Source organism: Janthinobacterium sp. 17J80-10 (assembly GCF_004114795.1).
Lineage (GTDB): Bacteria > Pseudomonadota > Gammaproteobacteria > Burkholderiales > Burkholderiaceae_D > Paucimonas.
Map to the genome: position 1 here is coordinate 2,106,110 of NZ_CP035311.1, position 57,671 is coordinate 2,163,780.

Here is a 57,671-nt window from a genome sequence, read left to right on the forward strand (position 1 = left end):
GCGGCTGCGAGAAGTACGACCAGCAAGCGGGCGGGTTTAAATGTCATTCTTTTTTCCTAACAGGGAAGTTAAAAAACGGTCAATTATACACTTGGCGTCTGTTTTTGAAGTTCTGACGGCGCCAAAGCGATGATGTTGAGCGCGTGTATGTCGGCATGCATCAAATCACGTAGGCAATCATACACCAGCCTATGGCGGTTGATGCGGTTTTGCCCCTCAAACTGGCTGGAAACAAGGCGCAGGCGATAATGGCCGGCACCCGAAGCAGCCCCGGCATGGCCAGCATGCTTTGCGGAATCATCCTCAAGCTGACATTCGATGGGCGCGAACGTTGCCTTGACAAGGGAAAGGATGCGCTCTTCGCGGGGGCTCATGGTGTTTCCTTGATGTATTTGGACAGGAACATGCTTTGTCCCACAACAAAAATGATCATCAGGGCGGTGAAGCCGAACAGCTTGAAATTCACCCAGGCCGACTCCGACAATCCAAAGGCGAATGCCACAGCCAGGTTGACGAAACCCATCACTGCAAAGAAAGCCGCCCATGACAGGTTGACCTTGAACCAGACTGGTTCAGGCAATGTGATTTGCGCGCCCAGCATGGTCTTGATCAGGTTTTTCTGGAACAGGAATTGCGAGACCAGGAGCCCTGCGCCGAAGCACCAGTACAGGATGGTCGGTTTCCACTTGATGAATGTGGGATTGTTGAAATAAATCGTGGCGCCGCCAAAGACGGTAATGATCACCAGCGAAAGCCACAACATGGCATCGATTTTCTTGCGCCTTAACAGCATGTAGCCGATTTGTCCGAAGGTGGCGAGGATGGCTACTGCTGTTGCCAGCAGGATAGGAGCGTGGCTTTCCTGGACGGCTCCGCTGGCCATGAAGCCCGACAGGTAATGACTTAAAAGTGCGTGGGCATCGGCAGGGTTGCCCTGGCCCCACTTGAAGATCGCAAAAAACAGTATGACTGGGAAGAGGTCAAAAAGGAATTTCTTCATGGCTAGTTGGGAATGGTTTCTGAATGCGCTTAAGGTTGGGGATCGAAGCGCAGGGACGCGGAGTTGATACAGTAGCGCAGGCCTGTCGGTGGCGGCCCGTCGGGAAATACGTGACCCAGATGGGCGTCGCAGACCTTGCACAGGATTTCGGTGCGCACCATGCCGTGCGAACGGTCGACCCGTTCCTCGACCTTGTCCGGATCGAGCGGCCGGAAATAGCTGGGCCAGCCACAGCCGGAATCGAACTTGGCATCCGATTCGAACAGCGGCGTGCCACAGCAGACGCAGGTATAGATGCCTTGCTGATGGTGGTCCCAGTAGCGGCCGGTGAAGGCGCGCTCCGTGGCGGCATGGCGCGTGACTTCGTACTCGAGGGGATCGAGCATCGCGCGCCATTCGGCGTCGGTCTTTTGCACTTTATCTGTCATGACGAGCAACTCACTTCCAGTTGGCTGGCCCAGTCGGGTGGCAATGCGGCGTAGCGTTCATGCTCGGGTTGCTCGTCGAAAGGGTGTTCCAGGATTTTCTGCAGGCGGGCAATTTCCGAAAAATCCTTGTCCTGTGCCTTCTCGATGGCAACCTGTGCAAGGTAATTGCGCAAGACGTATTTCGGGTTAACCGCATGCATGGCGGCGCGGCGTGCCGCTTCGTTACTGCTTTCCTGTCCTAATCTTAGCCGATATTGGGCTACCCATGCATCAAAGGCGGCGCGGTCGATGAAGAGGTCGCGCAAGGGGCTATCTGCAGCGGGATTCGATTGCTGCAAGTCCCCTAGCCGGCGGAAAAACAAAGTGAAGTCGGCGTGGTTGTCTTGCAAGAGCTTGAACATGCCATCGATCAGCGCGCTATCGCCTTCTTCGCGCCTTTGCAATCCGAGCTTTGCATGCAAAAGTTCGTCGATTTTTTCCTGGTACGCGTCGGCATAGCCGGCGAGCGCCGCATGCACATCGTCGACCTCGCCGATCAGCGGTAACAGCGCCTGCCCCAGGGCGTAGCAATTCCAGTGGCCGATTTTCGGCTGCATGGCGTAGGCATAGCGGCCCTGGCTGTCGCTATGGTTGCAGATATGGCCGGCGTCGAACGCTTCCATGAAACCGAAGGGACCATAGTCGATGGTAATGCCAAGGATCGACATGTTGTCGGTGTTGAGCACGCCATGCATGAAGCCAACCGCCTGCCACTGCGCCACCAGGCGCGCGGTCCTGCGGGTGATTTCGGTCAGCAGCGCCTGGTAGGGCTTGGCTTCGTCCTGCAATTCCGGGTAGAAGCGCGCGATGACGTAATCTGCCAGGGTCTTCAGCTCGCTGGTCTTGTCCTGGTAATACCAGTGCTCGAAGGAGCCGAAACGGATGAAGGTCGGTGCCAGGCGGGTTGCTACCGCCGAGGATTCCGGCGTTTCGCGCATGACGAGCTGGTCCGAGCCGACCACGCACAGGGCGCGCGAAGTCGGGATGCCAAGCGCAGCCATCGCTTCCGAGCACAGGTATTCGCGGATCGAGGAGCGCAATACGGCGCGACCGTCACCCATGCGGGAATAAGGGGTAAGGCCTGCGCCCTTGAGCTGGATTTCCAGTGCGCCTCCCGGCGCCTCTGCGGCGACTTCGCCAAGCAGGATGGCCCGGCCATCACCAAGCTGGCCGGCCCAGACGCCGAACTGGTGGCCGGAATAGACTGCTGCCAGCGGTTGCGTCGCTGGCAGGATGCGGTTGCCGGCAAACGTTTCAGCAAACCCCGGCGTCGTCAATTCTGCCGGATTCAGACCGATCAGGGCGGCAGCGGCTTCGCTGGCGCAGACGAGATAGGGTGCCGGCATCGGTGTCGGTTGCAGCCGGGTGAAAAATGCGGGTGGCAGGCTGCCGAACGAATGGCTAAAGGGCAACTGTTCCAGCAACAGTGTGGCCGCAGGCAAGCCGGGGGCGATCATGGACATTCCTTCTGAAATCTTTCGTGCATACGTATTGTGGGTATTGTGACAGAATCGCGGCGCCCGCATTGGGACCGGTCTCGGGCGCAGCGTAAGTTACGGTTGCGATCCACGGTTCTTTGCACCGATTTAGTGCTTTACAGAAACTTTTTCACTGGTTATGCTTCGTAACAAATAAGCAAAATAATAGGGGCACTATTTTCATGTTAACCATTCGTGCAATCGCCGCAGTCGCAGGCATTGGCATTGCGCTTGCCGCGCCCGCCGCCAGGGCTGAACAAGTCAGGATTGCCTTCATCGAGTCGCTGTCAGGCCCCTTTGCGCCGGTCGGTCAAAACCTGCTGAGAAGCTGGCAAAGCATGGCCGAACTGGCCAATACCGGCAAGTGGGCCGGACAGCACACGTTTGAAGTTACGGGTTACGACAGCAAGGGAAGTCCTCAGGAAACCCTGATACTGTTGCAAAGCGCGATCGACAAAGGCTACCGCTATATCAGCCAGGGCAGCAGTTCCGCTGTGGGGCTGGCACTGATTGATGCGATTGAAAAGCATAACCAGCGCAATCCGGGCAAGGAAGTCGTGTACCTGAATTACGGCGCGAGCGATCCTGACATGACCAATGCGCGCTGCAGTTTCTGGCATTTCCGCTTTGACGCCAACTCGGACATGAAGCTTGAAGCCCTGACTTCTTACATGGCGGCACGCAAGGAAATCAGCAAGGTCTATATCATCGGCCAAAACTATAGTTTCGGGCATCAGGTGGCGCGCGCGGCGAGGGAATACCTCAAGCAAAAGCGCCCGGATGTGCAAATTGTCGGCGACGATCTGCATCCGATCGGCCAGGTCAAGGATTTTGCGCCGTATATCGCCAAGATCAAGGCGTCTGGCGCGGATACTGTCATCACCGGCAACTGGGGCGCCGACCTGGCGCTGCTGATCAAGGCGGGCAAGGAAGCCGACCTCAAGGCGAACTTCTATACCTTGTACGCCGGCACTACCGGCGTGCCGACCGCAATTGGTGCAGCCGGGGAGGGACGCATGCGCACCGTGGCGTACTGGCATGCGAATAACGAGACCTATTCCGGCGCCGAGATCGTTGCGGCATTCAGGAAGAAGCACAACGACGATTTCTATGGCATCGCGACCTATACGGCCACTGCCATGCTGGCCAAAGCCATACGCGAAGGCGGCTCGACCGATCCGCTCAAGGTGGCGCAACGCATGTCCGGGATGAAGATGGAAAGCCTGAACGGCGAAGTGGAGATGCGCCGGGCCGACCATCAGCTGCAGCAGCCGCTGTATGTCGCGAGCTGGCACAAGGTCGATGGCAAGGAAGTGCGCTTTGGCCGCGAAGACACCGGCTATGGCTGGAAAACCGAGAAAAAGATCGCCAGCGATGTCGCCAGCCAGCCAACGAGTTGCCAGATGAAGCGGCCGGAGTGAGGCCGGGGCAGGGCCCATCCGCTAGAATAGCGACTTCATTTTAACGAAGTCGCGCCGCCCCACGTGGAATTCACCCTGATTACCCTGTTGAACGGCTTGAGCTACGGCTTGCTGCTGTTCCTGTTGTCGGCAGGCCTGACGCTGATTTTCAGCATGATGGGTGTACTCAATTTTGCCCATGCCAGTTTTTATATGCTGGGCGCCTACCTGGCCTATGCCATCAGCAGCCACACCGGTTATTGGACCGCGCTTTTCATGGCGCCTGCGCTGACGGGAATACTGGGCGCCGCGATTGAACGCTTCGGCCTGCGTGCGGTGCGCAGGCATGGCCACCTGGCCGAGCTGCTGTTTACGTTTGGACTGTCATACTTGCTGGTCGAGTTCGTGCAACTGGCCTGGGGGCGCGCTGCCGTGCCTTACCAGGTGCCGGCGGTGCTGGACCGGCCGCTGTTTTCGCTCTACGGCACCACCTTTCCGGCCTATCGCGGTTTCATGATGCTGGTGGCGGCGCTGATGCTGCTCTCGATTTACCTTTTGTTGAAAAAAACCCGCATCGGCCTGGTGATACAGGCTGCGTTGACCCACCCGCACATGGTTGAATCGCTCGGCCATGACGTGCCGCGCGTGACGATGCTGGTGTTTGGCGGCGGCTGCGCGCTGGCGGGACTGGCTGGTGTCATCGGCGGCAATGCATTCGTGACCGAGCCGGCGATGGCGGCAGCCGTCGGCAGCATCATTTTCGTGGTGGTCGTGGTCGGCGGCCTGGGTTCGCTCGCTGGCGCCTTCATCGCATCGCTCCTGATCGGCCTGTTGCAAACCTTTGCGGTGGCGCTGGATTTTTCCCTTGCCGGACTGCTGCAGGCGCTTGGCGTCGAGGCGCCGCAAGCACTGACGCGCCTGCGCCTGTTCAAATTGACTGTGGCGGAGGTCGCACCCATCCTGCCGTACCTGCTGCTGGTGATCGTGATGCTGTTGCGGCCGCGCGGCTTGCTCGGCGTACGGGAAAGTTGAGGCGGTGCGCGTGACACGCATTTCCTCCCGGAGCGCCGGCAATGTGCTGGTGTGGGGCGGCTATGCGTTTGCATTGCTGGTCGCACCCCTGCTGTTTTCCCAGGGCGCGGGCTTGTCGATACTGTCGCAGATGGGCACGGCCATGGTGTTTGCCCTGTCTTACAACATGCTGCTGGGGCAGGGCGGCATGCTCAGTTTCGGCCATGCGGTTTATTCGGGCCTGGGTGCGTACACGGCAATCCATGCGCTCAACCTGGCGGCAGACGGCAGCTTGCCCTTGCCGGTGGCCCTGGTGCCGCTGGCCGGCGGCGTGGGTGGCGTAGCCTTCGGGCTGGTGTTCGCCTATATCTCGACGCGCAAGTCCGGCACGGGCTTTGCCATGATCACCCTGGGCATGGTGGAACTGGTGTTCGCCAGCGCCCTGATGTTCCCGGGTTTTTTCGGCGGCGAGGGCGGCATATCCGGCAACCGGGTCATCGGTGCGCCTTTCTTCGGCATCAGCTTTGGTCCCCAGATCGAAGTGTATTACCTGATCGCTGCCTGGCTGTTCTGTTGTAGCGCCGCGATGTACGGATTTACCCGCACGCCGCTCGGGCGGATCCTGAATGCCGTGCGCGACAATCCGCAGCGTGCCGAATTCATCGGTTACGATCCGCGCCACGTGCGTTTTCTGACGCTGGTGTTGTCGGCCTTCTTTGCCGGCGTCTCGGGCGGTCTTGCAGCGCTGAATTTTGAAATCGTCGGCGCCGAGAATATCGGCGTGGCCCGTTCGGCCGGTGTCCTGCTGTTCTGTTTTATCGGTGGCATCGGGCACTTTTTCGGACCGCTGCTGGGTGCTGTCGCCGGTGTGTTCCTGACGGTCGTGCTGTCGACCTATACCGGGGCATGGCAGTTCTATCTCGGCGCAGTATTCATCCTGATGGTCATGTGCGCACCGGGCGGGCTGGCTGGAATAGCAAGCCGGTTGCTGGAGCTGCTGCAAGCGGTGTGTCGGGAGGGCTTTGCCGCCAGCGCCGGCTTGCTGGGGCTTTGGGCCGCACTGGCCGCTGCGGCGCTGGCTATTTTGGCCGGAACGGTGATGCTGATCGAGATGCTGTACCGGCGCAGCCTGGCAGCTGCGGATGGCAGCACAGTGAACCTGTTCGGAGTGCTGCTGGACGCGGCCAGGCCTGCGTGGTGGATTTTCGGGACGATTCTTCTGGCAGCGGGAGCAGTTGCGTTCATGCGGCTGCTGCCGGGTTTTCGCCGGCACTGCGATGCGCTTGGCCTTGGCAGCGGCGGCGGCGCATGAAGGAGCGTACTTGAAGCCGCCAGCACTCGAATTGCGGGACGTGCGCAAGCATTTCGGCAAGACTGCCGTTATCAACGGCGTGAGCCTGCGGATCGACGAGGGCGAGCGCCTGGCGCTCATCGGCCCCAATGGCGCTGGCAAGTCCACGCTGTTCAACCTGATCTCCGGCCTGGTCCGGCCGGATGCCGGGGAAGTCCTTTTGCGCGGGCAAGCAATCGCAGGCAAAAAACCCTTCGAGATCAACCGCCTCGGCCTGTCGCGCAGCTTCCAGGTATCGAATATCTTTCACCATCTATCCGTCCATGAAAACCTGCGCTGCGCACTGTTGTGGCCGCTCGGCTATCGCCATTCCTTCTGGCAGCGCCTGAATGGCTTGCGCGACGCACGGGAGCGCGCTGACGCCGTCATGGAATTGATCGGCTTGCAAGCGCACCGGGACAGGTCTGCCGGGATGCTCACGTATGCCGGGCAGCGCGCGCTGGAAATCGGCATTACGATAGCCGGCGGTGCGGAAGTCATCCTGCTGGACGAACCCACCGCCGGCATGAGCCGCTCCGAATCCGATGCAACGATGGCTTTGATCCGCACGGTGACCGCCGGCAAGACGCTGCTCATGGTGGAGCATGACATGGGCGTGGCATTTGGCCTGGCCGATCGCATTGCCGTGCTGGTGGGCGGTGAACTCCTAGCATGCGATGCGCCGGCGGCGGTGCGCGCCAATGCGGCGGTGCAGGAAGCGTATCTTGGCAAACATGCCGTGCAGGATCGGGCATGACGGCATTGCTCGAATTTGCAGGCGTGGATGCCTTTTACGGCAAGAGCCAGGTATTGCGCGGGATCGATTTGCACGTCAAGCCGGGGGAAATCGTCGGCCTGCTGGGGCGCAATGGCGCTGGCCGCTCGACACTCGTCAAGGCGGCAATGGGATTGGTCGAGGTTCGGGGGGCCATCCGGTTCGCCGGCAAGGAACTCGTTGGCCTGAAACCGTTCGAGGTGGCGCGCAGGGGCATTGGCTATGTGCCGGAGAGCCGCGATGTGTTTCCCACCTTGACTGTCGAACAAAACCTTCTCCTCGGACAAAAGCCCGGCTACAACGTCAATCCGCAAGCTGGTAGCGGGAGCCTGTCTCCCTGGCGCACCGACGACATGTACCGGCTCTTTCCCCGCCTTGGCGAACGCGCCGATACCCAGGCCGGCGTGCTTTCCGGCGGCGAGCAGCAAATACTGGCATTGTGCCGCACGCTGATGGGAAATCCGTGCGTCGTGCTGGTGGACGAACCGACCGAGGGCCTGGCGCCGCAAGTGGTGGAACAGGTTGCGCAGTTTCTGCTGTTCCTGCAGCAGCGCGGTGTGGCGGTGCTGCTGGTCGAGCAAAAGCTGGCAATGGCGCTGGAGATATCGCAGCGCCTCTACATTCTTGGGCGGGGACAGGTGGTATTCGAAGGTACGCCGGCTGAACTGGGCGCTAATGCGCCGGTGCGCCGCGAGTGGCTGGAAATCTGAGTGCAAGAAACTTGCCGCAATTGGCCCTCGTATGCGGTGGCCGGCCAACTCCGTATTGGCATTTACCAGTAATTTTCAGCGACGTATTGGCCGGGCATGTCGCGACGGCAGGGCCGCAGGCCGCGTTGCTTGAGCAGTTCGCGCATTTCATCCGTCATAGCTGGATTGCCGCATAGCATGACACGCGAGTTTTCAGCCTGCAGACTCAGGCCGGCGTGCCGCTCCAGTTCGCCATTGGTCAGCAGGGTGGTAATGCGTCCGCGCAAATGGCTGGCATGAGCAGGTTCCACGTCATCGCGCGTACTGGTCCGCAAAATGCGCAGGCGCGCCGGCGCATTGGCATATTGCCGTTCAGCTTCCAGCAATTCATCTTGATAGGAAAACTCCTTTGCGGTGCGCGTGGAGTGCACCACCAAGAGTTGGCGAAAGCGCTGCCAGACCATCGGTTCGCGCAGGATGGCAATGAACGGACCCAGGCCGGTCCCCGTAGACAGCATCCATAAATCCTCCCCATCGGCAAAACGATCCGGCGTCATCGCGCCATGGGTTTGCCGGTCCAGCAGGATAGTGTCGCCGGGAACAAGACGTTGCAGGGTGGAAGTAAAGGCGCCGCCCGGCACGTCGATGACGTAATACTCAAGATGTGTTGCGCTCGTGGCGGAGACGATCGAGTAGGCGCGCCACACAACGTTGCCTACCGCGTTGTGCAAGCCCAGCCGGGCATACTGGCCAGCAATGAAGCGATAGTCCGGCGGACGCGTGGTCGTGAACGAATACAGGCCCGGGGCCCAGTGGCGGATGCCGGTAAGGGTTTCTAGCGTGGCGCGTTCGTTTGGCTGGAGGGCGGATTGCATGGATTTCATGCCTTCAACGGGATCGATGAACCTGAATTTTGCCACAGGAATATCATACAATCTGGAGGGCTTAATGCCGGTGGTGCCAGCAGTTGCAGGGTACTTTTCTAGATGAAGGCCTTCCGGCTGCTGATGGCACGTGGATTGCCCCGCTCGTCTACCGTGTGAAGTGTCACGGGCCGCCGCCAGACGCGCGCAATGTATTCCAGCACCTGATCAGCACGCGTGACATCGAGGCCCCGGCCATCGCTGCCATGGTCATGGGTCAATTCCAGGCTGCCGTCCTGGCCGATGCCGGTGGCGGCAATGCGCGGTGCGCCATAGTTGAATTTCGGGGCAAGGATTGCTTCGCGGATGGCATGAATGTCACGGCTGGCGACATGGATATCGCCCTCGGCATGGGTTACATAGACGAACAGGTCGAGTTTTTGCGCGAGCTCGGCATCGAGGTAATTGCGCACGAAGCCAAAATCGTCTTCTTCACGGCAAATTCGCCTGGCAACGTCAATGCCATGCTGTTCGACGATGTTTTCCCACATGGAAAAGCCGAGATGGTAGGGATTCACCGATAGCGAAAGTTGCCGTTCTCCGGCATACGGGCGCACGACATCGGAATGGGCCTTGATGGCGGAGAGGTAAAGGTCTTGCGGCAGGAAATCGGCTTCCCGCAGCAGCCGCGCGTGCCAGTAAGACGCCCAGCCTTCGTTCATGATCTGACAGGCATAAACGGGATAGAAATAAAAGGACTCTTCACGCACTGCGAGAAAGATGTCGCGTTCCCATCCTGCCATTTCCGGCGCATGCTGGGCAATGAACCATAATAAATCGTATTCGGCTATCCGCGGCTGGACTGGCGGAGATGACATCGGCGCCAGTGCCAGTTCGCCGGACTCGCCCGGCAATTCCCGATAACGTTGATGAAACAGTTCAGCTTGCATTGCTGAAAGCGGTGCTTTCGCCGTGGCGGCCGGCGCTGGCGCCGACTTCGATGCTTCCCGATGCAATTCCTGGTTGAAGTCGACATGCGGCTCAAGGGCCAGCGCGGCATCCAGCACTGCTTCGACCTTTTCCTGCCCATGCCGCTCCAGCGCCATTTCAATGGCATGGGCCCGCGAGGCAGCCTGTTCAAGGATGTGACCGCCGGCCATCTCCATGAATTTGCGAAACAGGTGATTGTTCTTGGCAAAATCGGCATGGCCCAGCACGTGTGCGACCACCAGGGTGTTTTCAGCCAGGGAATTGCCATTGACCAGGTAAGCGTGGCAGGGGTCGCCGGGAAACATGACTTCAAATATGCGGGAATGCCCCATGCCTTGCTGGATCAACTGATGAATGAAGCGTATGCCAAACGACCAGTGCGGCATGCGCACCGGCAAGCCGTAGACGGCAATCTCCGTCATGAAGTTGTCCGGCACGAGTTCGAAGTCGACCGGATAAAAATCCAGGCCAAGTCGCTCTGCCAGATGCTCGATGCGCCGCGTATAGTCATCCAGCTGTTCAGGCGTGGTCTTTATCTTTGCGGTCATGGCGGTTCCAGGCTTGCGCTGCCTTCCGTTTGCGATATGAAAAATTTTCTAATCGCTTTCCAGACATCGTCTGGCCGGCCCAGCACGCTCGTGGCGATCGGCAGGCCGCTTTGCTCGAGCGCCGCGCAGATGGCCTTCATTTCAGTATTGGTCGTGCGCAGCGAACCCGGCGTGGTTTCGACATAGCCGACGTAATTCACTTGCTTCAGAAGGCTGGTGAGCGTTTCGGTGGCAGGAATGCGATCCTCGGTGAAATTTTCGCCATCCGAGGCATAGAAGAGATAAATATTGTATTGATGCGGGTCGTAATCTTCATCGAGCATTTCCTGCGCAAGCCTGAAAGCACTGGAAGCCCCCGTTCCGCCGACGCCGGAAACCTGGAAGAACTCACTTTCAGAAAATTCCCAGGCATGCGTGGTGTGCGCGATGAAGCGGGTTTCAACCTTGGCATATTTGCGGCGTATGCCCTGAAGCGCAAAGAAGAAAAAGGTCTTCGCCAGCTTGCGCTCCGCATCGGTCATGCTGGCGGAGACATCGAGAGCAAACAGGACGACCGCGTTGGTGGTCGGCCTTTTCCGCTGCACCAGCTGGCGAAAGCGCAGATCCTCGTTTGAGAAGGGCGCGCCGCCCGGCTGGATGGCACGGCGCTTGATCGCTTCCTTGATCGTGCGGCGGCGGTCCAGGCGGGCACGCGCACCGTGACGGTCCCAGCCTTCGCGCACATATTCGCGTTCTTCGATGGCCGCCATGCGTTGCGGCGCCATGTCCGGCAAGCGCATTTCTTCCCATAGCCAGTCCATGATATCGTCAACCTTCAGCTCCATCAGTAGCTGGACTTCGCCTTCGCCCCGGCCGCCTTGGCCCGCCTCTTCGTGCGGCGGCATGCGCGGCGCATGGCGCAGGACATCGCCCGGCTGGGCAGCACCCTGGCCGGCGGCGGTGGGCACTTCCTCTGTACCTTGGGCCAGGCGGAAGCGGGCATGCTCGAGCATGCGTACCGGCACTTGCACGGTCTTGTCCTGCTGGGGGCCGGTAATCAGGTCCGGGCCGGCGATCAGGTTGGCAAGATTGTCCCGGACACCTTGGCGCACTTTTTCATTGTGGCGCAACATGTCGCGGGCGCCCCGCGAGAACAGCTCGTACCAGGGTGTTTCCATGCAAATCCTGAGGTGACGACCCATCTTGTATCCTGACTAGCCGATTGGCCTGGCGCGTCGCATTCGCGGCAAACCGGTCGCGGTCATTCCTGTGCCAGCAGGGTGGTTACGTAGTTCAAGGCTTCGCGCGCGCTATGGGCATCGTAACCGTATTCCCCGACCAGGCGCTGCTCTACCACGGAGATCTTTTGTCGGACATCATCATCCGGCCGCATGCTCGAACTTACCAGGCGCAAGACATCACGGCGCTGCTCGAAGAGATATTGCTGGACTGCCTCGTGCAACAGGGCATGACTGTCGAGCGTGAATTTTTCACCGCGTTTGAATGCCCCCATGGCCTTGCGTACGACTTCCTGGCGGAAGGATTGTTTGCCGGAGTCGGTGATATGAATCGTTTCCTCGACGGTGCGCAAGAATCGTTCATCCGGCTTGCGTTCCTCGCTGGTGATGGGGTCGCGCACCGGCCGGTTGTCCATGCTGGCTTCCACCTCATCGAGATATTTATCCAGCAAATCCTGGGCTTCCTGTTCAAAGGAGACGAACAGGGCCTTGTAGACATCTTCCTTGACCCAGCGGTTATAGAAATGCTTGCGTGACAGCACGAGGTAATCCACCCACTTGCGCTTCTTCTTCGGGTCGATGCGGGCATCGTTTTCGATGGCGTCCTTCAAGGCCAGCAGGACATCCATCGTGGTCAGGCTATTGCTGTCGGAGCGGATGATGGCATTGGAAAGTGCGTTGATGACGAAGCGCGGCGAGACGCCGCCCAGGCCTTCCTCTGCGCCTTTGTGTTTCATGCGCTCGGCTTCGCCGCGGTTGACGCCTTCGACGTCCTCGCCAGCATGGATACGCAATTTCCGGCCAAGGTCGGACTCCTTGTCGTCGGCATCCTGTAGCCGGGTCAGGGTCGCGAATACGGCAGCCGCGTGCAGCACATGCGGATCCAGGTGCACTTCACGAAAGGCGGGCGCGGCCGAGGAAATCAGCTTGCGGTAGATGCGCGCCTCATCCTTGTAATTCAGGGTGTAGGGCACCTGGATAATGACCATGCGGTCGAGCAGGGCCTCGTTTTCACTTTCCTGCAAAAACCGGCGGAACTCAGCCAGGTTGGTATGGGCAATGATTGTCTCATCAAGATAAATCAACGGGAAGCGGGACACCTTGACGTTTTTTTCCTGGGTGAGCGTCAGCAGGAGGTACAGGAATTCGCGCTTGACCTTGAGTATCTCGATCATTTCAAGCATGCCGCGGCTGGCCGCATACACTGCGCCGGACCATGACCACGCCCTGGGGTCGCCCTCGTCGCCATATTCGGCCACCTTGGAAAGGTCGACCGATCCGACCAGGTCGGCAAGGTCCGCAGTCGTCGGATCGTGGGGCGCATAGGTGCCGATGCCGCTTCTGTCCGCCTCGGAAATGAAAATGCGCTCGGCCGGCATTTGCATGAAGTCGCCGCCGTACTGTTCTTCCAGGCGGCTGCGGCAAAAGGGGCAGGCCTCGCCTGTGACTTCCACACCATACGTGTCGCGAAAGGTCGCGCGCAGGCTGTGCGGTATCAGGTGCAGCGGCGATTCGTGGACCGGACATCCGGCAATCCCGTACATCGCCCCGGCGTCCGTATAGCTGTACTCTTCCAGGCCGCGCTTCAGCAGTATGACCAGGGTGGACTTGCCGCCCGAGGGCGGGCCCAGCAGCAGGAGCAGGCGCCGACCGACTTCGGAACCGGCTGCAGCCGCCTTGAAATAGTCCATGACCCGGGCAATCGATTCGTCGACCCCGAACAATTCATCCTGGAACAGGCGGCATTGGGGGTTGCCGTCCGCATCCTCGGTGCGAGTCCAGCGAATCATGTCCCAGATATACTGGTGCGAGGTGCGCGCGACGCCATAGGGATCGGCGGGCAGAATTTTTTCCAGGAAGTCTCCGAGCTTGCCGGACCAGTGCTGGGTGCGATGCTCTTGAGCAAAAGCAACAAGGTTGGTCATGAAGCTGTCCTGTTGCGCTGCGTTTAGAACGTTGTTCTGGTTCATGGCACCTGTCTCCCGCGGCCTGTTGTTTAATACATTATTCAGGGTATTGAAAGAGTGGACATTGAAATAGTTTGAATGTTCTACATGATTGCCCGATAACGCACCCCTCTGTTCGTTGGGTAGTAAAGGTAGCCGGCTGGCAATTGGACGGAATTTGCGTTGCCTGGCTAAAGTTGGGTTAATTGCTGCCGATAACGACGTACAGGGTCAGGGAGAGGGAAATATGGAAATCGGATCAATCGCCAGTCTTGCCACCAGCATGGCGCAGACGAGAACAGCCCAGGACGTCAGCATTGCCGTATTTAAAAAAGCCCTTGATACACAAAGTGCAGGGGCCTTGGCCTTGCTGGATGCCATTCCCGTAGCGACCGCCCCAAGATTGCCCGACCATCTGGGGCGCAATATCAATACCACTGCCTGAACATACGGCTAGCCGCCTTCGCGCTGGCTGACAGCATCGGCAGGATAAAACTGTCCCAGGCCCATTTCCGGGGCAACCCTGTACTTGTATGCAGGACAACCCTGCTTGCCCCACTTGCCGCCGCAAACCTCCCATTTGCATCGTTCCCGCCGCAAAAAACCTTGCTGCTGCGTGCAGCGTGCATATTGGGTGGCCAGACTGGGCACTGCCGGGCGGATTTGCGTGTTCGGCTCTGAGTATGCTTGTACGACTGGTTCAGGTTGTTTCTGAGCGGTACGTACTATCGGGGCGGGTGCGGTTCGACGCGTTGACCGCGCCATTTTCGGCTTTTCCGCCCGCCTGGCAATCTTGGTATGGAGAACTTTGTTACTGGGCGAGGCGAGTTTTCGCCGGGTGGTAGTTGTGGATAAACGTAGAGGACTTTCCGTGCGCTGGCTTTCCTGTTTTGATATGGACAGGGACGGCGCCGGTGGCGCCTGTATCGTCCTCGCCGGCTGAGCCACGACGACATCTGCCGCTATCGTTGTGGCAGGCGTATTGCTCGTTACCTCGGCCGCCGCATGCATTTCGGGAGCGACAGTCAATTTGAATGCAGTTGTGTTGGCGACGATGAGTCCGGCGGCTATGGCGACCGTCACGCTCAGCACGCCGCCCAATACAGCTGTCGAGATATGTTCGCCGGCAGCCCGCAGTCCGCTTTCGTCTGCGGTGTCTTGAAGAAAATTATCTTGCGGAGGAGTGCCGCGGCTGCCAGGAACTGGTGGCACGACGGCGGCATCGGGAGCAGGAGGCAGGCACTCGGTTCCAGGCCCTGGATATCCATGCAACAAGCTGGCCGGTCCTGCATGCAGAGGCACACTTGCGGTTTCAAGGGGCCGACCTCCGGTGAAAAACCTGATCTTGCCAGCGAACTCGATAAAGCGACCGGCATAATTCCTGGAATCGCCAGGAAGGCTGGCGCGGCAGGAATTAATTGCGCGTGAATGCAATAACTTTGCCTTTACGGCATCGAATTGGTTCCGTTCCAAGGACTTTGCACCATACCGATATTGCATGCGTTTCCCATCCAGAAGTGATCTGCGGGCGAATTCAGCGGTTTGGCTTAATGATGGCGTGTGACGCCGGCTATGCCTTGATCAATTCGGCACGATGGATGCGTACGGAGGATGCGCCTTTCCAGTTTTCCGGAATTGCCACTGCGGCAGCAGCGTTCTCGCGGATGGGGCAGGAAAGACCTGGGCCGGCAACCCAGGTTCTAACACGTAGGTTTCAGGCGATTTCCACGCGGTTGCGCCCGTTTTCCTTGGCTTTATACAAGGCCTTGTCGGCACGCTTGAAAAACGAGTCGTACGAGTCTTGCGGCTCATGGGAAGTGCAACCGACGCTAACGGTCACTGAGAGCTTGCCGGCATCCGTATCAAATACGGATTCGGCAATTGCCGACCGCACCCGTTCGGCGAACAGGCGAATGCCTTCGGGATCGCACTTGGACAGGATAACGACAAATTCTTCGCCACCGTAACGGCAGGCAAGATCCATCTTGCGCACCAGTTTGCCGATTTCCCGGGCTACCCCAGCCAACACAACATTGCCGGCATTATGTCCGTAGGTATCGTTGAATTTCTTGAAATGATCAATATCGATTATTGCAATCGACAAGCCTGTTTTATCGGTCTGCCTCTCGAACTCGTTAATTCTCCTGTTCAGCTCCAGTTCAAAGGTGCGGAAATTGAACAGGCCCGTGAGCTTGTCAGTGGAGGCTTGTTCCGCCAATTCCTTGACCTTGTCTTGCAATACCAGGTTCAGCCGCTCGATTTCCCTATGCTGCTCCAGGCTCAGCAGGTAATTTCGCCCATTGACGATGGCGGTACCCAGAAATGCCGACAGGTTATTCAACAGGATTAAATCCGATTCGGAAATATCGAGAGTATTGGTAAATGTGAAAAAAGTGAGTACGCCAATCGGGTGGTTCTGGTGGCGGATGGGAACCATCAGCAAGGTACGCACGCCGCCCAGGATCTTCATCGTGGCCTGGTCATTGGCAGACATGGGCAGATGTTTGATTTTCTGGACATCCGGGAATAGCAAATGGGTATTTCGCATGAAGGTGTGCGAGATGCCACCGTCCGTCGTGTTTTGCTGATACGGATGGGAAAGCAGAAACTGTTCCCATTTCACGCGACGTGCTTCATAACGCGGATTGACGATCGATATTTTTTTACTGACTAAAACTTCATTTTCGAGAACGAAGAAGCCGACGAGATCGAATGGCAGCTTATGGAAAAGCTCTTGGGCAAACATGTCGTAAATGCGGTCCGGCGAAGTCATGTTGTTCATTTCAACGATGAATTGCAGGAAACGCGATTGTTCGGCTGCGGCTGCTTCCATGCGGTCTTGATAGTCCTTGAGGTAGGCATATTCAAGGGCATTGCACAAGGGCGCGTGGAACAACGCTGCCAGTTCGTCGAATATTTCAAGAATCTCAGGGGAAATTTGTCCTTGCTGTTTCAGCAGAACGATCGTGCCGGGCAATTTTCCTGATGTGCGACTATCGGTGGCGATCAGCGGAATCGCTGCCATGCCTTCGAGCTTCCAAAGCTCAAGCAGCCGCTTGACCTCGCCCGTTGCGTTGCCAACGTCGGCCTGAATAATGCGCTTTTCAAGGTAAGCCTTGACGCTGAGATTTGTCGCTTCCGGCGTTATCTCGATCTTGTAACCTGCATAGGTATTTTCGAGAAATTGATATTCGCTGGTGAAGTGTACTTTGCGGCTAAAAAGGGCTGTTTCGCTCGCATCGACCAGATTGATCAGGTATCCATCCAGCAGACCAAGTTTCTCGATTTGTTCACCGAGCAAGTCCAGTAAGGTTGGCAGGTCGATGGTGCTGTTGATTTGTTCCAGCAGTACGCATTTGTCGGCAATGGAGTAATACGCCAATTCTAGTCCCCGGATTTTTTCTGTAATTTGATTGCATATTATTGCCTGTTTTGTTCTGGAAGATATGCTTTGGGGAAATAAAATTTTGTGTCATGTGGCGTGAATGCTCCTTGCGTGCTTTCTTGAAGATGGCATCTCCGAAGAAGGCAAATAGTCTGCGTAGATCAAGGAAATACATTGATTAATAAGCATTATTTCCGGTCCAGCCCTTGAATGTTGTCCAAACTATAATTTTTATATCCATTATAAAAGACCAGTTCTTGATGTAGTAAATATCGAACTGCACACGATTGCGCATCTTCTCGATCGTATCGGTTTCTCCCCGGTGTCCATGAATTTGTGCCCATCCGGTAATGCCGGGTTTGACACGATGGCGCAACATGTACATTTCAAGCAAATCCTTGTATTTGTCATTATGCTGAAGGGCATGGGGGCGCGGTCCTACGACCGACATGTCGCCCATTAAAACATTCACAAACTGGGGTAATTCATCGAGGCTGGTTTTGCGCAGAAATTGGCCGAGCCGGGTGATGCGGGGATCATTGCGGCTGGCCTGCGTGACAGTGCCGCATTCCTGGTGCACTTTCATGCTGCGAAATTTGTAGACAGCGATTTTTTTTCCATTCAACCCCAGGCGCGGTTGCTTGAAAAAAACGGGGCCGGGTGAAGAAATCTTGATGCCGATGGATATAATGAGAAAGAGGGGGAGCAGCAAAATGAGAGCGACCAGCGCAAACACCCTGTCAAAAATCTCCTTGAACAACCCGCCTACACCGCTTGATACCGGGCAGTTCAGGTCAATTGCAGTAACCCCGAGAAAATCGATCATCCGGTTGCTGAGCATTTGAATGCCGATTGTGTCGGGCACCCAGCGGATATCAACGAGTGCATTGCGCAGTAAATACTGGAGTTGCGCCATTTTTGGCGATGCAGCCAAGGGAAGGGTAATCCAGATTTCGTGTATATGATTTTCTTGCACATATTCCGGAATTTCTTCGAGATTGGCGATGCGGGCAATCGCTGCGCCTTGCAAAAGGTGCGCATCCTGGTCATCGGCATGAATGGCGCTGACATCGTAACCATACCAATCCTGCTGCTGCGCGCGGCGATGCATTTCCTGCCCGGTATGGCCGTAGCCGACAATGACCACCCGCTTGTTGTTCAGGCCCTTGCGGCGAAGAAGTCGCAAAGTCGAATACAGCAGCAGGCGATAGCACACCAGCAGCACGACACCGGCAAAGTACCAGTAGAACATCCAGACGCGTGAAACGTTTCCCGCATGGTGGATCAAAAAGCTGAAAAACAGGCCAATCAACAAGACCACTGCCCATGAAGCACTGAGTTGCCCCAGCATGGTCAGCATCGGGCGGCCGCGCCATGAGCCATACATGCCGAATCGTGGAAACAGGAAAAATGCCAGGGCGCAGCAGAAATACATCAGCACGGTATGAATCGGCGCCACTGAATCAAGAAGCTGTGCAAAATGCAGGATGCCCGCAAGATGCGCAGCTCCGATAATGGCCAGCACATCTACCATGCGCATGGAAAGTTCCAGCCGTGGCGAATTGTCGATGAGGATGTCACGCATAGGTCTCTGCCATTTGGCTGGTGCTGATGGAGTCACTGCTTCTTTTGCATCTTAATAAACCGCCCCCAGGTTTTTTTGAGCGCACTCAAGCAAGGCTGGAAGGAAAGGATCGATCTGCCAGAAGCTTGATATAAGGCGAGCAACTGTGGTGTGTTAGCCTCACCGCTGGCAAAGGATTGATGCTTTTGGATCGATTTCAAGTGTGCATGGGAGACAATGAACACGATTGCCGCTTGGCTTAAAAGCAATAATTCTGGTTATAATCATTGCGCTGATATAACGGGTGCGGTGGTGGTATGCCCGATACCCGAATTTTTACCGTGGCAGATAAAACCACGATATCGCTTTCTTTTTTCGATAGGGATGGAACTCCATGATGTTCAAGCATTCATGCGCGCGCTTGCCTGCATTGCGCCGCCAGTACCTGTTGCCTCTCCTGGTCATTCCCGGAATGGTGTTCAGTACAGCGGCACAGGCCCAGTCTGCTGTCAACGAGGAGGGCGAGGTAGTGCGCGCCTATGTCGGCTTGTCGTTGACGCACGACGACAACATTCTCGGGACGAGCAACGCCGCGATTGCCGCAGGCACGCCCAAGCTGTCTGATACTGCACGCCGTGTGGAAGCGGGACTGATCTTCGACAAGACCATCAGCCAGCAACGCCTGACAGCCAGTTTGAACCTGGACCGGACCAGCTTCAATCGGTTCGGCAATCTCGATTACAACGGACGCGATGTCCGCGCCAACTGGAACTGGCATGTCGGCAGCCAGTTCGAAGGCAATCTCGGCCTCACGCACGTCAAGGCGCTGACTTCTGTCCAGGACAGTCTTCAGGCAACAGGATTGCCTTCGCAATTGCCGAATGTCCGAACGCAGGATCGCCAGTACTTCGATGCCAGCTGGCGCCTGCACCCCAGCTGGCGCTTGCGCGGCGGGGTAAGTCACTATGAACTTGACTATGATCAAGCCGCCCAGCAAGTCGGTAACCGCAGTGTTAAGGATGGGGAAGTCGGAATCGACTACCTGGCACGCAGCGGCAGCAGTGCTGGCTTGCAGTATCGTCACGCCGAAGGCGACTTCGCGCAGAGCCCGCTCAATGATTACAGCCAGGATGAACTCAAGGCCCGGGTCGACTGGAAAGTTACCGGCAAGACGGACTTGCTGTTCCTCGCCGGGTGGGTGCGTCGCGAAAATGACCTGGCGCCGGCCAATGATTTTTCCGGGTTTAACGGACGTGTGAACGCGACCTGGCGCGCAACCGGGAAAACCACGGTCTCTGCCAGCCTCTGGCGTGAAATCGGCGCCCTGGATGACCAGATCGCATCCTATTCGCTCAACCGCGGCATCAGCCTCGGCGCCGGCTGGGAAATCACGCGCCAGATTCGACTCGATGGATATTTGCAGCATGAGCGTCGCGACTATACCCCGGCCAATCTGGCACGCAATGACCGGGTCAATTACAGCTCGCTGCAGCTTTCCTACTACCCCATCCGCAAATTGCGGATCCAGACAGGGGTCTACCGTACGGTGTTAAATTCCGATGTCGCGGCCATACCCTACCGCAACCTGGGTGTAAGCCTGGGCACCCGCTACGAGTTCTAACCCGGTCGCTCAGGCGCAAATGTTAACGATTCCGGGAAGCTGACACCCGCTTCCCGGAATCGTTATTTCTCGCTCGCTGGCGCTGACTACAGCAATCTGGCCGTCTGTTCAGGCGGCAAGAATTCTTATTTTTGCTACAAATTCACTGAACAGCCTCACACCTGTTCCCCTTGCGTTCCATCCCCTGCGCTAGAACAAAGCTCTTGCAGAGCCCAATGCTAAATTGAGTCCATGCAAAAGTTTTGGAGGTTTTAGGGCAATCCAATTGCCTAGCCTCCATATCTTCAGGCTTTCTCACGTGGTAAGGGAGTGGACTCGTGCGCTTCGGGCATTTTTTAAAAACGCGAACCTGTTTTGATTATGTCGGGCATCAGTTTTTGATGCTTGCCATGGTGGGGCTCCCATTTTTCCTGGTGTCTTGCGGAAAGCAGGATGTGCCGGGCGTGCCTGTTGCCCAAGTTAATGGCAAGGCAATCACCGATTACCACCTGGACAGGGAACTGGCGCAGTCGGAAGCGGGCCACGCCAATGCGGATCGCTCCGGCGCGCTACAGACCTTGATCAATCGCCAGTTGTTGCAAGACGAGGCCCAGCGTCAGAGTCTGGATCGTGATCCGCACGTTTTGTCGGCCATTGAAAATGCGAAGGCAAAGATCCTGGCCCAGGCCTACCTCGATAGCCAGCTTGCCTATGTTGCGGCACCAACCAGGGAAGAGCTGCAAGCCTATTTCGACCGGCATCCCGAAAAATTTTCCAAAAGAAAACTATTTCATTTAAAGGAAATCGTGCTTCCGTCCGCCGAGCTGACGGGAGAGCTGAAGTCAGCGATGGATCTGGCGCATTCGATTGAGGATATCGCTGCATGGCTGGATGGAAGGCGCATTGTCTATAAGCTGGGTCGGCATACCCGCAGTTCTGCAGACATGCCGGCAGCGTTGCTCGCCAAGATCCAGGAGCTGCAGCCGGGCCAGATGATGGCGGTGCGAGAGGGAGGCGATGCTTACCTGATAGCCGTTGCATCGATTCAGGAAAGTCCGCTCAGCCTGGAAGCCGCCACGCCACAGATCGATCGGGTTTTGCTGGATGAAAAAGGACGCGAGCGGGGTGATGCCCAACTGGCGCGCCTGCGCGCCGGAGCGAAAGTGGCTTATCAGCCAGGCAAAAATTCAGAGTCACTTGCTATTACGCACGTTGACGCCATGCAAGCTGCTGCCGGTGCGCGAGTCGCGCCGCCGGAGACTCGGCAAGGGGCCGCTCAGTGAGGCGAGGGCAGTGCCTTGCGCGCTGGATAAACCGTTGGATATGAACCAGTTAGGGGATCTCAAAATGAAAAGCTATTTCAAATGGATGTTGGCGCTAATTACGTTTCTGGTCGTCGGCGCGGCTGCCGCAGCCGATATTGAGCTGGGCCCGGGAGACACCTTACGCGTCAATGTTTACGGTCATCCTGACCTTTCCCTTGAAACCAGGGTGTCTGAATCGGGCAGCATTTCTTATCCCTTGATCGGGGAGGTCAAGGTGAGCGGGCTATCACCGGCAGAAGCGCAGAAAAAAATCGCCGGCATGCTTGAACGTGGCGGCTACCTGCGCAACCCCCAGGTGAACATCTCCGTTGCCCAGAATCAAAGCCAGCAGGTATCGGTCTTGGGGCAGGTGACGCGCCCCGGGCGCTACCCGGTCGATGGCAAACGCAGTCTGACCGATATCCTGGCATTGGCCGGCGGCACGACACAAGATGCGGGCGACGTGGTCACGCTGGTGCGCACCCGTAACGGCAAGACCGTCAAGGAAAGCCTGGATCTCCATTCGATGGTGAGGACCGGCGACATGCATAAAAATTTGCAGCTGAAGACCGATGACGTGATTTACGTCGAGCGGGCGCCGCGTTTCTATATTTATGGCGAAGTCCAGCACCCCGGCACCTATAAGCTGGAACGCAACATGACCGTGATCCAGGCGCTTTCCGTTGGCGGTGGCTTGAGCCCGCGTGGCACGGATCGCGGCGTACGACTGAAGCGACGTGATGCCGACGGCACCTTGCGCGAGATTACCGCAAAACATGAGGATATCGTTCAAACCGATGACGTCGTTTATGTGCGGGAAAGCCTGTTCTAGGACTTCCCGCTTTATTCCCTGAAAGTTAAGTACGTCCGGAAAATATTGAAGAGTGTATCGATGAACTTCTACCAGTTTTTACAGATTCTCCGCGGTCGCCGAAAAATCATTTTCATGACGCTATTGGTAACAGTGCTGACAGCTTTTACCGTCAGCCTGGTGCAAACCAAGGTTTACAAGAGCACTACCTCGCTGGTGCTCAATTACCGTGGTGTCGATCCCGTCAACGGGATGGCCTTGCCTGCGCAACTGCTGCCTGGCTACATGGCAACCCAAGTCGAAATTATCGCCAGCAAGAACGTCGCGCTCAAAGTGGTTGACGAACTCAAGCTTGATCAAGGGGCAGAGGTCAAGGAGCAATTTCAGGAAGCCACCGATGGCAAAGGCTCGTTGCGGGACTGGCTTGCGGGTTTGCTGTTAAAAAACCTGGAAGTTGTGCCGTCTCGTGAAAGCAGCGTGATCGATATTACATTCAAGGGTGCCGATCCTAAATTTGCCGCATCCGTTGCCAATGCGTTTGCCAGCGCGTACCAGAAAACCGGCGTGCAACTGAAAGTGGAACCCTTGAAGAAAGTCTCCGGTTTTTTCAATGACCAGGCCAAGTTGTTGCGACAAAACCTCGAGGAAGCGCAAAACCGGCTATCCAAGTATCAACAGGAAAAAGGCATCGTCAATGCCGATACGCGCATGGATGTCGAAACTAATCGTCTGAACGAATTGTCGAGCCAGCTCGTATTGGCGCAGTCACAGTTGCTGGAAGCAACATCGCGACGCACCGGTGCAATGGGCGCTCATGCCGGTGAATCGCCTGATGTGGTGAGCAATTCGCTCATTCAAACCTTGAAGGCGGATCTGGCGCGTGCTGAAGCGCGGTTTTCCCAGACGCGCCAGAATTTGGGCCACAACCATCCGCAATATCTCGCCACGCAAGCGGAGGTGGGGCGACTGCGCTCAGAGTTGAATGCCCAGACTTCGGCAATTTCTCAAAGCGTTGCCAACAATGCACGCATACTTCAGCAGCGCGAAGCTGAACTGCGCAATGCCTTCAATCAGCAGAAAACCAAGGTGCTCGAACTGAACCGTGCGCGGGACGAAATAACAATGCTCGTGCGCGAGGTGGAAAACGCCCAGCGCTCCTACGATACGACAGCGCAGCGCTTCACCCAGACCAACATCGAAGGCCAGGCCAATCAGACTGATGTCGCAGTATTGAATGTGGCCGTGCCGCCAACCATGCCTGCAGGTCCGAAGGTGTTGCTCAATACCTTGCTGGCCGCTCTGCTCGGTACCGCTCTGGGCATCGGCATTGGCGTTCTGGCCGAAATGGCTGACCGACGCGTGCGCACGGTGAACGACCTCGTCGATGTGCTGGATGCGCCGGTGCTGGGAGTGATTGATTGGGGACGACGCGGAGGCGAACGCTTCAAGGCACCGCGGTTGGCGATGCAGCGTCCCATGCTGGCGAATTAGGAAAGGTTATTTATATGAATCAGCGCGTCCCTCCAATGGCAACATTGCCTGTCTCGATCAATCAGGATTCGACGATGGGCCGGATCCTGCTGGACCAGGGCAAAATCACAGCCACCGATACCGAACGCATCTTGCGCCTGCAACGCGAGCAGGGAATGCGCTTTGGCGAAGCTGCCCAGTCGCTTGGCTTGATTACGGAAGCCGATGTAAAACAGGTGCTGGCAAACCAGTTCGGTTTCCCTTACCTGCATCCGGGGCAGGGCGAATATCCGCAAGAACTGATTGCGGCTTACGAACCATTCAGCGACGAGGCTGAAATGCTGCGCGGCGTCAGAGCCCAACTGGTCCAGCGATGGTTCGGTAATGGTCACAATGCACTGGTTATCGTGAGCATCGGTCCGGAAGAAGGGGCGAGCCTGTTCGCAGCCAACCTGGGGGTTGTCTTTGCCCAATTGGGGGAGCCGACATTGATTTTGGACGCCAACATGCGTTCGCCCCAGCAGCATGAGATTTTCCGCCTTCGTGGCAGGCAGGGGCTGTCGGAAATACTGGCCGGACGTTGCGGCATGCACGCGGTCTGTCGCGTGGATTATTTCGAAGATCTTTCCATTTTGCCGGCAGGAACGGTGCCGCCCAATCCCCAGGAGCTTTTGTTCCGGCCCAGCTTCCGCGAGTTGCAGGAGAATTTGCGACGCCATTTCAAGACCATTCTTATCGATGTGCCTGCGCTCTCGACTGGCTCCGATGCACTGACGATTGCAGCAAATGTAGGTGGTGTCCTGCTTGTGGCGCGGCGGGATGGCACCTATCTGGCCGACCTCAGCACGGTGCGCGAAAAGATGCGCCGCGCAGGCGTGGAGGTGGTCGGGTCAGTATTACTCGAATTCTAGGGGTTCGCCAATGACCCAGACAACTGCGCTGCACATGGCAGTGCTGTAGCGTCTCGTCCGTTATCCTGGAGAAAAATGACAACCCCAAGTCCTGACATCGCTGGCGTCGGCGCAATGGCTGCCACTCCCTATTCGCACGACAATGTGCGCCGTGGCGTTCTGCATTACCTTCTCGGACGCGGAATGTCGGCGGCAGCGGGCTTTCTGACAGTGATTTTGCTGGTGCGCCACATGGAGGTAGCAGCTTATGCGGCGTATACGGCGATATTGGGATTCTGCGTGCTGGCAGGCATGCTTTCCGGACTAGGCATGGAAAGGGCGCTGACACGCTTCATACCTGAAGGGGTCATGCAGCATCCCGGGCTACCGTTGAGGCGCTTTATCTGGTGGACGAGTGCTGTCCGGATGGCCATCCTTCTGCTGCTTGTTTGTATTTTGTATGCTTTCTGGCCTGCGCTCGCGGAGCGTTTCGCAGGGCTGGCAATGGTACCGAAGTTTCCTCTGGCGCTCGCAGCTGTACTGGCAAGCAATGCCATGTTCCAGCTTTTTTCAGCAGTCATGCAGGCCATGGTTCAGCAAAAAAATCTGACCAGGATTCTTGTCGTGCAGTGGGCAGGACGCCTGGTCCTCGTACTGGCGATCCTCAGTGGCGGGACAGGCATCACGCTGGAACAGGCGTTATGGCTGATGGCTGTGCCTGATGGCATAGGCACAGTCATCCTGGCCTGGACTATACACAAGTGCCTGAGGACACCACCAGCCAGCACGAAACATGAGCAGCTGCAGGAGCGTGACGAGAATGATCCATGGCCGCCATGGCAGCAGGTCGGGAAGCTGTCCCTCAATAACTATGGCTATAACCTGCTCGCAGCCTTGCCGCAAGGGTCGTCGATGATCATTCTGGCAGCAGCCTTGCTGGCGGCGCCTTTTGTGGCCGTATATGGGTTTTACATTAATCTGATCGAGCGTTTTCGCCAATATCTGCCGCTGCAATTCATGCTCAATCTGGCTGAGCCTGTGTTGATAGCCAGTTATATCCGCGACCGCGATTTTGCCCGCCTCTGCCACCATGGCCGGCTATTGTACAAATTGAATTTGCTGCTGTTGTTGCCTGCGCTGGCATGGCTAGGTGCCGTCGCTGTGCCGATGACACATATTTTAACGGGTGGGAAGTACACCGAGCATGCCTGGATACTGCCGCTGTTGATTGCCCAAATAGCGGTCGGCAGTCACGCCACCATTTTGCAAATCATTATCAATGCCATCGGCAAGAGCGGCATTCTGACGGTTTCAGGCTGTTCGGCTTTGGTCGCAATGATGCTGGCCATTGGACTGGTGCTCTTCAGCGGCGAATATTCCTGGCTGGTCGTGGCACCACTGGTCTATGAAATGGTAAATAACCTGGCGGCAGTTACCCTGCTTGGAAAGAATGGCTGGCCCTATGACCTGCAATGGCGATTCCACGCGAAGCTGCTGTTGGCAACTGCCGGTGCGTGGGCAGGGGCGTTATTCGCCTGCGCGCAAATTGCATCGCCGCTGGGGCAAGTCTTGCTCGCCGGCGTAGTGGTTGCGGCACTTTTCTGCTTGAGCATTGCCTTGTTGCGGGTCGTCGAGCCAGGCGAGCTACAGAGCTTGCGCGGGATATTGAATCGAAAAAATGGACAAGATCATGCTCCAGACGGATCTGCCGTATCGCAGCGAGGAGTGAATCGTGAAGGATGAATGCATTGTCTTCACATGGCTGTCGCCCGACCAGCCGGGCTTTCTCGACTTTGCTTATCGGGTACGTTCGCTGGCGCAGCATTATCGCACCACGCTGGTCAGTCCTTATGCGCTGACACAGCCGGAATTTGCCATTGCCGGCATTGAGCACCTCGTATTGCCGCATGGCGGCAGCAGGCTGGGCTGGATTGGCTACATGCTGGACAGCGCCCGGCTTATCCGTGCCCGCAGGCCGGCCTGTGCCGTGCTGCTGCATTCCATGCTGGCGCCACTTGTGCTGCTGGCAGGCAGCACGCCTGTCGCTCTGTACTGGAACGAACATCCAAGCCGCTTCACGGCCTCGCCGCCGGGGCATCCCTGGCTCAAGCGAGTAGCAAGAAATTTGGCTTTGAAACTATTTTTCCTGCATGCGGCGAAGAAGGCCGACCTGGTGATGCCGATCGGCGAAGCGCATCAACAGGAATTGCTTCGCATAGGGTGCCGTGCCGAGCGGGTTCGTCTCCTGTACATGGGAGTCGATGCGACTTTTTTCCAGCATCGTGCAGGCAAGATGCCGCCCAATAAAGACGCGCCGCTCGAGCTCGTCTATAACGGTACAGTGAATCAGTTGCGCGGCAGGGACGTGATGCTGGAAGCTATTGTACTGGCCAATCAGAAAGGCAAGATCGCCCATCTGACAATCGTTGGCGCGAATGAGGAACAACTACGGTATTGCGGCGAATATGCAAGGCATTTCGGCATCGGCGATGCCCTGACAGTTTGCGGGCGCATTCCAGGTCGGGATATTCCTGGCATTCTGAGCAATGCGGATATCGGCTTGTGTTTTATGGAAGACCTGCCATGGTGGCGCTTCAATCCTCCCACCAAACTGTTCGAATACCTGGTCGCAGGAATCCCTGTTCTGGCCAGCGATATTCGCACCCATACCCAGTACATAGCGGATTGGTATAACGGCATGATCTGCCAGTATGACAGCCATAGTCTTGCCGGGGCGATTGCGCTTCTTTGGGAGCGGCGCGAGAGTTTGTCACTGCTGAAGGCCACTGCCCGCAAATCGGGAGAACAATATCTCTGGGACAGGATTGAGCCCGAGTTTTTAAAATCTATCAAGGCAATTGCGCGAACCAATCGTCAAGCCTCCTCAAGTGAAAGATCCACATTGTCGGAGCCCAATGGCGTCGATAAGGTGTCGAAGGAGGCATGATGCGTGATTCCGGCAAGCCTGCTGCACGAAGCTGTATCGTCGTTACCCGCTTTGCCCGGGAGCAGCCGGGCTTCCTGGATTTTTCCTATCGGATCAGGGCGCTGGCCAAGATTTTCCAGCTGACTGTCGTCAGTGACTTTCCGCTCAATCATGCAGAACTTGTCGTCGAAGGCGTTGAGTATCTGGTACTTCCTGGCGGTGACGGGCGCGCTGGCTGGTTGCGTTACATTTGGGCGTGCGGCAAGCTGTTGCGTGCGCGCCAGCCCCAGTGCGCCGTGCTGCTGCATTCCGCAGTAGCGCCAGTCGCCCTGCTGGCGCCGGGTATCGCCACGGCATTGTACTGGAATGAACATCCCACCCATTTTGCCGCAGCGCCGGACGAAATTGCGCCACTAAGGCGGCTTAGCCGCTTCCTCGCGCGGTGGCTACTATTTCAGGGCGCGCGCAAGGCCACAATCGTCATGCCGATCGGTGAAGCGCATCGCGATGACTTGCTTGCGCAAGGCTGCGTGCCGCAGCGCGTGCGCCTGTTTTATATGGGCGTGGACGCTGCATTCGATTCCGCATCCTTGCGCGGCTTGGGGCGCACGCCGGACGATGGGCTTACCCCTCTGGAACTTGTCTACGTTGGATCAATCAGCAAGGAGCGGGGACGGGACATCATGCTCGAAGCACTGGCGCTTGCCAACCGAGATTCCTGCATTGCGCGCCTGACCCTGGTTGGCGCAAGCGATGATGAACTGGCCTATTGCCGCGAATATGCGCGCCAGATCGGGATAGACGATGCGCTGAACGTACGCGGGCGCATCCCGGGGGCAGAGATTCCGGGGTGTCTGCAGCAGGCAGACGCAGGCCTTTGCCTCTGGGAAGACCGGCCATGGTGGCGCTTCAATCCGCCGACCAAACTGTTTGAATACCTCGTGGCCGGACTCCCGGTGCTGGCCAGCGACATTCGTACCCATACGGCCTATGTGGCCGACGGCAGCAATGGATTCATTTTCCGCTATGACAGCATTAGCTTGGCAAAGGCGATCGCGCAGATGTGGCATAGACGAGGCGACTTGCACCAACTCAAGCGGCAAGCGCGAGACAGCGGCGAACCCTATATCTGGCAGCGCATCGAACCGGCGTTTCTGCAGACAATGGAGGAGATCGCAAAATCATGAATATCAAGCCATCAGGCGCCTATGCGGGGAGCTTCAGCACACCTCGGCGCCATGAACACAGGTTGCCGCTCTGGGGGGCGATCGGCGCGCTGCTGCTGACCAGCGCCTTGTTCCTGGGCGTTTTGGCAACCAGCGCAGACATGGTCATGATCGGGGCAGGCCTGGGATTGCTGGCGGGCGGCTTCCTGCTGGCGGCACCGCGACTGGTTGTTTGGATCGTGATCGGACTGGGCCTGACTACGGGGGTTCTGGTGTCTCTTGCCGGCCCTGCATACGTTCGGTTGCCGTGGGCGCTTTCGCTGGTGTCGTTCATCCTGTGGCCGCTGGCCCTGTTTCATTTGCTGCAGCATAAGCGCGTTCCGCTGTTTGTCTGGCTATCGCTCGGGTTTGTCTTGCTTTGCGTTGCGACCAGTGTATTCGACTGGCATTCGCTGGATGAATTCGTGGCCGGCTTCAAGCGCTATTTTCAGGGCTATGGCTTGTTGTTCGCGCTTGCCGTGCTGGCATTCAGTTCCGACGACATGCGCCGGTGGCAAAAGCTCTTGCTGGCGATTGCGCTATTGCAGCTGCCATTTGCCTTGTATGAGGTAATTTTCCTGGTGCCGTTGCGCGGTGGCCTGGAGGCAGGCAGCGCGGCACTTGATGTGGTCGCGGGAACATTCGGCGCCAACCTTCGCGGTGGCAGCCCGAATGCGGAAATGGCCGCATTTCTCCTGATCGTGGTGGCATTTCTCAGCATGCGCTGGCGCGCCGGCTTGCTGCGCACAGGCCCCTATTTGTTTTATGCGCTGATATGTCTCATTCCCCTGGGGCTTGGCGAAACAAAGATTGTCGTGCTGCTGTTGCCCCTGTTGGTATGCGTGGTATTGCGCCGCGACTTTCTGAAGGCGCCGATGCGCTATTTGCCGGTCATCCTGGGATTTTTTGCAATCACCCTGCTGCTGGGTTATATCTACGTCACGGTGATGATGAAGAGCACATTTGCAGGCGTACTTGCGAATACACTTCACTACAATTTCGAACAGGCGGGATACGGCGATGCTTACCTGAACCGCACAACTGTCCTCAGTTTCTGGTGGGAGCGCCATGGCTGGGATGATCCGCTCACGCTGCTGTTCGGTCATGGTCTTGGCAGTTCCTACTGGTCTCCCAGCAATCTCCTGGCGGGGCACATCGGCACGCAGTTTGCCCGCTACAGCATTGACCTGACCGCAGTTTCCTCGATGCTGTGGGATGTCGGGCTGATCGGTGTTTCGCTCTATGTCATGGTTTTTTTCGCGGCCTGGCATACGGCGAATCAGTTGGAACTGAAGAGCCTTGATTCGGCAACACGCGCCGATGCACTTGCCATTCAAGCCGCCCTTACCATCATTCTGGTCTTTCTTTTTTATAACAACAGCGCAGTCAATATCTTGCCGTACCAGGTACTCATAGCCACCTTGCTGGGTTACCTGGGCTATCTCTATCGTACCGATCCTGCCTTGGTCGAAATGGCTGGAAAGCCTCACCGTTATTCCTCTCACCAACAATTTTTCCATCCATGAGCTATCGCGACAAGATCCATCTGCTGTTCGTTTCACATGAATCCTGGCCAACGTTTCGTCCGGATGTGGCTGTGCTGTTCGGGAAATACTTGCCGCGCTTGGGTGTCACCAGCGACCTTGTGACGGAACACGAGGCGGGCGATGCGAAGGAGGGGCGGGCCTGGGGTGGCGGAAAGGCGCTGTTGTGCCGGCTGCCCGCTGGGCGGGCTGGACAGCATATCGTCAAGACCTGGCATAACCTGCGCGTCCTCGCCAGCTTCGACCGGTCGAAATACGATGCCATCCAGGTGCGGGACATGCCAATGATGGCGCTGGCCGGCCTGGCAATTGCCCGGCTGCGGGGCGTGCCGTTTTTTTACTGGATGTCCTTTCCCCAATCGGAAGGGCAGATCATCCGGGCACAGGCACGCGGGCCGCGTGCCGGGATGCGTTACTGGTTTCCGCTGCTGCAGGGCACTGTCGGAAAATGGCTGCTGTATCGCGTCGTGCTGCCGCGGACCGACCACGTATTCGTCCAGAGCAGGCAGATGGCAGAAGACGTGGCCAGCCAGGGGATTGCCCGCGATCGCATGACGGCTGTACCAATGGGGGTGGATCTGGAAATGGCGCGCCCGGAACAAATCCTGCCCAGCGACGATTCGCGCCTGTCCGGCAAGCGCGTGCTTGTCTATCTGGGCGCGCTTGACCGCGTGCGCAAGATCGAGGCGCTCTTCGAGATGCTGGCCATCGTACGCCAGGAAGTTCCTGACGTCATGCTGGTGCTGGCAGGTGATACACCGGATACGGAACACCGCGCGTGGCTGCAGCAGGAAGCAATCCGGCTGGGCGTCATGCCCGCATTGCTCTGGACAGGTTGGCTGCCCACCGAGCAGGCATGGCGCTACGTACGGGCGGCAGAAATTGGCTTGTCAGTCATTCCCCGCGGCTTTTTGCTGGATTGCGGATCGCCGACGAAGGCGGTGGAATACATGGCGCTTGGGCTGCCCGTCGTTGGTAACGACAATCCTGATCAGGCACTGGTGGTCAGCGAAGGAAATGCCGGCATCTGCGTCAAGCTCGAGCCGCAGGCCTTTGCCTCAGCCGTCATCCAGTTGCTGGGCAATGCCCACCAGCGCAGCCAGATGGCCCTCTCGGGCCAACTCTACGTGCGCCATGCGCGAAGCTATGACAAGCTCGCCCAGGAAGTGGCGCACACTTATCGTCATTTTTTTTCGCAAGACAAGCGGGATGCAGCATGAATGGTCGGGTGCTTGACCTTTGCCGCCGTAGGCAAGCGCACGGCGCATTGATTGCATTATGTTTTCCCCTGCTGATGGCAATGCCGGCCGAAGCAGGGGAGTGGCGCCCGCTCAAGGACCAGGACCTGAGCATACAGCCCGGAAGCATTCTGGATTTTTCCGCACATGTCGGTACTGGACAGGCAGGCAGGCATGGGCGTGCGATTGCCACGCCGGACGGTCACATCGCATTTGAAAAGAAGCCGGGGCAGCGCCAGCGCTTCATGTGTGCCTCTCAGCCGTATGGCGTCGAGGAAGGCTTCCCGGATCATGAAACCGCGGACCGCTATGCGCGCCAGTTGCGCATGCATGGGTACAACCTGGCGCGCTTTCATTTTGTCGAAAATGTCCTGATGCATGGGCGCAGCAAGGATTTCGACTTTGATCCGGTGCAGCTGGACAGATTCCACTATTTCCTGGCTGCGCTCAAGCGCGAGGGAATTTACTGGATGATGGATGCCCTGACGTCGTGGAATGGCGCCTATGGCGATGTCGGGCCGGACCGGTGGGCGGATCGCCGCAATGTCAAGCTGGGAGTGTATCTCGATCCCGCTGACCAGCAACACTGGCGCCAGCTGGTCGACCGGATACTGGCCTTGAAAAACCCCTACACAGGCCTTAGCCCGCTGCAAGACCCGGCGCTGATGGCGGTGATCACCGTCAATGAAGGCGGACTGAATCCCTTGTTGAACCACAATGCCAGCCCGGCGTTGAATCGGGAGTTCGCCCGCTGGCTGGCGCGCGAATACGGCTCGGCAGGCCATGCACTGAAAAAATGGGGCGCTCACGCCGGCACGAAAGAGAGCATCGAATTGCCTCGGCACGAATGGAGCGCATCGCCCCGGATGCAGGATGCGCAGCGTTTCCACTTCGACCTGCAAGCGCGCACGCACCAATGGATGACGGCGCACCTGCGCAGTCAGGGTTACCCCGGCATGATTTCCAGCTTCGATAACTGGTTCACCATGCAGGATATCGCCGCGCGTGCCCAGCTTGACCTGGTTGCAGCGCACTCCTACCACGATGAGGCGAGCGCATTCACCGCACCCGGGTCGACCATCAAGCAGCTTAGTTCGCTGTCCGACAGGCTGGCGTACATTCGCGACCTGGCTGGCGGACGTTACTGGAACAAGCCATTCGCCGTCACCGAATTCGACCAGCCATTCTGGAACCGCTACCGATATGAATCCGGCCTGGCAATGGGGGCCTATGCAGCGTTTCAGGACTGGGATGCCATCTGCCGCCACGCCAGTGGTCCGATCGAGCTCGAATATGGCAGTCGTCGCGGTGCCCGCCACCAGTACCTGTTTCCATTCACGGCCGGCGCAGATCCGGTACTGCGCGCCAGCGAGACACTGGCAGCATTGCTGTTCCTGCGCGGTGACGTCAGGCCTTCGGTATCCCGCGTGGCACTCAAGCTGGATGGCGACTATGTGTTCAAGCGGCAGTCAGGAATCGGCCTTCTAGCCGACGACGTCGAACTGATTGGCCTGGTGAGCGGCATGGGCGTGATCTGGGAGCCGCGTGTGAAAGCGGCCGCCGGGGTCAAACTGGATCTTGCCATCGATCCGGATGATGCCGCGCCCACTGGCATTTCCCGCCTGATGCGCAAGGTCGGCAACCTGGTGGCGATCAATGCGCCGTCCCGTGCAGACGAGGAACGTCTTGCGATGTTGAAAAAGGCAGCCATCCTTCCAGCAACCAATACCAGCGATGCAGCCAGGGGCATACTTGAAAGTGATACCGGCGAGATTCACCTCGATGCCCGCATGCGTACATTGAGCGTGGCAAGCGCCAGAACGGAGGCGGCGGCATTTGACAGTGTGCCGCCGACGGGCTTGCGTCAATTGCGAATCAAGGAGTCCAGCGCTCCTGCATTACTATCCGCCTCGGCGATGGACGGCGGTGCATTGAAGTCCAGTTCACGCATATTGCTTATATTTGCGACGGATGCGCGCAACACTGGCATGGAATTCGGCGATGCAGAAGCCAAGGTTTTAAAAAAACTGGGTGGCAAGCCAGTCTTGCTGAGAACGGCAAAGATCCGTTTTGAATTGTTGCATGCAAGCCCGGAAAAGCTGCGCCTGTTTGCATTGACGCTGAACGGTGAGCGCAGTGTTGAGCTGCCGCTCAAGAAGTCCGGGAAGGTTCTGGAAATTGAACTGGATACCAATGCGCTCCCCGACGGTCCGACTACCTATTTTGAACTCGTGCACCTGCCTTCGTGATTGTGCCTGTAGGGCGCGCGACTAGATGACGGCATGCATTATGCTGCGATGCAAACGCATGTTCCCCCACGGGGGGATTTGCTCAGGCGTTCTGGTTCTTGTCCTTCATGATTGCCAGTGACAGGTAGGGCACCATGACTGCGCCGGTAACTGTTTTCAATAGCTTGGACGACAGGAATATGAGTTTTTTGGCCAGCGGGAAGCGGTTGTCACCGCGCGACTGCACATACCAGAGATCAATATTATCTTTCATGCCGGGCGCCACCGGTTTCAACAGCAGCGAATTTCGCCTTGTCCGATTGAGGATTTCAACAACCTCCTGGACGCTGCCGCCACGTATGCCCATTCTGAGCAGTTCTTTCCAGGATTTATCCTGCAAATCCCTTTTGGAAAAGTGACGTGCATAAAAGCAGGCTAGTTTGTCAGGCAAGTAATTAATGAATGGCAGACCACCGGTCGTATGCGTTTCAATCGGAAATCCGATATGCGGCGTCTGGTTGAGGAACAGGATGCCGCCCGGTTTCAAGACACTCCAGAGTTGATGCAGGATGGGCTCCCGCTCATTCGGCAAGAGATGTTCATACACTGCGCTCAATACCACATAATCGAATTCACCGATCCCGGCGGGTAATGAATCCGGATCCGGAGACTGGAGAAGGTCGACATTGTTGTAGCCATAATGTGCTGCGCGTTGCTTTGCGACTGATACAAGCTTTTCTTCCAGTTCGACACCAATGATTTTTGTTTGCGGGAACATCCTTGCCAACACCATCGTCGAAGCGCCGCTGCCGCAGCCAAAGTCAAGCAAGCACTTGCCCTTGAAATGTTCCAGGTCCTGGAAGCTCAATAAGTCATAGTTCAAGGACTTCTGAACAACATGATCAGGCGATTCCTCCCGCATGATTTCATCGCACAGCCAGTTGGGCCCCTTGATTTCCAGTATTTTTTCGATTAACGCAACGGGATAGCTTGTTTCGCATTGCGCAATTGGAATGAACAAGTCCCTGGTCATCCTGACATTGACTTTGTTTTTGTTGTTTGGAAGCTGTTCTATATAAACTTCAGCATCCTGATGTTTTAAAACGGTCATGTTTTGGCTCCGGTTGGTTGTCGACCGATGGAAATGAATTTATTGTCTTAAGTCAGAGGAGGGATTACGAGCCGCTCAACGCCGATCCAGCCATTTCAGTAGCCCATGATTTGGTTGGTACTGGTCGCGCTCGGCCAGCAGGCCAGTATAAATTTCAAACGTTCGCTTGCCGATGTCGAGCCACCTGTAGCGTTCGAGAACAAAGCTGCGAAGCCGGTCGCGCTGGCCCGCTTCCTGGCTGGCCGCTGCGCGTTGCTTGAGAAGAGAAGAAAGTGATTGCACATCGCCAACAGGAAAGTAGTCAATGTCATTGCAGTCAATTTCACGATTTGCGCCGATGTCGCTGGCAATCGCCGGCAGGCCATAGCTCATGGCTTCCAGCAGTGCGATGGGCAAGCCCTCGTGCGAAGACGGCAAGACGAAGATCCCGGCATGCTGATAGAGCTCTTTCAACGCCATGCCGGTCTGAAATCCCGTGCAGATGACATCGGGCGTTGCTTTGGCCATTTCAAGGACCGAGGCGGTATAGCTGTCCGGATGGTCCGCACTGCCCACAAGTACGAGCTTCCAGCCATGGAGCGCAGCGCTGGCGAATGCCTGAATCAGGTCATGATGACGTTTTTCCGGCACGAAGCGGCTGACCAGCAAAACATAACGTTGCGGCTGCAGGCCGAAGCGGTCAATACTGGTAATGCTGGCGGTGCGCTCCGGCATTTCCACGCCATTCGGTATGACTGCGCAATCCAGGCCGTGCTTCTGCCGCACGAGTTGACGGATGCCGTCTGAAATTGCAATGCGCCGGTTGGCAAAGCGCATGCCGCAATACTCGCCCAGACGCAATACCTGTTTTGCGAGTGCCCCCCATTTCTGGCGATCATAGTCGGGACCATGATGCGTGACGACGACACGCAGGCCGAAAAGGCGCGCAAGCGGTGTCATCAGGCCAGGACCGATTGCCTGGATATGCAGTATGTCGGGACGCTTGATCGCAGCGTACATCACACCAAGGAAAGTATGGACGATGGCTTCCAGGCGTTTTGATCGCGGCGACCAAATCGTACGAAATCGCACATTTTTCCATTCCGGCCCCACGTCTGGACGCTGGTACGATGAACGGACGATGACGGTGACTTCGCAGCCCAGTGTTGCCAGGTGAGGGCACAGGTTCTCGGCATGCGTTTCAACCCCGCCCTGTACCATGGGAAATCCACGCAAGCCAAGCCACATGATGGACAAAGGTTTTTTCATAGCGATACTCCGAGGCTCTGGTAGAGATCAAGCAAGCGCTGGAGATAATGGCGAGCGGTGAATTCCTTAAGCATCCACGCGCGGCCGGCCTTGCCCATATCGTGCACCTGGCTGCGATCCATGTTTTCAAATTGCCGTAATTTCTCAGCCAGTTCAAGATAATCGCCGCTGGTAAACATGGCACCGGTTTCGTTTTCCCGGATCAGTTCCGGAATGCCGCCGATGCGGGCGCCTATGACAGGACGTTCCAGGGCATAGGCTTCCATGATGCTGACGGGAGCGTTTTCATACAGTTCGGACGGCAAAACAAGGGCGCGCGCCGAACTCAGGATGCTGAAAAGTGTTTTGCCATGCTGGTATCCCAAAAACTGGATATTGGCGCCGGTGCTTTCGGTCAATGCCCGCAGCTTTTCTTCATCCGGGCCGGTACCTACGATCCATCCGCGAACACCAGCTTCGGCGACTGCGCGAACAAATGTCGCGACGCCTTTTTCAGCGGCAAGCCTGCCCATGTAAAGATAAGCCTTGCCCGGAGCGTGATGGGGCTCGAGATGTTCTGCATCGACGAAATTGGGGATGTAAGTGAAGCGATCGCGGGGCCATCCCCATTCGACGAGCTTGTCCATGCAGAACCGGCTCGGGACGACAAAGCGGTCAATGCCATTTTCATAGCTGCCCAGGAGGCGATGCAGTGCGGTTTCCGCCATGACTACGGTGCTGAGCGCAAAAGAATCCTTGACGCACCGCTGGCGCGCGACATTCCAGATGGCGCCACCTTTGCAGCGCTCGCAGACACCGTCACGCGCCAGCATCTTGTATGCGGGGCAGGCGAGCTTAAGGTCGTGCACCGTCATGACGGTGGGGATGCCACGTTTTTTAAGCACGCCAAGAAAAGACGGGGAGAGATGATGATAGACATTATGTGCGTGCGCCACCTGCGGCTTTGCGGCGTCCAGCAGACGGGAGATCTTGCGGCGTGCTTCAAAAGAATAGGCGACTTTCTGGGCGCGCAATGCCTTTTCCATGAACGTGTACTCTTCGCCATATTCAATTTCATCAACGAAATAGTCTGCCCACTCACTCGGAAGATTTTTTTCGTGGCGCATGGCAAACGGCACGATTTTCCAGCCGTTCTCTTCGAATAGCCGGTTCTGCTCGAGGAATACCACCTCGGCGCCGCCTCGGCGGTAGTAATAGTTATTAATCGACAGCAGAGTACTCAAGCGAGACACCTTCCTGATGGTTGAATTGGCCTTGATGCGTCGATTTAAATGCGTATGGCGTCGAACGTCTGTGTTGGCGGTGCGCGGTGAAATTGCGTCTCAAGTTCACCGCCAAGCTGCTGGTGTATGGTGTTCTCAAGGTATTCCCTGAATGCCGCGCCGACTTCAGGATGCCTGAGCGCGAATTGCACAGTCGCCTCGAGATAGCCTTTCTTTGAGCCGCAGTCATAGCGTATGCCTTCGAATTCATAGGCATATACGGTTTCTTCGGTGATCAAATTGGCAATGGCGTCGGTGAGTTGCAGTTCACCGCCGGCACCCGGTCCAATATTGCGCAGGTGTGAAAATATCGCCGGCGTCAATATATAGCGGCCCACCACGCCGAGGTTCGATGGTGCATTTTCTGGCGCCGGTTTTTCAACGATGCCATGCAGGCGAAGCAGGCGCTCTCCTGCGGGCTTGCCGGCGACTACGCCGTAGGAGCGGCTTTGTTGTGGTGATATGGATTCGACACCGATGACGCTGCTTCCATGCTGTGCATGCAATCTGGTCATCTGGCGCAGTACTGGAATTTCACTTTCCAGCAAGTCATCAGCCAGGATGACGGCAAACGGCTGGTTATGCACAAGCCGTTCTGCACACAGGACAGCATGCCCCAGGCCCAATGCTTCGGCCTGGCGCACATAAAAACATTCGACGTTTCTCGGCTTGATGCTGCTCAGCACGTTCAGCAATGCGTGCTTGTTGTCTGCCTCAAGTTCCTTTTCCAGTTCGTAAGCCTTATCGAAATGATCTTCGATTGCCCTTTTGTTACGTCCGGTAACAAAGATCAGTTCGGTGATGCCCGCCGCTGCAGCTTCTTCAACTGCGTACTGAATGAGCGGCTTGTCAACGATTGGCAACATTTCCTTGGGACTGGCTTTGGTGGCCGGTAAAAATCGCGTTCCGAGTCCGGCAACCGGGAAGACTGCTTTGGTGATTTGTTCAGGCATGAGATTCATTTCCTGTGATGAGAAGAGCTTGTTCGGGGCAACAGTCTTCGTGTTGTCGGGCTTGTAAGGGAAGAGCAATAGCTGATGGCTTTTACGATAGCCCGCTGTTGTTTTTGTATTTTGCTCACTGTCAAAGGCGCAATCAGAACCTGACAAATGGCTGCGCCTGATTAATGTTCAAGCGCCTGCATTTCTGATTGGCGTTGCGTCAACACCTCATAAGAAGCATTCCGCTCTGACAAGAAAACTGCCAAAAATAAAGAAATTCGCCCAGTAAATTCTATCCAGGCGGAACTTAGTTCTGCGGGGCAAGGTCTGTTACTGCACTTTCCGAACGGAAAAATGATGAATGAAGTTGGTTGAGTCTTTCGCCATTTCCTTCGTGTCAGGATTATTTGCCGTCCAACTTGCGTTAGTGCAAATAATCGCCAATCCGCAATTTCAGGAGTAACGATTTGAAACGCATTGCTATACCTTCTACATTAATTTTCTCCCTTATCTTGTCTGCCTGCGGTGGCGGCGGCGGCGGTGCAGTCGATACCGCAGCAGCCGGTTCATCCACCCCGACTTCCTCTGCCAGCACCAGTGTCGTTCTCGATAGTTCGGTAGCAACAGAACCAGCCACCGTGCAGGCGGCACCGTCATCGTCGACGTCCGCAGCGCCCGCAACGACTAGCCCATCAGCCGCACCAGCAGCGGCTGCCACGGCATCGATCGATCAGATCATTGCCGACATGACATCCAAGAGCGAAGCGGTCGCCATCGATCCGCGCTATGACTGGCAATATCAGCCGGCGATCGTCATGCATGCACCGCGCGGCGATGCTATCCCCAGCTGGTGGACCGGCAATCGCCCGGAGTGGACTTATAGCGTGCTGACCTGGTTTACGACCCAGGAAGCGCAGGGCAACGCTGCTACCAATACCCGTGTCCAGGTGGCCAACCTGCGTTTTTACATCCTCTCGGAGGCGACGCGTACATGGAAGCAGTATGACGTCAAGGCTGCGCCGTACTCGGAAGAGTGGAAATATCCATTTGCCTATGCCGGTGCCGGTTCGCCGCGCAATGAATCGTCTGGCGGTGTTTCGGTCAAGCCTACTTATCCGAATTTCTATCATGGCTATGGCAACTCGGTTAACATTGATCCGAAGGATGTCCGTGCAGTGTATGTATCGATGGATTTCAAACTGGCGGTCGACAACACCAGCAAGCCGGATGACCGTGCAAGCGCGAAATACGTGGTGAATGCCGGCGCCGACTACTGGCCTGGCAACGGCCAGTCAACCTGGAGCCTGGGTTATGCGCCGGGTATCGGTACCGGTCGTACGATGTTGGCGAGCAAGGACTGGCGTACCGCGACCCTTCTGGTGCCGAACAAGAATTACGGCAGCACGATGGAAGAGATCCGCAAGAACCCGCCGCCGCTGCAATAATTTCTGCGAACTCCGCTCCGCGGTAATGCAGTACACAGGATGGCCGCGCAAGCGGCCATTTTTCATGCGCGAGCAATATTCACCAGCTGGCGCAGCACTACCTCCACCGGCGGCAAGTCCTCTGTGCCCCATACCAGCAGCCCCTGGCGGTCAATCAAGAAAACCTGCCCGGTATGACTGTCGGGGCCATCGTTGCGGATCTGTAAGGCTGTCCTTAACTGATCCAGTTCCTTGACGGTGGGCAGGGCGGCAACCCAGTTTGGGCCGGCGCCGAATTGCCGCAGCCAGGCAGAAAGCGCGCGTGCATCGTCACCCAATGGATCGATGCTGACCGATAAAAACTGGACGTTATTCTTTACATTGGCGGGCAGCTGATGCTGGACTGCCGCGAACAGCGCCCCTTGCAGGGAACAGGTCTGGCTGCAGCCAGTGAACATGAATTGCAGCGCTGTGGTTTTGCCGCGCAATTGGGTGTGCAGGTCGGTGGCGGCGCCATCATGGCGAACAAGCTTGATGGCCGGCAGTGCCAGAGGCGGCCGTATCGCTCCGACGAGGGCGTGCGAATGCGCCAGGCGAGAGATGGTGCTGGCAGCAAGTGCCATTCCAGCCATGCAGCAAAGGACGCTGCGCCGTCGTGGATCTATCACTTGCCGTTTCAGCTCACTCATCGTCACGCTTCTCCGTAAGGTACAGCCATAAGGCCAGGCATTGCTCATTACTTAGTTCAAAACGCGGCATGGCGCGGTTCAATACGACGTATTCTGGATCGACGCCGGAACGCAAGGTCTTGCAAAAATTTTCCCTTTCATACGCAAATGCCGGCCCGCCTCGTCGCGTGCGGGCTTGTTGCAGCCAAGCGCTGCTGAGCGACGGTGCCGATTCCTTTTTGGCGACGCCCGATTTATCCGGGACATGACAATTGATGCATCTTGCAACCTGAGGCGGCAGCCTGGCCTGATGTCCGGAAATCATCGCCGGAATGGCTTCCTTGCCTGTGAAAATATCCTTCCCTTGCCGGTATTGCTTTTGCAGCGTCATCTCTTCCTGGTTCCCGGCTGAACAGGAAATGGTCATGAGGCACAATGCACACAGAGACAGGGTGGCAGGTAATTTTTTCCATAACTGGCTTCGGAACATGTTTGCCTGCCCTGGTTACTGAATCCGTATGGTTCTTGAAACGCTTGGCACACCGTTCGCGTTCAATGCAAACAGCATGTAATAGCCCGGCAAAATGATTCCTCTGTCGGCAGGTAATTGCAGCGTATAGCTATTGCCGTTTTGCGCCGAAATCTGCAACGGAATCCGGCGCTGGTCATTGTTGATGGAATGCGTGACGGCCGACAGTCGAACCATCGCAAACGTAGCGGCCGTGCTTGTGGAGACGGCAAGGGTGCCGCCTGCCGCACCGTTTGCAGGCGCGGAAATAATGGATGGCCTGGTCGCGGGCGTACCGTCGCCATTCAGCAGATAGGGAGGCGTGAGAACTTGCGCATTGAAATGGTTGGTGGTGCAGGAACCGCACAAGCCGCCACCGCCGATCAGCACGCGGCCATCCGGGAGCAGCAATGAGAAGCTGTGATAATTGCGAGGGACTTGCATGGCCGACAGCTTGGTAAATGATTCCGTACGGGGATCCCACAGTTCTGTCATCAGCACGGAACGCTCATCGGAAAAGATCTTTACATACGTTTGTCCACCGGAGATGATGACCTGGCCGTTCGGCAAAACCACGCTGTTATGCATGGCGCGTGCATAGTTCATCGAGGCGATCCGGCGCGTCGCGTTGGCGTTCAGGTCAATCACGAACGCAGAGGCATTCGCATTCGCTTCTTCATAGGCCGGCGCCCCGCCGGTCTTGAGAATCTTGCCGATGTCGTACATCACGGCATTGCCATTCATGCTGTAGGTATCGTCGCCACGATTGCCGGCGGACGTCACGTTGCCATTGCCGGCCGTGGTGATCCAGTGCATTGCGGCAGTCGGCCCGGCATGGAATACCCGTCCATTGGTATGGGGGAACAGCCACAGGTGATTGTCGCCACGGAAGACGCCGCGCGGGTCCGGGCCGGTGAACGGCGTCGCGGGTATGCCGGTCTTGCGCGTCCAGCCACCGGACGCTGTCCATACTTCACCGATCTTGCCACCTTCTCCTCCACTCCATGAACCGCCGAGGGTCAGGACGGAGCCATTGGCTAGCGTGGTGTTGCCAGGATAGCCGCGCGGAATGTTCATCAGCGCTCCCGTGCTCCAGGTATTGTTGGCGGGATTGTAGATGCTGGTTTTCTGGCTGCTGCTGCCGCCGTTGACCAGCAGTCTGCCGTCCGGCAGCAGGCTGGTGCCCGGGCAAAACATGTCATGTCCTGTTTCGCTGACGACGCGCGACAAGACGGATTGGGTGGCGGGATCGAAGATGGCGGTATAAGTCCTTCCCCAGGCATTGTCGTCGCCAAAATTGTCGGGGGCGTAAGCTGACCAGGTCAGTACTTTCCCATCTGGCAAATTGGCAGCTGCGACCGGCACAATCGGAAATTGAATCAATCCGCTCCAGGCTGTCGGGAGCTGGCTGGCAGTGGGTGGGGGCGCATTGAGAGTCCATGCCTGATTGGCATTGCCGCTACAGGTCCACTGGATTGCCGCCGCGCCGTCGAACTGGCTGTTCCCGTCAATGTCCAGGCATTGTCCGCTATGGCGCGGCAACAAGAGCTTGTAGTTGCCGCTGGCTTGCAAGGTCCACAAAGTATTGGCTGCCCCATCGCAGGCCGCCAGGACCGCGGCGCCTCCCGGCGTCTGGCTGGCCCCCTGGATTGCGAGGCAGAGCCCGCTTGAATTCAGGGCAATTGTGTAGGTATCGCCGGCAACAGTCACTTTCCATGCCTGGCGTGTTGAGCCGTCGCAGCTTGCCTGGGTGGCGGCGCTGCCAGCCGCAGTCTGGGAACCGGCAATGGTCAGGCACTTCCCACTATGACTGGGACTGATGGTCGTGGTCGTGGCGCCTGGCGGCGGCGAAGGCGGGGAAGGCAGAACAGCCGCATTACTGAAGTTCCACAACTGGCTGGGAGCGCTGCTGCAGGATTGCTGGACCAGTTGCGCGACATCTTGCAGCGAACCGTTTTCCACGCCCAGGCACAGGCCAGTGGCCTGGCCGGTCAGCTGTACCGAGTTGCCCACGTACTTGATGGTCCAGAGCTGGTTGGCAAACGCGCCGCAGGCAAGTTGCGCCATGGGTGTGCCAGCCTGGGCGGAGCCGTTAGTCGGCGTAATGCATTCACCGATGCGCTTGCCGACGATCCGGTAAGCACCATTGGCGGGCGCCAGGCTCCATTGCTGGTTGTCCTGGGTATGGCAGGTGTACTGAATGATGCGCGCGCCCGTATTCCAGCCGCCGGCTTCGGCATCCACGCATTTGCCGCTGGCGGCATTGACGATGGCACTGTAGGCCGGCGTGCCCGGCGCAGGTGGCGGCGGCGGCGGTGGCGGAAGGACGGCGGCATTGGAAAAATTCCAAAGCTGGGCTGCTGAGCCGGTGCAAGCCTGCTGAACCAACGGCACGACATCTTGCTGGGATCCGCCTTGCACGGTCAGGCACATGCCTGTCTGCCTGGCCAGCAGTTGCACCGCGTTACCCACGTACTTGATATCCCATAACTGGTTGGTATAGCCGCCACAGGGAAACTGCACTGTCTGGGCTCCCGCCTGCGACGAGTCTCCGGCAACGCTCAGGCATTGTCCGGTACGTTTGGCAATCACCTGAAAAGCGCCGTTATACGCGGTGATCGTCCATTGCTGGTTGTCGCCGTTATGGCAGGCGTACTGGATGACGCGGTCGCCCGAGTTCCAGCCTCCTGCCTCGACGTCGGCGCACTTGCCGCTATGGCTGGCAACCATCGTGCTGTATGCCGTCTGGGCAAAGGCCGATGGTGAAAGCAGGCTGCAGCATGCGGCAAGCAGGAACATGCCAATACGAATGAAAGGTAAGCAGGAGGTGGGCATAATGAACTCGCCAGGGAGGTGCGATGGGTGATGCTGACTGCAAAATCAAGGGGCGGAGGTCTCAGGGGACGAATCCTGTTAGACATTAAATATAGTCGATTTGTATCTTGTGCAGAATGACTTTGGTCAACGTAGCCCGTGTCTTCAGTGCAGGAAAGCCGCAGCGGGGTGTAAAGGCGCGAAGGCGTGCAGCCGTGCGGAACAGCCCCGTCGTGGCGCAGCATTTGCTGCGCCACGACGTGCCGTGTGCGGACCTGGCTAGGCCGGAATATTACGGCGCGACAGAAGTGAATTTCCAGCGCTGGTTAGGCTGGTTGGCGACACTGTTGCAGGTGTACTGAATGATTTCCTTACCAGGCGTTACATCGCTTGCTGTTACGTCAAGGCAAAGATTGCTATGTTTTGAAACGATGTTGAACTCGCCAGCCGTTGGTGATTGCTGGAAATTCCAGAGCGTCTTGGCAGAGCCGTCGCAAGTCCCCTGAACTGCAAAGGAAAGAACATTCGGATCGACATTGAGCGCCGCGTCATTTACGAGCAGACAGAGATTGCTTTGCAGATTGCGAATCGTATAGCTGGTTCCCGCGGGCTTGATCTCCCAGCTTTGCGAAACGTTACCCGTTACACATGCGAATTGACGCGCATTGCTGCCCACAACTGCATCTGACACCGTCATGCAGAAGCCACTGTGCTGGACTGCCAGGGTCGCTGCAGCAAGATTGAATGGATCGGCCAGCGTTGTGGTCGTAGTCCCTGCCGTGGTGGTCGTGGCTGCCGTCGTGGATGTCGTCGCTTCCGTTGTACTGGTAGTCGCTTCCGTCGTGGTGGTATCCGCTGTCGAAGTCGACGTGGTTGAGTTGGCTGATGCCTCGCCGTCTGATCCGCCGCCGCAGGCGGTCATCAGCAGCAGCGATGCAGTTGCTGCCATTACAGGTCCTGAGAATGTTCGGAAATTGCGCATAATCTCGCCTCCAGTTTCGTGATCCAAATTTCGGAAAAAGTTTCTTGGGGATATCCGCTGCCATTCCTATGCAATTGGCCCTGTCAACGATGCCGCCTGCTGTGAATGGTGAACAAGAAATTTACCCAGAACTTGTACTCTAGAAGGCATGCTTTGTAACAAGGTGATTTTCCTCAATGACTCATTTGTTCTGATTCAATAAATCGCAAGTGTATGACTGGCAAAAAAATATTGCCCCGGCAGGCCGGGGCAATCTGTAGGACACGCAGGAATTTCCCTGTAGGAGTCTTTGAGTTCTAGCGGATCTGCAAGGAGGTGGCTACGCTGGGCACGCCGTCCGCGTTCATCGCAAACAGCATGTAAAAGCCTGGCGGCAGAAGGCCCCGGCTGATCGGGATCGTCAACTGGTGGCTGCGGCCGTCAACGCTGCTCGACTTCAGCGGGACACGCCGCTGGTCATTGTTGACCGAGTGCGTGACTGCAGAAAGCCGGATCAGTGCAAACGAAGCGACGGGCGTGTCAGTGGTGACGGTGATGCTGTTGCCATAAGTTCCTTTTGGCGGCGCCGATGTGATGGCGGGCCGTAAGGCCGGTGTGCCGTCGGCGTTGAGAAGATAGGGGGGCGTCAGGATTTCCACATTGGGATGGTTCGTCGTGCAGGCGCCGCATAGCCCTCCGCCGCCAACCAGTACTCGCCCGTCCGGCAACAACAGCGAAAAGCTGTGGTAGTTGCGTGGCGTTTTCATGGGCGACAGCTTGCTGAACTTCTCTGTTTGCGGATCCCAGATTTCTGCCATCAATACCGAGCGATCGTCGGAAAACAGCTTGACATAGGTCTGTCCTCCGGTAATGACAACCTGGCCGCTTGGCAGCACCACGCTGTTGTGCATGGCGCGGGCATAATGCATGGGAGCGATTTGTCGTACTGATTTGGCATTCAGGTCGATGATGTAGGACGCAGCGCCCGCGTCAATGTCTTCGTAGGCTGGCGCACCGCCGATCTTGAGAATCTTGCCGACGTCGTACAGGACAGCGTTGCCGTTCATGCTGTAGTCGTCATTGCCCCGCGATCCGGCATCGATGACCTGGCCAGCGCCGCCGGTGTCAATCCAGTGCATGTGGGCATCAGGTCCGGCATGGAAGACCTTGCCATTGGCTTGCAGGAAAAGCCACAGGTGGTTATCGCCGCGATAGGTGCCGCGCGGGTCGGGGCCGATAAATGGCGCGATCGGGATGCCGGGAAGGAGGCGCCAGCCCGAAGGGCTCCAGACTTCTGCGTTCTTGGCGGATTCGCCACCGCTCCAGGCCCCCCCCAAGGTCAGTACCGAGCCATCGGCAAGAATGGCATTGCCCTGGTAGCCGCGAGCGATGTTCATCGGCGGACCACTGGTCCATGCATTTTTCGACGGGTCGTAAAAGGTGGTCTTCTGACTGCTGCTGCCGCCGTTGATCAGGATTTTTCCATCTTCCAGAAGCGTCGTGCCGGGGCAAAACATGTCGTGCTGCGTTTCGGTGACGACGCGTTGCTGGCTGCTCAATGTGGCCGGGTCGAAAATCGCTGAATAGGTTTGGCCCCAGGCATTTTCGTCCCCGTAATTGTCGGGAGCGTAGGCCGACCATGTCAGTACCTTGCCGTTTGGCAGGTTCGCCGCTGCCACAGGCACGATCGGCAGATCGATCACAGGGCTCCAGATTGAGCGTGTATGTGGAGGCGTTACGGGCGTGGACGTCGTGCTTGTGGTCGTAGTGATTGTTGTAGAGGTCGTGGCACTCGTGGTGGAGTTCGTACTGGAAGTCATTTCGGGAATCAGGCTGGTGGTCGTCACTGCCGTGCTGCTGGCAGGCGTTTCCGAACCACTGCCGGTGCTTGTTCCCCCAGTCGCCGTCGAAGCGCCTCCGCCGCCGCCGCAACCGGCACACAGGAATACCGAGGCCATGATTGCCGCTGCGTGTCGATGAGTTGAAGGTATGAACATTGTTGATTCTCTTGTTGATGCTCGTGCTGTTTACGGAAATTGAAATGCGCCATGGCTCGCAGAATCAAGACAAATGCCGACCGGCCTGATCATGGTTAGCGATTGGATTTGGGAGGGGCGCAAACGTTCTCGTTAGTGAAACACAGTGATACGTTACATCAATGACGGCACGCAAATCTTCTTGCAATCAGTAGGGAGCAAGGTGGTCAATTTACTGGTTCTGTCTAGGGTGGAGTGGGGCGAGTGTGCTGTGACAGCCACAATTTGAGGGAAGCTTTATTTGTGTTATCTCAAGTAAGTAATGTGACTTAAGGCGCATTAGCTGGGAGGTTTGATTTAGTCGAACTTGCGCGCGGGCCGGCCAGCTTACCTTTTGCAGGCTGAATCACTTTTTTGCCGCGAGTGCATGTTCGTTTCAGCGTTCTCTGGCGGTGTTATTGCCAAGTTTGCTTTTCCAATCAAATCCATGTGCCCCCATGATCCATAAATCCATCAGGTCCCTGTGCAGGAAGTCCCTCGTCATAGTTTGTCTGGCTCCATTTCTGGTTAACTGTTCCGGAGGGTCTTCCAGCGCACCGGCCAGCGGGCAATCGCCCCAGGCGGAATCGCCGTCGACCGGTACGCCTGCGACCGGCACGCCGCCGTCCGGCACGCCACCGGTCGCAGGCACGCCACCCGACGCACCTCCTATAGATATGCCGCCGGCGGCAGCGAGTGTCATCGCGCTGGAAAATGCCAAGCAGGGTAATGCAGGGTGGCAGCTTGTAAATCCTGCGCTCAACCATGAGATCGAAGGCTATGCTTCGCTGACCAGCGTGAACCGCGGCGGTGAAATCGACTTTTTCATCAATACATCTGCATCAAGCTATAACATCGATGTATACCGCATGGGCTACTATGGCGGCACCGGTGCCCGGCTGATGCAGTCATTCCAGGGGATCGCGCGACAGGCTCAGCCCTTGCCCTGCCTGAATCCGGACAATGTGATCGAGTGCGACTGGAGTGCCGGCCAGCGCCTTCGCATACCGGATGTTGAATCCGATCCGCGCTCAGGAGCATATTGGCCGAGCGGCATCTACCTGGCCAGACTAAGCACCAATGCCACGCCAGTCAAAGACAGTTATGTCATCTTTGTCGTGCGTGACGACGCAAGGGCGGCGACCTATGTGCAGCAGCTCCCTGTCAGCACCTATCAGGCCTACAATTTCTGGGGCGGGAAATCAATGTATACAGGCTGCGAGTCGCATCCCAATGGATGGGATTGCGGCCCAAACCAGCTGCCGGCATCCGCGGTATCGTTCAACCGGCCTTACGGCCGCGGCGCGACGGCGGCATCCGCGCCGGGAGTCGGCGCCGGCGAATTCCTGACCAACGTGCAGCCGGCGCATGCGGGCTACAACATCAGCAACGCCGGCTGGGACTACAACATGCTGCGCTGGGTCGAGAAACAGGGGTATGACGTCAAGTACATCAGCAACCTGGACCTGCACGAAAACGCCGAGGTGCTACGGCAGGCCAAGGCTTTTATTTCCGTCGGTCACGACGAGTACTATTCCAAGGCGATGTGGGATCGCGTGGTTGCGGCCAGGGCGGCCGGGATCAACCTGGCGTTTTTCTCAGCCAACCAGCTTTTCTGGCAAGTTCGTTTTACTCCAGGCACCTATGGCGAAAACAAGACCAACCGCACCATGATCTGTTATCGCGGAGGCGGCGACCCGGTGCGGGACAACAACCTGACGACAGACCAGTTCCGCTTTCTCGGGCGCCCGGAAGCCAGCCTGATCGGCAACCAATATATAACGGACCCTGTAGTCGGCGATATCACGATTACGAATGCCGGCCATTGGCTGTTTGCACAAACCGGTGCGACCAACGGAGCACTGTTGAAAGGCTTGCTGGGATATGAGGTCAATTCGTATGTCGAGGGAATTTCACCCGCGCAGACCAAAAAACTGGCGAGTTCGCCCTTCACTTTCAATTCGGGCAGCATGACAAGTGACGTGACCTTTTATGTAGACGCTTCGTCCTCGCAGATTTTTTCGACCGGCAGCATGCAATGGAGCTGGGGCCTGGATAACTATGTTCCCGGCAATGTACGGCCTGATTACACCAGCACCGTTGCCCAGGCAAGCACGGCCAACCTGTTTGCCGCGATCGGTGAAAAGAATCTGTATACCTTCAGGCATACGGATACAGGGCTTGGGCTTGCCATCCCCGCCGGCGACTTGACGGGTGCGCCGGTCATCGTCAATGGGACCGCACCCGGAAATTCCAGGAACCAGCAGTGGCGCCTGGTCGCCAGCGGCGATGGCAGCTATTACCATGTGGTCGCGCGCGGCAATGGATTATGCCTGCAAGCCTTGGGCAGCAATGGCGGCGCGCAGGTCGGCACCACCGACTGCAGCGGCAGTGACCGGCAAAAATGGCGCCTGGGCGCCGCCGATGCCGGCAAAATATGGCTGATAGAAAAAGCCACCGGTCTGTGCCTTCAGTCTGCGGGTACGAATGGCGGCAGCGTCACCATTGAATCCTGCGGCAACAAGGCAAACCAGCACTGGCAACAGGCGGCAATTTAGCGCATGTAATCCGGCGCACGACTTCTGCTTTGCAGTGAAAGTGAGTGCCTGGCCGTGCCCGGCATCGAAGCTTGCCTGGAGGTTCCTCTGGCGGGGATTCAGTTGAAAGTCCTGGCCAGCCGCCGGCGCCGGGGAACATGCCAGGCAGCGACCGCTACAACCACCGCGGCCAGCAACAGGAATGTCAGGGGGAATCCGCCCTGGTCGGCGATGATGCCGAAGGCAGCCGGCAGGCAACGCGCGCCAACTTCGTAGGCCAGCAATACCCAGTTTGCCCACGCGCCGCGTTCGGCCGGATCCGCCTTGCCGAGTACATAGGCAGTGCAACTCGGATACATCAGGCTGTAGGCGCCACCATAAGCAATGGCGCAAGCAACGAATTGCGCCGGGGTGTGGGCCTGCCCCAGCACGGCGATGGAGAGCGCAAGGACGACGAAGCAGGCGACTACGACGCCAAACTCGCGAGGGCCGTTCAAATGGTGGCTGAACAACAGCCGGGTCAGCATGATCGTGAAAAAACTGGTCGTCAAAAAATACGCCGGCGAAAATGCCATCTCCGGCGCCCTGGCCAGCCACATCGGCACGAATTGCAGCGGCACGCCGAACGCCAGTCCCAGCACGCCCATTAAAAGGAATATCTCGAACATGAGGCTGCGGTTTCGCGCCTTGGCAATTTTTCCTGTTAGGGGTGGAGGTGGCGGCGCGGCGGCGTTTGCAGCGGCGGCCGAAGGAAGGCGCGATGCCAGTACCATGCCCGTCAGCGCGAGCAGCATCGGGATCCAGAATACGCCGTTGGTGCCGAGCGCAGGTTCTATCAGGGCAGCGAGCAGGCTACCCAGACCGATACCCATTTGCGAGGTCAGGGTCATGTAGGCGATGCTCTGGGCATAATGCGTACCCGGGGCAAGGGAAGTTGCGCCGTTGAGCAAGGTGGCAAACGACAGTGCGTAGCCGAATCCGCTCAACAGCATCGCCGGTAGCAGCATGGTCAGGGTGCTTGCCTTGGCCAGCAGGAGCAACTGCAAGGCATGGCAGGCCAGTCCGAGGCTGAGCATTTGCGGTGGCGGGAGCCTGCGAGCCAGACGGCGGCCCAGCATGGCCACGCCGAAGACCGGCAGCACGGAAAGGATCAGCAGCAAACCGGCATCGGTTGCGCTGCCGCCAAGGACATTGACCAGCCGCGCGACGTAGAATTGCGAGCCGAGCACACAGCCATAAATCAGGGTCATGCCAAGCACGATACCCATTTTCAGGCGCTCTTCGCGCCGCATTTGCTGCCACATTCGCGATCTCTCCCGGTATCTTGCAAACATCGCATAATTATTTACAATGTTCAATATTGTAGATAATAGTTATTTATATCGTGAATATTAAAGATATTGATCTGAACCTCTTGCCGGTGTTTGAAGTGGTCTATGCCGAGCGTAACCTGTCACGCGCGGCAAAGCGCCTCGGGCTAACCCAGTCTGCCGTCAGTAACAGCCTGGGGCGCCTGCGTGACGCGATCGGGCAACCGCTGTTCGTGCGCGCAGGGCAGGGCGTGGCGCCTACCGCGCATGCCGAGGTGATTGCGGCAGATGTGATGCGGGCGCTCGAACTCCTGCGTGGCTCGCTGCAGCAAACCGGCTTCGACCACCGCCTCTCCAGTCGCCGGTTTACCCTGATATGCAGCGATTATTCGATTGCCGTGCTGTTGCCGGCCATATTGGCGCGGGTGCAGGAACTCGCGCCCAAGGTGTTGCTGGAGGTCGTTTCCAAGCATGACGGCAAGGATTTCGCCCTGGCGCTGGCGCACGGCGATGCCGACCTGGCGCTGGGCGGCTTACCTTTCCTGGCCGGTCCGACGCGGCAGCAGCGCCTGTTCGAAGAAACCAACGTGGTGCTGGCCCGGAGCGGCCATCCGGCATTGCGCGCCCGTCCCGGACTGGCGACGCTGAATCGCTACCCGCATGTGCTGGTGAATCCTTACGGTAGCTGGTTGCCCTGGGAAAGCCTGGCGCAGAGCCAGGGTGTCAGCATCGAGCCGCGTATCGCGGTGCGCATGCAGACTTACCTGGCAGCGCCGTTCCTACTGGAATCGACGGATTATCTGGCTAGCTGTCCGCAGCGCCTGGCCGTGTTGTTAACCAGGCACTTTCCCCTCGAAGTGCTGCCGATGGCAGCCCCGCTGGCCACTGTGCCGATCGGGCAATACTGGCACGAGCGTTCGCAGCAGGATCCGGGGCACCAGTGGCTGCGGCAGCAAGTCTACGAGGTATGCCAGCGCCTGTGAGGACGCCGGCAATGGCTCAGAGTTCGCGGCTGCACAGACGGAAATCGGGATCGTCGCCGTAGGGCCCGATCTCGAATTCCAGGCTGCGCATGAGCTTGAGCATGGGGGCATTCTTGTTCAGGACCAGGCCCTCGATACGCTTCAATCCCTTGTTGCGGGCGACATCCATGATGGAGAGCATCATGCGCGTGCCCAGTCCCTGGCCATTGAATTCGTCGGCGACTACCAGCGAGAATTCGCAGCTGGTCGAGTCCGGATTGGTGACGTAGCGGGAGATGGCGATGACGTGTTCTTCCGCCGCGCCACCGTCAGGCGGTGCCGCATTGCGATGGATCGCCACCAGCGCCATTTCGCGGTCGTAGTCAATCAGCGTGAAGCGCGCCAGCATGCGCGCCGAGAGTTCCGAGACGGCGGTGGCAAAGCGGAAATAACGGCTTTCATGGGAGAGCCCCTTGACGAAGGCTTGCAGCATGGCGCCGTCTGAAGGGTGCAGCGGCCGCAGCGTATAGCTGGTCCCGCCTGGCAGCGGCCACTCCCGCTCCTGCTCGGCAGGATAGGGCAGGATGGCCAGGTGGCCGTATTCGCGGGCATCGGAGGGAGCATGGTCGACGACGATGCGGGCATCCACCACCAGCGCGCCGTCCGCATCGACAATCACCGGGTTGATGTCCATCTCGCGCAGTTGCGGCAATTCGCAGACCATTTCAGAAACGCGCATGAGGATGCGCTCAAGGGCTTCGCGGTCGGCCGCCGGCGCGCCTCGCCATTCTTCGAGGGTTTCAGCCGAGCGTACGCGCGAAATCAGGTGCTGTGCCAGGAAGCGGTTTAGCGGCGGCAATTCAATGGCGCGATCGGCAATCACTTCGATCATGCGCCCGCCGGCGCCAAAGGAAATGGCGGGGCCAAAGGGCTCTTCCGAAGACAGGCCGATGTACAACTCCCGGCCATGCGGCTTGCCGGACATGTTCTGGATGGTGACGCCGCTGATACGGGCGTCCGGCAGGCGGCGCTTGACCTTCGTCATCATGTCCTGCCAGGTATCGCGCACCGATGCGGCGTTGTTGACATTCAGGGCCACACCCTCGACGTCGGATTTGTGCGGGATATCGGGTGAATCGATTTTCAGCGCCACCGGATAGCCGAGCTGATTGGCGATCAGCATGGCTTCATTGGCCGAGCGCGCCAGGATCGTGCGTGTGACCGGAATGCGGAAAGCCGCCAGCAGCGCCTTCGATTCCATCTCGGTCAGCACCTTGCGCCGCTCGGCCAGGACGGTTTCGATCAGGATGCGGGCGCCTTCGATATCGGGCTTGTCGAACTTGGACAGAGGCGTAGGCGTCTGCTGCAGCAATTTCTGGTTGAGGTAAAACGACGATGCCATGTCGAAGGCCTCGACAGCCGCTTCGGGAGTGCGGAAAGTCGGAATGCTCGCCTTGTTGAGAATCGCGCGTGCGGCCACGACTTGTTCGTCGCCCATCCAGCAGGTAATGACCAGCTTGCCGATGGAGGGCTGCAGGTCGGCAAGGGCCTGGGCCACCGTCGCGCTGTCAAGGCCCGGTCGGGGCGACAGGATTGCCAGTACGCCATCCACGTCATCGCTTGCCGCCAGTGCAGCAACGGTAAGGCGGTAATCTTCCGGGCCTGCTGCATCGCTCAGGTCAACCAGAGGGTCGTAACTGGCCTGTTGCGGCAGGCGTGGCGCCAGTTCAGCCAGGGAAGCGGGCGTGAGCGTGGATAAGGTTACCCCAAGATCATTCGCCCAATCGGCCGCCAGCACGCCCGGGCCGCCGCCGTTGGTAACGATTGCCAGGCGTCGGCCTTGCGGCCGATGGCGTGCGGACAGGCATTTGGCGATGGTGAACAGTTGCACGAAGGAGCGTACGCGCACCGCGCCGGCGCGCCGCAGCGCCGCGTCGAAGACGTCATCACTGCCGACGATGGCGCCGGAATGGGTCAGGGCGGCCTTGGTGCCGGAAGGCTGGCGTCCGGCCTTCAGCACGATCACGGGCTTGGCGTTGGCGGCTGCGCGCAGCGCGCTCATGAAACGGCGTGCGTCGCGGATGCCTTCCAGATAGACGACGATGCTGCGGGTCGTGTTGTCGTCCGCGAGGTAATCCAGAACGTCGGCGATATCGATGCTGGTGCCGGGGCCGAGCGAGACCACCGCGGAAAAGCCGACGCCGTTACGGCCGGCCCAGTCGAGCACCGAATTGGTCAGGGCGCCGGATTGCGAGACCAGCGCCAGCGAGCCTTTCTGCGCACTGGAGCAGAGCACGCTGGCATTCAGCTGCAGGTTCGGACGCTGCAATCCGAGCGAGTTCGGGCCGAGGAGGTAGATGCCATGACGTCTGGCAATCGCATTGAGTTCCTGCGCCTGGCGCATGCTGACGGATTTCGACAGGATCAATGCCGACTTGCATTCCATGCGGGCGGCCAGTTCGAGAGCGTCCGCCAGTTCCGGCTCGGGCAGGGCCAGCAGCGCCAGATCCGGCCCGGGCTTGCCCCGGCTTGCCAGGGCATTTTCAGCGGCGGGATCGAGAAACTCGAGACTGCCGGTATAACCGGATTCGCGGATATGTTTTACCGCCAGTTGCCCGCAAGAGCTTCCCGGCGCGCTGGAATCAGGAATATGCGCCAGCACGACGATTGAACGCGGTGAAAATAGCGGGTTAAGATAATGCTTTTCCATAATCCTCCCGGAAAACCCTCATTTTAAAGCAAAGGAAGTACCCTTGAATCAGCTGAGCCTGCCAAATCATCAACTAACCATGACCGTTCTCATGACGCCGGACATGGCCAACTTTTCCGGCAATGTCCATGGCGGCGCCATCCTGAAGCTGCTCGACCAGGTTGCCTACGCCTGCGCCAGCCGATATTCCGGCAGCTACGTGGTGACCTTGTCGGTCGATCAGGTCACTTTCCGCCAACCCATCTATGTCGGCGAGCTGGTGACCTTCATGGCATCGGTGAACCATACCGGGAATACGTCGATGGAAATCGGCATCAAGGTCATTACCGAAAATATCCAGGCCCGTTCCGTGCGCCATGCCAACAGCTGTTTCTTTACCATGGTCGCGGTGAATCAGAATGGCAAGCCAACACCCCTGGAGCCGCTTGTGCCATCCACCCCGGATGAAGAACGTCGCTTTGCTGCGGCCACGCGGCGCAAGGAAATGCGCCGGGCCGCAGCAGCCTGAGCGCTGCCGGCAATCACAAAACTGCTCCCGGGGCATTGGCCACCGACTGTTTTTGCTAGTGCAGCTTGACCAGGGCCGTGGTGCGCTTGACCAGGAATCGCCCGACGGCCAGCACGCCGGTGCGCAAGGTGCCCATGATCGCCTGATGGTGCATCAGGTGCAGGCTGATGTACATGATGCGGGCGTAAAAGCCTTCGACAAACCAGCTCAGGCCCTTGAGCGACCCCATCAGGCTGCCGACCGTGGTTTGCTGGCCGATGGAGACCAGCGAGCCATAGTCACGGTAAACATAGGGGCGCGCCGGAGCTGGTCTGGCCGTGGCACGGCGTACGAAGGTGTCGAACAGGTAGTCAGCCTGCTGGTGGGCCGCCTGGGCACGGGGCGGCACCGGCTTGCCATCGTTGCCGGGACAGGCGGCGCAATCGCCGATGGCGTAGATGTCGGTATGGCCGCTGACATTGAGCCGGTCGGTGACGTCGAGCTGGCCGCTCTTGTTGGTCGGCAGGCCCAGCGTGGCCAGGAATGCGGGCGCCCTGATGCCGGCGGCCCAGACGCAAATGTCGGCCGGGCGCGTGACGCCCTCGGCGTCCTTGACGCTGCCTGGCTGGATATCGACCACCCGGCATCCGGTCACGACGCTGACATGACGCTTGGCAAGCAGTCGGGTGGCGGCACTGGAAACCCTTTCCGGCAGCGGCGCCAGAATGCGCGGCGCGCCTTCGAGCAAGGTGATGCGCACGTCGCGCGCAGGATCGAGCTTGCGGAAACCGTAGTCGGCATAGACGCTGCTGGCTTCGCGCAATTCGGCGGCGAGCTCGACGCCGGTGGCGCCGCCGCCGATGATGACGATATCCAGCCCCGCTTGCGGCTGTGATTCCTTGCGCAGTTCGGCCATGGTCAGCAATTCCAGCATCTTGAGGCGGAAGCGCTCGGCATCTTCTGTCGCATTGAGTGAAATGGTGTGTTCTTGCGCGCCCGCAACGCCGAAATAATTTGAAACGCTGCCCACGGCAATGCACAGCGCCGAAAATGCCAGCTGGCGTTCCGGGAGCAGCGCAGCGCCGGTGTCGCTGGTGACGGCGGATACCGTCAGGCTGCGACTGGCGGGATCGACCGCAGTCAGGGCACCGTAGACGAAGGTAAAGTCATTGTCGTGCGCCAGCATCTGGTAGGACAAGCCTTCCTGGTGGATATCCAGGGTGCCTGCGGCGACTTCATGAAGTGACGGTTTCCAGATGTGATAGAGGCGGCAGTCGACCAGGGTGACCCTGGCGCGGCCAAGCTTGCGGCCGAGTTTGCAGGCCAGTTCGAGGCCGCCTGCGCCGCCGCCGACAATGACGAATTGCTCTTGCATAGTTCTCCTTATTTGCTTGCGGAATCCAGAAGTTCGTGGTCGGCTGCCGACAGCGACAGGCGGGTCGCGCGGATCAGGCTGTCGAGCTGCGTGACCGAGGTCGCGCTGGCGATCGGCGCAGTGACGCCTTCGCGCGCCATCAGCCATGCCAGGGCGATTTCGGCAGGCTGTGCGGCGTGTGACCGGGCTACCGTCTCAAGCGCCTCCAGGATGCGCAGGCCGCGCGGGTTGAGGTAACGGGCGATGCGCTGGCCGCGCACGCTTTTGCCCAGGTCTGCAGGCGAGCGGTATTTGCCGGATAAAAATCCGGACGCCAGGCTGAAATAGGTAATGACGCCGAGACCCTCGGCAATGCACAGGTCGCGCAACGGGCCATCAAAGCCGGCGCGATCATAGAGGTTGTACTCCGGCTGCAGAACCTCGTAGCGCGGCAGGTTCTTGTCTGCAGCCAGCGTCAATGCGGCGCGCATTTGCACGGCATCGTGGTTGGAGGCGCCAACGGACCTGATTTTCCCCTGGCGCAGCAGCAGGTCATGCGCCTCGAGGGTTTCCTCGAGCGGCGTATCGGGGTCGGGACAATGGCTCAGGTATAGGTCGATGTAATCGGTCTGCAGACGGCGCAGGGAGCCTTCGGCCGCGGCGATGATGCGCTTTGCCGACAGACCCTTGTTGTCCGGACTGAAGGCCCAGCCGACCTTGGTGATGATGACGATCTTTTCGCGACGGCCGGGCGATGCCTTCAGCCAGTTGCCGATGATGCTCTCCGACTCACCCCCCCGGTTGCCAGGCGCCCAGGAAGAATAGACATCGGCAGTGTCGATGGCGTTCAGGCCGGCAGCGCTGAAGCGGTCAAGCAGGGCAAACGCGGTCGGCTGGTCCACGGTCCAGCCGAACACATTGCCACCGAAGACCAGCGGCGCGATTTCCAGGCCGGTGCGGCCAAGCGGACGGCGATTCATGAAAGGCTCCTGGCAGGGGACGACAAAGAGGCATCATGGCTGATTGCCTTTTTATCATTCTACCGTGGAATACAGCCCCTGCATGAATTGCCCGATTGCCGCCTGCAGATCGGATTGGGAAATGTCCGGTTCGCGCAAGGCGCGGATTGCCAGTCCTACGAAATAACATTGCAGGCTGATGGCGCGCAGTCTGGCGACCTCTGGCGGCAGACCCTTACCGCCGGAGGCGACATCTGCAGACAGCCAGTTGGCCAGTTCGCACCGTACGGCCTGGTCGGAGTCGGCAAACGCCGCGACCAGCTCGGGATTGCGGCTGGCTTCCGCGGTCATTTCAAGGAACAGCGCAGCATTCATCATGCGCGGGTCGCCATTGCGCCAGCAGTTGAAGGTGTCGAGGGCGGCAGCTGTCATGTCAGGGGCGTCATGCAAGGCGCGGATGCATGTGCGGGCATCTTCGAGCTGGCGTCCGACGATTGCCAGGATGATGGCGTTCTTGCTGT

The 57,671-nt window shown here is 58.0% G+C and carries 49 protein-coding genes (2 of these 49 running past the window's edge); 22 read left to right on the forward strand and 27 right to left on the reverse strand.

Annotated features, from left to right (window positions below):
* The 5 genes in view from EKL02_RS09635 to EKL02_RS09655 are tightly spaced (at most 36 nt apart) and all read right to left on the reverse strand, a layout consistent with a single transcriptional unit that may run on beyond the window.
* Nucleotides 1-47: the beginning of a peptidylprolyl isomerase gene (locus tag EKL02_RS09635; RefSeq protein WP_128901844.1), read on the reverse strand. 730 nt of this gene lie to the left of the window's left edge; 47 of the gene's 777 nt are visible here — the first part of the coding sequence; its start codon is at nt 45-47; its stop codon lies beyond the left edge, outside the window.
* A gap of 36 nt (nt 48-83) precedes the next feature.
* Nucleotides 84-374 carry a BolA family protein gene (locus EKL02_RS09640; protein WP_128901845.1) on the reverse strand — a complete coding sequence of 97 codons (291 nt, stop codon included), beginning with the start codon at nt 372-374 and terminating at the stop codon, nt 84-86.
* Nucleotides 371-1,000, reverse strand: a complete 630-nt coding sequence (locus tag EKL02_RS09645; protein ID WP_128901846.1) for a septation protein A — start codon at nt 998-1,000, stop codon at nt 371-373. Before EKL02_RS09645 ends, EKL02_RS09640 begins: the two co-directional genes overlap by 4 nt.
* A gap of 29 nt (nt 1,001-1,029) precedes the next feature.
* Nucleotides 1,030-1,428, reverse strand: a complete 399-nt coding sequence (msrB, locus tag EKL02_RS09650) for a peptide-methionine (R)-S-oxide reductase MsrB (protein WP_128901847.1) — start codon at nt 1,426-1,428, stop codon at nt 1,030-1,032.
* Entirely contained in the window at nt 1,425-2,924 is a 1,500-nt protein-coding gene (locus EKL02_RS09655; protein WP_128901848.1) for a protein adenylyltransferase SelO, read from the reverse strand. The genes msrB and EKL02_RS09655 overlap by 4 nt, the downstream gene beginning before the upstream one ends.
* A gap of 203 nt (nt 2,925-3,127) precedes the next feature.
* Between EKL02_RS09655 and EKL02_RS09660 the strand changes: the two genes are divergently transcribed.
* From EKL02_RS09660 to EKL02_RS09680, 5 genes are all read left to right on the forward strand, one after another.
* Nucleotides 3,128-4,366, forward strand: coding sequence for a branched-chain amino acid ABC transporter substrate-binding protein (locus EKL02_RS09660; RefSeq protein ID WP_128901849.1), 1,239 nt, complete (start codon nt 3,128-3,130; stop codon nt 4,364-4,366).
* A 63-nt stretch (nt 4,367-4,429) separates the two neighbouring features.
* On the forward strand, nt 4,430-5,377 hold the full coding sequence (locus tag EKL02_RS09665; RefSeq protein WP_128901850.1) for a branched-chain amino acid ABC transporter permease: 948 nt from the start codon (nt 4,430-4,432) through the stop codon (nt 5,375-5,377).
* Nucleotides 5,378-5,387: 10 nt separating this feature from the next.
* Nucleotides 5,388-6,668, forward strand: coding sequence for a branched-chain amino acid ABC transporter permease (locus tag EKL02_RS09670; RefSeq protein WP_241687672.1), 1,281 nt, complete (start codon nt 5,388-5,390; stop codon nt 6,666-6,668).
* A 10-nt stretch (nt 6,669-6,678) separates the two neighbouring features.
* Nucleotides 6,679-7,443, forward strand: coding sequence for an ABC transporter ATP-binding protein (locus EKL02_RS09675; protein ID WP_241687673.1), 765 nt, complete (start codon nt 6,679-6,681; stop codon nt 7,441-7,443).
* A complete protein-coding gene (locus tag EKL02_RS09680; RefSeq protein WP_128901852.1) occupies nt 7,440-8,171 on the forward strand; it encodes an ABC transporter ATP-binding protein in 732 nt (243 codons plus the stop codon). Before EKL02_RS09675 ends, EKL02_RS09680 begins: the two co-directional genes overlap by 4 nt.
* Before the next feature lie 62 nt (nt 8,172-8,233).
* On the opposite strand, the gene EKL02_RS09685 is transcribed toward EKL02_RS09680, so the two are convergent.
* From EKL02_RS09685 to EKL02_RS09700, 4 genes are all read right to left on the reverse strand, one after another.
* Nucleotides 8,234-9,025: a ferredoxin--NADP reductase gene (locus tag EKL02_RS09685; protein ID WP_128901853.1), complete on the reverse strand. Its 792-nt coding sequence runs from the start codon at nt 9,023-9,025 to the stop codon at nt 8,234-8,236.
* Between the two features lie 107 nt (nt 9,026-9,132).
* Entirely contained in the window at nt 9,133-10,551 is a 1,419-nt protein-coding gene (locus EKL02_RS09690; protein ID WP_128901854.1) for a SpoVR family protein, read from the reverse strand.
* Nucleotides 10,548-11,708, reverse strand: coding sequence for a DUF444 family protein (locus EKL02_RS09695; RefSeq protein WP_128901855.1), 1,161 nt, complete (start codon nt 11,706-11,708; stop codon nt 10,548-10,550). Before EKL02_RS09695 ends, EKL02_RS09690 begins: the two co-directional genes overlap by 4 nt.
* Before the next feature lie 83 nt (nt 11,709-11,791).
* Nucleotides 11,792-13,738, reverse strand: a complete 1,947-nt coding sequence (locus EKL02_RS09700) for a serine protein kinase (protein ID WP_128901856.1) — start codon at nt 13,736-13,738, stop codon at nt 11,792-11,794.
* 223 nt (nt 13,739-13,961) lie between these two features.
* Here EKL02_RS09700 and EKL02_RS09705 point away from each other — a divergent pair, with 223 nt between their 5' ends.
* A complete protein-coding gene (locus EKL02_RS09705; protein ID WP_128901857.1) occupies nt 13,962-14,159 on the forward strand; it encodes a YjfB family protein in 198 nt (65 codons plus the stop codon).
* An 8-nt stretch (nt 14,160-14,167) separates the two neighbouring features.
* On the opposite strand, the gene EKL02_RS09710 is transcribed toward EKL02_RS09705, so the two are convergent.
* The 3 genes from EKL02_RS09710 to EKL02_RS09720 form a co-directional block, all read right to left on the reverse strand.
* The gene (locus EKL02_RS09710; RefSeq protein ID WP_128901858.1) at nt 14,168-15,214 is read right to left on the reverse strand and encodes a hypothetical protein; all 1,047 of its coding nucleotides are present in this window, start codon (nt 15,212-15,214) and stop codon (nt 14,168-14,170) included.
* 214 nt (nt 15,215-15,428) lie between these two features.
* Complete coding sequence (locus tag EKL02_RS09715) at nt 15,429-17,096, reverse strand: sensor domain-containing diguanylate cyclase (protein WP_128901859.1); 1,668 nt, start codon at nt 17,094-17,096, stop codon at nt 15,429-15,431.
* A 181-nt stretch (nt 17,097-17,277) separates the two neighbouring features.
* The gene (locus EKL02_RS09720) at nt 17,278-18,684 is read right to left on the reverse strand and encodes an undecaprenyl-phosphate glucose phosphotransferase (protein WP_128901860.1); all 1,407 of its coding nucleotides are present in this window, start codon (nt 18,682-18,684) and stop codon (nt 17,278-17,280) included.
* Between the two features lie 373 nt (nt 18,685-19,057).
* Here EKL02_RS09720 and epsL point away from each other — a divergent pair, with 373 nt between their 5' ends.
* The 11 genes from epsL to EKL02_RS09775 all read left to right on the forward strand — a co-directional run bounded on the left by epsL (nt 19,058) and on the right by EKL02_RS09775 (nt 33,900).
* Nucleotides 19,058-20,284, forward strand: a complete 1,227-nt coding sequence (gene epsL, locus EKL02_RS09725) for an XrtB/PEP-CTERM-associated polysaccharide biosynthesis outer membrane protein EpsL (RefSeq protein WP_128901861.1) — start codon at nt 19,058-19,060, stop codon at nt 20,282-20,284.
* 317 nt (nt 20,285-20,601) lie between these two features.
* A complete protein-coding gene (locus EKL02_RS09730; RefSeq protein WP_128901862.1) occupies nt 20,602-21,546 on the forward strand; it encodes an EpsD family peptidyl-prolyl cis-trans isomerase in 945 nt (314 codons plus the stop codon).
* A gap of 64 nt (nt 21,547-21,610) precedes the next feature.
* A complete protein-coding gene (gene epsE / locus EKL02_RS09735; protein ID WP_128901863.1) occupies nt 21,611-22,399 on the forward strand; it encodes a polysaccharide export protein EpsE in 789 nt (262 codons plus the stop codon).
* A 114-nt stretch (nt 22,400-22,513) separates the two neighbouring features.
* A complete protein-coding gene (epsF, locus tag EKL02_RS09740) occupies nt 22,514-23,869 on the forward strand; it encodes a chain length determinant protein EpsF (protein WP_241687674.1) in 1,356 nt (451 codons plus the stop codon).
* 14 nt (nt 23,870-23,883) lie between these two features.
* Nucleotides 23,884-24,759 carry a chain length determinant protein tyrosine kinase EpsG gene (gene epsG / locus EKL02_RS09745; RefSeq protein ID WP_128901865.1) on the forward strand — a complete coding sequence of 292 codons (876 nt, stop codon included), beginning with the start codon at nt 23,884-23,886 and terminating at the stop codon, nt 24,757-24,759.
* A 114-nt stretch (nt 24,760-24,873) separates the two neighbouring features.
* Nucleotides 24,874-26,481: an oligosaccharide flippase family protein gene (locus EKL02_RS09750; protein ID WP_164931995.1), complete on the forward strand. Its 1,608-nt coding sequence runs from the start codon at nt 24,874-24,876 to the stop codon at nt 26,479-26,481.
* Nucleotides 26,471-27,685, forward strand: a complete 1,215-nt coding sequence (locus EKL02_RS09755) for a glycosyltransferase (protein ID WP_128901867.1) — start codon at nt 26,471-26,473, stop codon at nt 27,683-27,685. Before EKL02_RS09750 ends, EKL02_RS09755 begins: the two co-directional genes overlap by 11 nt.
* Nucleotides 27,685-28,851: a glycosyltransferase family 4 protein gene (locus EKL02_RS09760; protein ID WP_128901868.1), complete on the forward strand. Its 1,167-nt coding sequence runs from the start codon at nt 27,685-27,687 to the stop codon at nt 28,849-28,851. The genes EKL02_RS09755 and EKL02_RS09760 overlap by 1 nt, the downstream gene beginning before the upstream one ends.
* Nucleotides 28,848-30,395 carry a hypothetical protein gene (locus EKL02_RS09765; RefSeq protein ID WP_128901869.1) on the forward strand — a complete coding sequence of 516 codons (1,548 nt, stop codon included), beginning with the start codon at nt 28,848-28,850 and terminating at the stop codon, nt 30,393-30,395. Before EKL02_RS09760 ends, EKL02_RS09765 begins: the two co-directional genes overlap by 4 nt.
* Nucleotides 30,392-31,633, forward strand: a complete 1,242-nt coding sequence (locus tag EKL02_RS09770; protein WP_206732372.1) for a glycosyltransferase — start codon at nt 30,392-30,394, stop codon at nt 31,631-31,633. Before EKL02_RS09765 ends, EKL02_RS09770 begins: the two co-directional genes overlap by 4 nt.
* Before the next feature lie 74 nt (nt 31,634-31,707).
* On the forward strand, nt 31,708-33,900 hold the full coding sequence (locus tag EKL02_RS09775; RefSeq protein WP_128901870.1) for a glycoside hydrolase: 2,193 nt from the start codon (nt 31,708-31,710) through the stop codon (nt 33,898-33,900).
* Nucleotides 33,901-33,982: 82 nt separating this feature from the next.
* Here the strand turns inward: EKL02_RS09775 and EKL02_RS09780 are convergent, their stop codons facing one another.
* The 4 genes from EKL02_RS09780 to galU all read right to left on the reverse strand — a co-directional run bounded on the left by EKL02_RS09780 (nt 33,983) and on the right by galU (nt 38,453).
* A complete protein-coding gene (locus EKL02_RS09780; RefSeq protein WP_128901871.1) occupies nt 33,983-34,990 on the reverse strand; it encodes a class I SAM-dependent methyltransferase in 1,008 nt (335 codons plus the stop codon).
* Between the two features lie 75 nt (nt 34,991-35,065).
* The gene (locus EKL02_RS09785) at nt 35,066-36,238 is read right to left on the reverse strand and encodes a glycosyltransferase family 4 protein (protein WP_128901872.1); all 1,173 of its coding nucleotides are present in this window, start codon (nt 36,236-36,238) and stop codon (nt 35,066-35,068) included.
* Nucleotides 36,235-37,407 (reverse strand): glycosyltransferase family 4 protein, encoded by a 1,173-nt coding sequence (locus EKL02_RS09790; protein ID WP_206732373.1) that lies wholly within the window; start codon nt 37,405-37,407, stop codon nt 36,235-36,237. Before EKL02_RS09790 ends, EKL02_RS09785 begins: the two co-directional genes overlap by 4 nt.
* Nucleotides 37,408-37,505: 98 nt before the next feature.
* Nucleotides 37,506-38,453 carry a UTP--glucose-1-phosphate uridylyltransferase GalU gene (gene galU / locus EKL02_RS09795; protein ID WP_128903456.1) on the reverse strand — a complete coding sequence of 316 codons (948 nt, stop codon included), beginning with the start codon at nt 38,451-38,453 and terminating at the stop codon, nt 37,506-37,508.
* A gap of 500 nt (nt 38,454-38,953) precedes the next feature.
* Here galU and EKL02_RS09800 point away from each other — a divergent pair, with 500 nt between their 5' ends.
* On the forward strand, nt 38,954-39,886 hold the full coding sequence (locus tag EKL02_RS09800; RefSeq protein ID WP_128901874.1) for a hypothetical protein: 933 nt from the start codon (nt 38,954-38,956) through the stop codon (nt 39,884-39,886).
* A gap of 62 nt (nt 39,887-39,948) precedes the next feature.
* Here EKL02_RS09800 and EKL02_RS09805 read toward each other — a convergent pair whose 3' ends face one another.
* From EKL02_RS09805 to EKL02_RS09825, 5 genes are all read right to left on the reverse strand, one after another.
* The gene (locus EKL02_RS09805) at nt 39,949-40,488 is read right to left on the reverse strand and encodes an SCO family protein (protein ID WP_164931996.1); all 540 of its coding nucleotides are present in this window, start codon (nt 40,486-40,488) and stop codon (nt 39,949-39,951) included.
* 58 nt (nt 40,489-40,546) lie between these two features.
* On the reverse strand, nt 40,547-40,960 hold the full coding sequence (locus EKL02_RS09810) for a hypothetical protein (RefSeq protein ID WP_128901876.1): 414 nt from the start codon (nt 40,958-40,960) through the stop codon (nt 40,547-40,549).
* A 78-nt stretch (nt 40,961-41,038) separates the two neighbouring features.
* Nucleotides 41,039-43,876: an RICIN domain-containing protein gene (locus EKL02_RS09815; protein ID WP_128901877.1), complete on the reverse strand. Its 2,838-nt coding sequence runs from the start codon at nt 43,874-43,876 to the stop codon at nt 41,039-41,041.
* 271 nt (nt 43,877-44,147) lie between these two features.
* Nucleotides 44,148-44,804: an RICIN domain-containing protein gene (locus EKL02_RS09820; protein WP_164931997.1), complete on the reverse strand. Its 657-nt coding sequence runs from the start codon at nt 44,802-44,804 to the stop codon at nt 44,148-44,150.
* A 329-nt stretch (nt 44,805-45,133) separates the two neighbouring features.
* The gene (locus tag EKL02_RS09825) at nt 45,134-46,519 is read right to left on the reverse strand and encodes a galactose oxidase-like domain-containing protein (protein WP_164931998.1); all 1,386 of its coding nucleotides are present in this window, start codon (nt 46,517-46,519) and stop codon (nt 45,134-45,136) included.
* Between the two features lie 40 nt (nt 46,520-46,559).
* On the opposite strand from EKL02_RS09825, the gene EKL02_RS18165 reads away from it, so the two are divergent.
* Nucleotides 46,560-46,796: a hypothetical protein gene (locus tag EKL02_RS18165; RefSeq protein WP_164931999.1), complete on the forward strand. Its 237-nt coding sequence runs from the start codon at nt 46,560-46,562 to the stop codon at nt 46,794-46,796.
* Between the two features lie 432 nt (nt 46,797-47,228).
* On the opposite strand, the gene EKL02_RS18170 is transcribed toward EKL02_RS18165, so the two are convergent.
* On the reverse strand, nt 47,229-47,483 hold the full coding sequence (locus EKL02_RS18170) for a hypothetical protein (protein WP_164932000.1): 255 nt from the start codon (nt 47,481-47,483) through the stop codon (nt 47,229-47,231).
* A gap of 25 nt (nt 47,484-47,508) precedes the next feature.
* Here EKL02_RS18170 and EKL02_RS09830 point away from each other — a divergent pair, with 25 nt between their 5' ends.
* A complete protein-coding gene (locus tag EKL02_RS09830; RefSeq protein ID WP_164932001.1) occupies nt 47,509-49,389 on the forward strand; it encodes an RICIN domain-containing protein in 1,881 nt (626 codons plus the stop codon).
* A 98-nt stretch (nt 49,390-49,487) separates the two neighbouring features.
* Here the strand turns inward: EKL02_RS09830 and EKL02_RS09835 are convergent, their stop codons facing one another.
* On the reverse strand, nt 49,488-50,672 hold the full coding sequence (locus EKL02_RS09835; RefSeq protein ID WP_164932002.1) for an MFS transporter: 1,185 nt from the start codon (nt 50,670-50,672) through the stop codon (nt 49,488-49,490).
* A gap of 80 nt (nt 50,673-50,752) precedes the next feature.
* On the opposite strand from EKL02_RS09835, the gene EKL02_RS09840 reads away from it, so the two are divergent.
* Nucleotides 50,753-51,661 (forward strand): LysR family transcriptional regulator, encoded by a 909-nt coding sequence (locus tag EKL02_RS09840; RefSeq protein ID WP_128901882.1) that lies wholly within the window; start codon nt 50,753-50,755, stop codon nt 51,659-51,661.
* A gap of 16 nt (nt 51,662-51,677) precedes the next feature.
* Here the strand turns inward: EKL02_RS09840 and EKL02_RS09845 are convergent, their stop codons facing one another.
* A complete protein-coding gene (locus EKL02_RS09845; protein ID WP_128901883.1) occupies nt 51,678-54,350 on the reverse strand; it encodes a bifunctional acetate--CoA ligase family protein/GNAT family N-acetyltransferase in 2,673 nt (890 codons plus the stop codon).
* Between the two features lie 52 nt (nt 54,351-54,402).
* On the opposite strand from EKL02_RS09845, the gene EKL02_RS09850 reads away from it, so the two are divergent.
* The gene (locus EKL02_RS09850) at nt 54,403-54,858 is read left to right on the forward strand and encodes an acyl-CoA thioesterase (protein ID WP_128903457.1); all 456 of its coding nucleotides are present in this window, start codon (nt 54,403-54,405) and stop codon (nt 54,856-54,858) included.
* 55 nt (nt 54,859-54,913) lie between these two features.
* Here EKL02_RS09850 and EKL02_RS09855 read toward each other — a convergent pair whose 3' ends face one another.
* The 3 genes in view from EKL02_RS09855 to EKL02_RS09865 are tightly spaced (at most 54 nt apart) and all read right to left on the reverse strand, a layout consistent with a single transcriptional unit that may run on beyond the window.
* On the reverse strand, nt 54,914-56,212 hold the full coding sequence (locus EKL02_RS09855) for an NAD(P)/FAD-dependent oxidoreductase (RefSeq protein ID WP_128901884.1): 1,299 nt from the start codon (nt 56,210-56,212) through the stop codon (nt 54,914-54,916).
* Between the two features lie 8 nt (nt 56,213-56,220).
* The gene (locus tag EKL02_RS09860) at nt 56,221-57,171 is read right to left on the reverse strand and encodes an aldo/keto reductase (protein WP_128901885.1); all 951 of its coding nucleotides are present in this window, start codon (nt 57,169-57,171) and stop codon (nt 56,221-56,223) included.
* Nucleotides 57,172-57,225: 54 nt separating this feature from the next.
* Nucleotides 57,226-57,671, reverse strand: the 3' portion of a protein-coding gene (locus EKL02_RS09865) for a TetR/AcrR family transcriptional regulator (RefSeq protein ID WP_128901886.1). It continues 175 nt past the right edge of the window; only the last 446 of its 621 coding nucleotides appear in the window; the start codon falls outside the window, past its right edge; its stop codon occupies nt 57,226-57,228.

Excerpts from the sequence above, each read along its gene's own strand:
- EKL02_RS09705 (WP_128901857.1), top strand. The coding sequence starts at position 13,962 with ATGGAAATCGGATCAATCGCCAGTCTTGCCACCAGCATGGCGCAGACG.
- EKL02_RS09720 (WP_128901860.1), bottom strand. The coding sequence starts at position 18,684 with ATGCGTGACATCCTCATCGACAATTCGCCACGGCTGGAACTTTCCATG.
- EKL02_RS09765 (WP_128901869.1), top strand. The coding sequence starts at position 28,848 with ATGAATATCAAGCCATCAGGCGCCTATGCGGGGAGCTTCAGCACACCT.
- EKL02_RS09805 (WP_164931996.1), bottom strand. The coding sequence starts at position 40,488 with ATGGCACTTGCTGCCAGCACCATCTCTCGCCTGGCGCATTCGCACGCC.
- EKL02_RS09830 (WP_164932001.1), top strand. The coding sequence starts at position 47,509 with ATGCCGCCGGCGGCAGCGAGTGTCATCGCGCTGGAAAATGCCAAGCAG.
- EKL02_RS09770 (WP_206732372.1), top strand. The coding sequence starts at position 30,392 with ATGAGCTATCGCGACAAGATCCATCTGCTGTTCGTTTCACATGAATCC.
- EKL02_RS09775 (WP_128901870.1), top strand. The coding sequence starts at position 31,708 with ATGGCAATGCCGGCCGAAGCAGGGGAGTGGCGCCCGCTCAAGGACCAG.
- EKL02_RS09815 (WP_128901877.1), bottom strand. The coding sequence starts at position 43,876 with ATGCCCACCTCCTGCTTACCTTTCATTCGTATTGGCATGTTCCTGCTT.
- epsL (WP_128901861.1), top strand. The coding sequence starts at position 19,058 with ATGATGTTCAAGCATTCATGCGCGCGCTTGCCTGCATTGCGCCGCCAG.
- EKL02_RS09710 (WP_128901858.1), bottom strand. The coding sequence starts at position 15,214 with ATGCAATATCGGTATGGTGCAAAGTCCTTGGAACGGAACCAATTCGAT.
- EKL02_RS09695 (WP_128901855.1), bottom strand. The coding sequence starts at position 11,708 with ATGGAAACACCCTGGTACGAGCTGTTCTCGCGGGGCGCCCGCGACATG.
- epsF (WP_241687674.1), top strand. The coding sequence starts at position 22,514 with ATGACGCTATTGGTAACAGTGCTGACAGCTTTTACCGTCAGCCTGGTG.
- EKL02_RS09690 (WP_128901854.1), bottom strand. The coding sequence starts at position 10,551 with ATGACCGCAAAGATAAAGACCACGCCTGAACAGCTGGATGACTATACG.
- EKL02_RS09700 (WP_128901856.1), bottom strand. The coding sequence starts at position 13,738 with ATGAACCAGAACAACGTTCTAAACGCAGCGCAACAGGACAGCTTCATG.
- galU (WP_128903456.1), bottom strand. The coding sequence starts at position 38,453 with ATGCCTGAACAAATCACCAAAGCAGTCTTCCCGGTTGCCGGACTCGGA.
- EKL02_RS09685 (WP_128901853.1), bottom strand. The coding sequence starts at position 9,025 with ATGCAATCCGCCCTCCAGCCAAACGAACGCGCCACGCTAGAAACCCTT.
- EKL02_RS09810 (WP_128901876.1), bottom strand. The coding sequence starts at position 40,960 with ATGACCATTTCCTGTTCAGCCGGGAACCAGGAAGAGATGACGCTGCAA.
- EKL02_RS09750 (WP_164931995.1), top strand. The coding sequence starts at position 24,874 with ATGGCTGCCACTCCCTATTCGCACGACAATGTGCGCCGTGGCGTTCTG.
- EKL02_RS09640 (WP_128901845.1), bottom strand. The coding sequence starts at position 374 with ATGAGCCCCCGCGAAGAGCGCATCCTTTCCCTTGTCAAGGCAACGTTC.
- EKL02_RS09655 (WP_128901848.1), bottom strand. The coding sequence starts at position 2,924 with ATGATCGCCCCCGGCTTGCCTGCGGCCACACTGTTGCTGGAACAGTTG.
- EKL02_RS09660 (WP_128901849.1), top strand. The coding sequence starts at position 3,128 with ATGTTAACCATTCGTGCAATCGCCGCAGTCGCAGGCATTGGCATTGCG.
- EKL02_RS09780 (WP_128901871.1), bottom strand. The coding sequence starts at position 34,990 with ATGACCGTTTTAAAACATCAGGATGCTGAAGTTTATATAGAACAGCTT.
- epsG (WP_128901865.1), top strand. The coding sequence starts at position 23,884 with ATGAATCAGCGCGTCCCTCCAATGGCAACATTGCCTGTCTCGATCAAT.
- epsE (WP_128901863.1), top strand. The coding sequence starts at position 21,611 with ATGAAAAGCTATTTCAAATGGATGTTGGCGCTAATTACGTTTCTGGTC.
- EKL02_RS09760 (WP_128901868.1), top strand. The coding sequence starts at position 27,685 with ATGCGTGATTCCGGCAAGCCTGCTGCACGAAGCTGTATCGTCGTTACC.
- EKL02_RS09835 (WP_164932002.1), bottom strand. The coding sequence starts at position 50,672 with ATGTGGCAGCAAATGCGGCGCGAAGAGCGCCTGAAAATGGGTATCGTG.
- EKL02_RS09785 (WP_128901872.1), bottom strand. The coding sequence starts at position 36,238 with ATGAAAAAACCTTTGTCCATCATGTGGCTTGGCTTGCGTGGATTTCCC.
- EKL02_RS09645 (WP_128901846.1), bottom strand. The coding sequence starts at position 1,000 with ATGAAGAAATTCCTTTTTGACCTCTTCCCAGTCATACTGTTTTTTGCG.
- EKL02_RS09855 (WP_128901884.1), bottom strand. The coding sequence starts at position 56,212 with ATGCAAGAGCAATTCGTCATTGTCGGCGGCGGCGCAGGCGGCCTCGAA.
- msrB (WP_128901847.1), bottom strand. The coding sequence starts at position 1,428 with ATGACAGATAAAGTGCAAAAGACCGACGCCGAATGGCGCGCGATGCTC.
- EKL02_RS09680 (WP_128901852.1), top strand. The coding sequence starts at position 7,440 with ATGACGGCATTGCTCGAATTTGCAGGCGTGGATGCCTTTTACGGCAAG.
- EKL02_RS09860 (WP_128901885.1), bottom strand. The coding sequence starts at position 57,171 with ATGAATCGCCGTCCGCTTGGCCGCACCGGCCTGGAAATCGCGCCGCTG.
- EKL02_RS09820 (WP_164931997.1), bottom strand. The coding sequence starts at position 44,804 with ATGGCAGCAACTGCATCGCTGCTGCTGATGACCGCCTGCGGCGGCGGA.
- EKL02_RS09845 (WP_128901883.1), bottom strand. The coding sequence starts at position 54,350 with ATGGAAAAGCATTATCTTAACCCGCTATTTTCACCGCGTTCAATCGTC.